Here is a 53,995-nt window from a genome sequence, read left to right as displayed (position 1 = left end):
TCTTCGCGGGCCTTCTTGTGGCGTTCTTTGGCTGCGTCGGGGTTGATCTTGATGATTTCGGCTTCGATGTAGAGCCGTAGCAGCCCGCCCCGCAGTTTCAGCACCTCGGGGAAGATCGCCTCATCCACTGCTGTGCGGTCAGCTGGGGGTAGGAGGGTGAGCCGGTCGACGATCGTCCTAACCTCGGAGAACTCAAGCTCGCCGCGTTCCAACGCGCCACGGGTGTTCGGCAAGTCAGACAGGGCGAGCGCGATCAGCATGAACTGATCACTGCGGTAGTTGGTCCACCCCAACATCGGCGCCATTAGCTCAGCCGCACGCGGCTCCGGCACAGACGACCGCTCCGCCTCACCATCCTTGAAGCAGGGCAGGCAGTGCGCCAACACAGCAGTCACAGCAAGACTCAAAGACTCGCCCCAACAGGCGATCTTCCGCGCGGCCTGAAGCAGGACCCCAAGCTCGAACCCATTACACGCCGACCGATCGACGCCCGCGAACGCCACCACCAACTCCGGCCCGGGAAGCATCTCAGCAAACCCGGGCGGGAGTGGTGAGATCCGCTCACCATCGCCGTCGCTCATACGTTCGAGTCTAATCGATCACGATCATGCTCGCAACCTGAGGAGACCGCTAAGGCCCTTATTTACAAGGAACGTTGCGATCCGAGAGTGTGGAGTACTGTGTCGCCGGCGTGACCGCGACGTTGGTGTGGGGCCTCGCCGGGGGTGAGCGAGGCCCCACGGAGGAGAGATCGACCGGGGAACGGTGCTGGGATACCGTGCGGCGCCTCTACGCCTCTACGCCTCTACGCCTTTCCGCGTACGGCGTTATGACATCCGATTGAGCCAGCCGCGCTGGCGGTCGGCGGGGTTGCGCAACGGCTCGGAGACGACCTTGCCGTTCGGGATGATGTTGGTGTCTGGATCGCAGTCGCCTGACGTGGATCCGTTGCCGGGTGTGCGGTCAGTCATCGCGTCGGAGTCCTTTCTGCTGCGTCGGGTACGCCGGTGTCGGGTACGTACGCGGCCCATGTCTGGGTCCGGGTAGCGCCGCCGCGTTCGTCCGGCGGCGGGGGCACTTTTCGTATTCCGAGTGTGGAGTCCCACGCCGTGACCGGACTAGGACCCGGCGCGGTCATCGAACGGACACCGTCCGGACTCACCACAGCCCCGAGCCACCGCCTGCTCGGGATTCAGATGTCGGTGACCGAGCAGCCCGCGGCGTCGATCGCCGTACGGACGAGGTCCTCGCTCACCGGACCGTCGGTGAGGATGCTGACCTTCCCGGTGGCGGGCTCGACCTCCACGCCGACGATGCCGGGCACCTGAATGAGTTCGGTCCTGATGGCGGTCAGGCAGTGGTCGCAGGTCGCGGGGGACAGGTCGGTGACGTGGTAGGTGACAAGGCTGTAGGCAACCGTGATCATGACGCTCCTAACTGGCTTCGTGACGGTGGGTCTGGCGTCGACTCCGCCGTCGTGGAAAGCCTGCCCCAGGCCGGAGTGGATATGGCCGTGCGCGAACCTTCCGATGCACGCAATGGCGGGAATCAGACACCCCAGGCGGCGCCTGGAGCCGGGGCGCGGATCGAGGCATGCGATCGTTGTGGGTAGCGAGGGGTAGCGAGGGGTAGCGAGGGGTAGCGAGCGGTCGTCGAGGGAGGAAGGCACGGTAGTCCGGTGATCAACCCAGCTCAGAGGGGGGACGATCAGCTGGCGCGGCGGCTCTACGCGCGGATGCACGAGCGCGGGGAGTCGCTCGACGAGGCGGCCGCCGGCCTCCAGGTGACCGCGACCGAGGCGAACGAAGCACGCGATCAACTGCTTCGGCTCGGGCTGCTGAACCCCTCGACGCAGACCACGGTCGATGCGGGAGCCGCGCTGGCGCGGAGCCTGCGCGAGACCCATCGGGTGGTTGACCACCTGGTGGAGCAGCAGGTACGAGCGGCATCCCTCGCGCGCGACTACCTGAGCATCGCCCGCCAGGGGCACAGCGACGTGCGGGTCGAGTACTTCGACCACGGTGACTCCCGCCCCATGCTCCAGCAGCGCATCGACGAACTGGCGGACCTGGCCAGGCACGAGACTCTGGCGATGCATCCGGTGGCCAATTGGACCCGAGAGTCCCTGGAAATTGGCACCGCACGAAACAAGCGGGTCATCACCAGGGGCGTGCGGGTACGCACGTTGCACGCGCAGACCATGATGTCCGACCCGTTGCTCCGGGAGTACCTCCGGGCCCGCGCGGAGGACGGCGGCGAGGTCCGGGTGGCGCCGGTCATCCCCACTCGCATGCTCGTGTACGACCGGCAGATCGCGATCGTCCAGGCCGATCCCGACGATCTACAGGCCGGTGCCGTGCTGATCCACGGCCAGAGCCTCGCCAGGTCGCTGGCGGCGATCTTCGACTACTGCTGGATGACGGCGTCGGAGCTTCGCGACGTACCCCGGTCGGCCGATGGCGCGTTACGAACCGAGCAGCAGCGGGCCGTGCTTCGTGCGTTGGCCACCGGAGCGAAGGACGACGCGATCGCCCGCAGCCTGGGTGTGTCGACGCGGACCGTGACCCGGCTGGTCGGCGAACTCACCGCGATGCTGGGGGCGGAGAGCCGCTTCCAGGCCGGCGTACGCGCGGCGAAACTCGGCTGGCTCGACTGATCCGTGGCGTACTCCCTCCCCTAGCGGCGTCCACAGGACGCTAGCGACGTACGCCCTCACCTCTGGTCGGTGAGCTGGCGGGCGTCTGCCGACAGACCTCCATCTATAACCCCCTAGGGGTATGTTATGGTCTGGACTCGCTCATACCCCTACCTGGTATTACGTGGATCAAGGGACTCCATACACGAAAGCTGCCGGACAGGCTCCACAACGCAAACGGTGGGCGTGCATTGGCCTGCACGCCCACCTGTGGGGTCGGTTCGATTTCGACATCTCACCGTTCGACATCTCACCCAACCCTCGATCGCATTCTCCACCGACGAGAGTGCGAGGAAGTAGGAGGACGGCATGAACGCCGCTGATCCACGCCGGTGGTGGGCCCTGATAGTGCTCGCCGCCGCGCAGTTCATGGTCATCATGGACACCTCCATCATTGGTGTCGCGCTGCCAGACATGCAGCGTGACCTCGGCTTTTCGCAAGGCAGCCTGCAGTGGGTGTTCAACGCGTACGTCATCGCGTTCGGCGGCCTGCTGCTGCTTGGCGGTCGCTTGTCTGACCTGCTCGGAGCACGGCGGGTCTTCACCGCCGGCTGGGTCATCCTGATCGCCGGCTCGGTGGTGGCCGCGGCGGCCGGGAACGCGTGGGTCGAGATTCTCGGCCGCGGGATCCAGGGCGTCGGCGGTGCGTTGATCGCACCCGCCTCGATGACCCTGCTCATGATGCTCTTCGGGCAGAATCCCCGTGAGCTGGGCAAGGCGATGGCGTTGTACGGTGCGGCCGCACCAGCCGGCGGGACCGCCGGTGTTTTCCTGGGCGGCGTGATCACGGAGTACCTCAGCTGGCCCTGGGTGTTCATCGTCTACATCCCGATCGGACTGGCCACGCTCGTCGCGGTGCCGCGTCTGTTGCCTGCGACCCAGGGAAGGCGGGGCTCCGTCGACATTCTGGGCGCGATCGCGGTCACCGCGGGCATCGCCCTGGCCGTCTACGCCATCGCCCGCGCACCCGAACAGGGTTGGGGTACGACGGTCTGGCAGGCGGGTCTGGCGCTGGCACTCCTGGTGGGGTTCCTGCTCATCCAGCGTGCGGTCCGTGAACCTCTGATGCCGCTCGGTATCTGGAAGACGCCGGGGCTCGCGACCGGCAACATCGCGATGGCTCTGCTGGGCGCGGCCTGGATCCCGATGTGGTACATCCTGAACCTCTACCTGCAGCAGGTGCTCGGCTACGGCGCCTTCGCCAGCGGCGCCGCCCTGGTGCCGATGACCATCGCGATCATGATCTTCATGATTGGCATCACGGCTCGACTGCTGGGCCGGTTCGGGGCAAAGCCGCTCATCGTCCTCGGACTCCTCGTGCTGGCCGCCGGTGTCCTGAGCCTGTCCCTCGTACGCGCGGACGGCTCCTTCGCCACCGACGTACTCCCGGCGTCACTGGTCGCCGCGGTTGGAATGTCACTGGCCTACATCCCGGCGATGATGTCGGCCATTGGCGGTGCGCGTCCGGAGGAGAGCGGGCTGGCGTCCGGCATCGTCAACACCACCTACCAGGTGGGTTCGGCGCTGGGACTCGCCGTCATGACGGCGATCGCAACCTCGCGGGGAGCCGCCGAACTCGGGAACATCCCGCGGCTCACCGAGGGCTTCCAGGCCGCGTTCGTCGGAGCGGGCGTGGTCGCCGCCCTCGGCGGCGTCCTCACCCTCGTCCTCATGCGCCGACCGAAGCCCGTCACTGGTGAGGGCGGCCAGCGGAAGAGGGAGTCGCTCGCGGCCTGAGCAGCGTCACGGATGTGGGGGCCGGAGCGCGCCCCCACATCCGTTTCGTACGGCGTGCTGGCTTTACCTCACAGGAATGCCGTCCGCCACTCCGGCGTACTGATCATGTCGAGCGCCCACTCGAATGCCGGCCCGCGCTGGTGCAGCCGATCCGCCTGGTCTGGTACCCCAGCATCATCGGCGAGTTGGGCGATGAAGCAGAGAGGGGTACGCGCGATGGCGTACGGAAGTGCCTGGCGTTCGGTGATTGACAACGGCACGTCCAGAGAGGCGTCGTAACCGTCGACGAGCGTGCGGAGTTGGGCGAATCGGCTCGGTGACGTGTCCTGGCGGCCGAGGCGTTCGTTGGTATAGAAGAGAGTCAACGCAAGATCGTCAATACGGGGACGCCAGCCCATGAAATCAAGGTCTGTCACCAACACAACGCGGTCGCCGGAAAACCGCACATTGTCGTCCCAGTAGTCGCCGTGGACGAGTTGACGCGGCAGAAGCTTTGCGAAGGGGCTCTCGACCTCCTCCAGGCGCCTCGCCAGCGCCTCCGCCTGAGCGGCGTACCTCGTCTCCGCACCTGCCAACGTCCGTTGCCGTACTACCGCAAGACCTGCGGCGACGGCACCAACCAGGTGCATCGCCTCGACATGGTTGGCGTGTGGCGGCGTGGCGGCGGCTGGGCTTGCCGGCGCCCTTCGTAGCTCGCTGTGGATCCGCCCGAGGAGGGCAAGTCCGATCCGGATGTGTTCCGCGGTGTCCATATAGGTGTCGGAGCCCACGAACTCCTCCGCCTCGACAAGGTGTCCAGCGGCTTCGCACCACGGACGGCCGTCGACGGTGGGGCAGGTCCGCGCGAACGGCAAGCCACGTTCATGCAGGAAACGCCGGATGTGTTGCACCGCTTCCAGCCGGGCGACCGTCATCCATTGCCGATACACCCGGACCACGAGGTCGCGCTTGCCGTTCCGTACAAGGACGTTGAGATTGAACGACTCGCCGAGTTCGCGCGGAGCGGAGTCCGGCGTCAGCCCGTAATGCGTTCTGGCGGCATCGAGGAACTCCCGCGAGATCGTCGCGCGCGGCGGGGTGGCGGTCATATCCGCAGACTATGGCGGAGCGGCTCCGACGATGGGCATGATGCAGAGGATGAAGAGAATGAGCCACGTCGACGAGCCGATCGAGGTCGTTCCCTCACAAGACGACTGGTTGTCCCACGGGCAGAGGTTGCGCGCGGAGGTCTGTGCGCTGCTGGGGCTGGCATCTGGCACTGTCGAGCACATCGGGTCGACCGCGGTGCCTGGCCTGGCGGCAAAGCCGGTCATCGACCTGATGGTTGGCTGTCCCGAGAGCGAACGCAGCGAAGTCGCGCATCGACTCAGCGAAGTCGCAGGGTACGAGTATCTTCGCGAGCACAGCCCTCCGGGACGGGAGTACCTACGGCGGCGTACGTCACCGCCTTGGTCCAACGTCCATGTCGTTGAGTTGAACGCCGTCCTCTGGCGGGACAACCTGGTGTTCCGCGATTTCCTCCGGGCGGATCCCAGTGCCGCCCTCGAATATGCGAACGCCAAGCGGTCCGCGGTCGAGCAGACGGGCTGCCTGCGCGCCTACTCCGCGGCGAAGGCGGACACGGTCCAGCGAGTGTTGGAACGCGCGAGGTCCTGGGCCGGCACTCGCCCCTGATGCGCCCGTCCCGTCGCGCTGGCAAGGGCCGGGCAAGGGTACAGCGAGATGGCGTACGATATGGCCGACTTGACTAGTCATATTGTCCTGAAGGGCCGTGTCCACGGGATCCGCTTGCGCGCTGAAGGGAACGCCGTGCCCGATCGCTCATGCATATCGACCACCGCTGATTCCGCCACCTTGGCTGGTCTGGTCGCCGATGCTTTCGACCTCGGCCGTCCGATCGGGCCGATGGTTCCCGTCCGGCACGTGAGTCAGGAGACCTGGCGACTGGACACAACCTCGGGGTCCGTACTCGTGAAGCGATTCTGGAAGGGGCCCGGCGTTCCCTGGCAGCCGGCGCTCGAGTGCGCGATGGCGCTGGAGCAACGGGCCCTTGACGCCGGCATCGATTCTCCGCGACCGGTGACACCGCGGTCCCCTCAGTTTGGAGCGGCGACACACATCGATGGCCACGGCGTCTTCCGGGCTTACCCGTACCTCGACCACCGGCCACTCGAGCCCGAGGATGACCTCAGCGAATGGCTGGGCGACACGCTCGCACGCATCCATCAACTCGAGCCGCCGCTGTCGGAGGCGCCCGAACCCCCTTGGTGGTACAACCAGTCGCCGCCCGTCTCGCTCGCGCAGTGGTCCGAGTGGCTCGACCGAGGCCGGGATGGAGGCCTGATCTGGGCACCTGCTCTCGACCGCCAGCTTGAAGTCGTCCGCTCGCTCTCCCGCCAGGTGGTCGAGGTGTTCCGGGACACCGGGCCACATGTGCGGACCCACCGCGACGTCGAGCCATGGAACGTCCTGATGACGCCGTCGGGTCGAGGGCGATGGCGTCCCGTTCTCATTGACTGGGATGTCGCCGGACCCGACAGTGCACCGCTGGAGGCGGCGCACGTGTTCGCCAGCTTCGCCATGCTGGGCCGCAAGGCGCCAGACCCTACGCTCGTACGCCGGGCCGCCGGCGCCTATGGCCAGGCTGGCGGGCACCAGGTGCGGCCCGTCGAAGGGCTACTCGCGAGGTACGCCGGTATGCGGCTGGCCAAGATCTCGCAACGCATTCGGGTTTCACTCGGAGACGCTCGCCCGGCAAGCGTCGATCCAGGCACGGCGGACGCACGCGCGATGGCTGACATCGAGGCGCTTCCGCGGCTTGTCGCAGACGTACGGGTGTGGCGACAGTACTTCCCCTGAGTGGCCGCGGCCGGGCTCATGTCGGGAGAGTGATCGGTTGGCCACGCTATGATCACGGCCGTGGTGAAGCGCCGGGTGCTCGCGATCGTTCGGCTGCTGGTCGCGCTTCTGGTGCTGGTCGCGATCGGCGTCCAGCTGGTCACCAACCTCGACAACGGTACGTTCGACCCGACGAGGTACTTCGCGTTCTTCACGATCCTCAGCAACTTGTTCGGGGCGGGGCTCCTGCTCGTCCTCGCCCTCAGCCCGCGAGCGCGAACCACCCGCTCAGCGACCCTCGACCTCCTCCGCGGCGCCGCGGTGGTCTATCTGGCGGTCACGTTCGTGGTCGTGATGGTGCTCCTGTCCAGCGCTGAGCTGCAGGTTGCCCTCCCGTGGGTCGACACGGTCGTCCACAAGATCCTGCCCGTCTACCTACTCATCGACTGGCTGGTCGACCCGCCCACCCGCCGCCTCACCTTCCGGCTGGGGCTCCGCTGGCTGATCGGCCCGCTGATCTGGGCGCTGTTCACCCTCGTCCGAGGCGAGGTCGACGGGTGGTACCCCTACCCGTTCCTCGACCCAGCCAACGGCGGCTACCCCAGCGTGGCGATCCATCTTGTCGCCATCCTGATCGGCTTCGTGGTGTTCTCCTGGGTCACGGTCGCACTCGCGAACCTCGCGCGGAGGCGGTCACACCGGCGCGGTTCGCCAGGGTGAGTGCCCCACGCCAAGAATGGTGTGAGGATGGCGGGTGTGACGGAGCTACGCACAATGCATACCGCCGACCTGGACGATGCCACCCGTAAGGCGGCTCGCGCTCTCCTCGCCGAGGTCTTCGAGGGCGACCTGACCGACGATGACTGGGATCACTCCCTCGGCGGAATCCACGCGCTGGCGTGGGAGGGCGAGGAGCTGGTCGGGCACGCGTCGGTGGTCCAGCGCCAGCTGCTGCACAACGGCCGCACGCTGCGTACCGGCTACGTCGAGGGGGTCGGCGTACGCGCTGACCAGCGCGGTCGCGGACACGGCTGGGCCATGATGGCGGAGCTGGAACGCGTGATCCGGGGCGCCTACGACCTGGGTGGGCTCGGCGCCACGGACGAGGCCGCGAGGTTGTACGCCGCTCGGGGCTGGAAGCTCTGGACAGGGCCGACGTACGCGCTGACACCGACCGGCATCACGCGCACTCAGGAGGAGGACGGGTCCATCTACGTCCTTCCCGGCTCGGTCCCGCTCGACCTCGCCGGCGACCTGACCTGCGACTGGCGCGCGGGCGACCTCTGGTAGCGCCGAGGACCGACTCCGCCCGAGGGCCGCAGAACCCCTCAACCCTGCGGGGAGGGCCCGCGGGCAGCGGCGATGACCCGGTCGAGGGTCTGCAGCGATGCCGTCAACGCCGTGATCTGCGCGACGATCCGTTCCCGTACCGGAAGCAGCCCGTCGACGAGGTACGGCGCCGGCGTGGTGAACTCGTCCGTACCACTGCCACACATGCAGGGCAGCAGGTCAGCGATGCAGCGGCTGTTGAGGCCCGAGGCGAACAGCAGCTGGATCTGGGCGACCCGCTCGACATCGCTCTCGGAGAAGCTGCGGTAGCCGTTCGGATGGCGCTCTGGCCGCAGGAGTGACTGCTCCTCGTAGTAGCGCAGCGACCGCACACTGACGCCCGTTAGCCGGGCCAGCTCGCCTATCCGCATGCGCCGAAGTGTAGGCCCGACCATCACATAGGTGTCAGGATCCAGCGTCCTTCAGCTGTCGAACCCGACCACGCTCACGCCGCTCCCCAGCGCGGTACGACGCGCCGCCAGCCCTCGCCGCACAGGCCGACGGACGCTGGTTGTGGCCCAGACTTGTGACACCCATACCGGGTCGATAATGTACCGATTGTTTGTTGTCGATCTCGTCATACTCCGATCGCAGTGGACGGAGGTCCCGCCAGGTCATCGCACGTCGAAGTCGGGGGATACGGCTTCCTGAAGCCCGGTGACATCTCAGCTTCCGTCTCGATGCGCATGTATTGGTCCTGCGCGTCATGCTCGTTCTGTCCAAAACTACGGTCGTTTGCCAGGAGACGCGGTGTTCGAAACAGAGAAGGCACCTGCTGACAACAGTCGCACGATGAGCGTCGCGCGTATCTACGACTATCTCCTTGGTGGGAGTAACCACCGCGAGATCGACCGGCAGGCAGCCGAGCAGATCAAGCTCCTGTTCCCTGAGCTGGAAGACTGGGCGTGGTGCAACCGCGGGTTTCACCAGCGTGCGGCACGGTGGCTGACCTCTGAGCTTGGCATCTCGCAGTTCCTTGACATCGGCTCGGGCCTGCCCACCCAGAACAACACCCACGAGGTGGTTCAGGCCATCAACCCAGCCGCGCGAGTGGTGTACGTCGACAACGACCCCATGGTCGCGGAGCAAGCCACGAAGCTCCTGCAGGGCGTGGACGGCACTGTCTTCATTCCCGGTGACCTTCGCGACTCCGACAGCGTTTTCAGCAACCCTGAGTTGCGCCAGCTGATCGACTTCTCCGAACCCGTGGGCCTCCTCATGACGGCCGTCGTCCATTTCGTTTCTGACAAGTCCGACCCGTGGCGACTGGTCGCCCGGTGCCTCGACAAGCTCTCGTCGGGAAGCTACCTGGTGCTGTCACAGGGTACGTACGACAAGCAGACGCCCGAGGTGGTGGACCGGGCGACAACCCTTTACCAGAACGCCAACGAGCAGCTCTACCCGCGAGGGAAAGCGGAGGTGGAGCGCTTCTTCGAGGGCCTGGAGTTGTTGCCGCCCTACGAGGGTGCGAAGCCAGGGGTCACGTTCGGCGGTCTGTGGGGTGCCGAAGACCCCGAACTCGCGGATGACGACGCGTCGCGGGCGCTCTACGCCGGGGTCGCGCGCAAGCCCTAGGTACGGGCTCTTATCTACTAGGCAAGAGCCCCTGGGAACAGGGCTCTTGCCTACCAGGCCACGGGCAGCTCAGAGACGCCGTACACCGTCGTCAGCGTGCGGAACGAGAGCTCCTCGAACGGCGCGGCGAGCCGCAAGGACGGGAAACGTCGAAGCAGGGCTGGGAACGCGGCCTGCATCTCCATGCGGGCAAGGGGCGCGCCGATGCAGTGGTGGATGCCGTGGCCGAACGCCACGTGGGACTGGGGTTTGCGGGTGACGTCGAACCGCTGTGGGTCGTCGTAGAGCTCGTCGTCGCGGTTGGCTGACTGCAGCGAGACCATGACGTAGTCGCCGGTCTGGACGGGCTGGTCGCCGATCTGCAGGTCTTCGGTGGCGGTGCGGATCACCGCGCTCTGGGCGATCGTGAGGTAGCGCAGGAGTTCTTCGATCGCCGGAGCTGTCAGGTCGGGGTTGTCACGAAGCCTGGCCGCCTGCTCGGAATGCCTCAGCAGCAGGGCGGTGCCCAGTGCGAGCATGCTGGCCGTGGTCTCGTGCCCCGCGAAGAGAAGGAGCCGGCCGATCCCCGCGATCTCGGCGTCGGAAATCTCGTCGCCGTACTCCCGGATGAGCATTCCGAGCATCCCGTCGTCGGGCTGCTGGCGTTGACGGGCGATGAGGGTGGCGAGATAGACGTGCAGCTCCTTGAACGCAAGGCGGAGCTGGTCACGGGGTTGGGTCAGGTCGAGGATGAGATTGCTGAGCCGGCGGAACTCACTTCGGTCTTCGTACGGCACGCCGAGCAACTCGCAGATCACCAGCGCGGGTATCGGAAACGCGAACGCCGACACCAGATCAACCGGCGGGCCAGTCTGCTCCATCGCGTCAAGATGCTCGGACACGATGGCTTCGACTCGGGGGCGGAGCTGGCTGATCCGCTTCACCGTGAACTCACCGGCAAGCATCCGCCGGAACTTCGTGTGTTCGGGTGGATCGAAACCAATGAAGCTTCCGGGCTCGGTCGCCGCCGCTTCGTCGCTGCCCTTGACAGTCGGCAGCCGGAGCAACCATGGCGGCGTGGCCGCATTGCTGAAACGTGTGTCGCCCAGAACCTGGCGGGCGTCGGCGTACCGAGTCACCAGCCAGACGCAAACCCCGCTTGGCAGCTCAACCCGGCTCACGGGTAGCTCGACGCGCAGCTGGTTGAGCTCCGGTGCGGGGTCGAACGGGCAAACGCGGTCTCGCCGATACGGCAGGGGTATGGCTGGTTCCTCAGTCATGCTGTGGTTCCTCAGTCATAAAGGTCCCCGGAACTCGCGGCAAAAGGAAGTTGGCGCGTGAGGGTCGAAACCAAGCTGATCGGCCCTTCCATTCCGGGCCCACTATATCCGCGAGTTGATCAACTGTCACCGCCGTGCCGGGCCGGTCCGGGACGACTGGTGGGTGTCGAGAGGGCGCTGGTCCGGCGTCGGCCGGGGCCTGGATGAGTCGCACATATGAGACCTTCCGGTGATAGGCCGCATGCGTAGCGTAAGGTTCGTCCATGATCCTGCGCTCCGCGATCCGGACAGCCGTGGTTGGCCTGCTCGCAGCCGGCTTGTCCATGCCGACACTGGCCAGCGCGGACACTGCTGACGCTGAGCGGGCGGGCGCGTCCTGCCACGCCGTCCAGCGCAAGGTCGCGATCGCCCCCGGACGATCCGCGACCGTGAAGATCTCGGGCACCCTGTGCGTGCCGACCCGGTGGTCGCCGGGTAAAAGCGCGGTTGATGTGCTGGTCCACGGCGGAAGCTACAACAGCAGCTACTGGGACTGGGCGCAGTACGCGCGCAAGTATTCCTACGTGAGGCGGGCGACGGCTGACGGGCGTGCGACCTTCGCGTTCGACCGGCCGGGCACCGGCGCGAGTGACCGTCCCCTGAGCACGGGCGTGACCGTCTCCTCCGACGCCTATGTGCTGCACCAACTCATCAGCTGGCTCAGGTCTCGTGACTATCAGACTGTCAACCTCGTCTCGCATTCCATCGGTGGTCTGGTCGCCATCGAGGAGGCGGCGAGGTACGACGACATCGACCGGCTCGTGGTCACCGGCATGTTGCACGGCACTGGCGTGGGCCTTGGTGGAGCCGGCACGTTCGTCGACTTCTATCCGGCACTCCTCGACTCGAAGTTCGCCGGCACGACGCTCGACCCCGGGTGGATGACGACCCTGCCGGGGACGCGCGCGTTCATGTTCTACTCCGCCAAGAACGCCGACCCGGCAGTGATCAGGTACGACGAAGCGCACAAGGATGTCACCACCGAACTCACGCTGCTCACCTCGGCGTTGGCGAACAAACTGCCACCTCCGCTCAACAGCACCAACCGCGTACGCGTGCCCGTGTTGGTGACGGTGGGCCAGGAAGACGCGTTGTTCTGTGGGCTGTTGTTGAACTGCGCCAGTGACCGTGCGGTCTATCGGAACGAAGCGCCCTACTACTCCAGCGCCGAGTCGCTGACGGTCAAGACGTTTCCACGTACCGGCCACAACATGATGCTGCACCCGTCCGTTGACGCGTCGTACGCACTGATCAGCGACTGGCTCGAGCGCACCAGCTAGGCACCTCGAGCCACCCTAGGAGAGTTCGCCGTTCAGCTTGGCGATCGCGTCCTCCCAGCGGTCGAGTGCGCGTTCGACGGTGCCGCGGGAGCCGGACGGAAGCCAGTGGTTCGCCCGCCTCACTCCGGCGTCCCGCATGCGTTCGAGGGCGGCCGGATCGGCTGGCGCCGAGAGCAGCTGCACTCCGACCGGGCGTTCCGCACGGGCGCGGAGTTCCCGGATTCGGTCGAAGATCGCCGGATCGCCGAGATAGTTGGGAATCCATTCGTCGCCGAAGGCGATCACCCGGTCCAGCACGGTTGGTCCGTCGCCGCCGACGAGGATGGGCGGATGGGGTTGCTGTGCCGGTTTGGGATAGGACCAGATGCGTTCGAAGGAGACGTGGGTGCCGGTATAGCTGGCCTCGACCTGGGTCCAGATCGCCTTCATGGCTTCGACGCGTTCCCGGAGCAGCGCCATCCGCGTGCGTGGATCGGTGCCGTGGTTGCGCATCTCCTCGCGGTTCCAGCCGGCACCGACGCCGAACTCCAACCGCCCGCCCGACAGATGGTCAATGCTGGCGACCTCGTGTGCGGTGATGATCGGGTCGCGCTGGATGACGAGACAGACGCCGCTGCCCACCCGCAGCTTCGACGTCGCGGCAGCGGCGGCCGTCAACGCGACGAACAGGTCGTAGCAGTGCCAGTACTTCGCCGGAAGATCGCCACCCGGATAAGGCGTTTCCCGACTTGCCGGGATGTGGGTGTGCTCGGCGAAGAGCACGGCGTTCTGCCCACGTTCCTCCAGCATCCGGGCGAGCGCACCAGGATCCATACCGTCGTGTGTAGGGAAGTAGCCCACTCCGAATTCCATCACCTCTCCATACCCACCACGTGGTGGCGAAATCCGCGACGTTCACGTCAGGGGCTAGTGGATCGGCGCCGGTGCGCTCCGGCGCCGGTCCAGCTCAGAGGAGGATGGGTGGCGCCTGCGCGCCGGCGAGTTCGGCGAACTGCGGATAGGCGGGGCGTTTGTGGGTCGAAAGGCCGCGGATCTCCGGTGACCAGGCGAGTTCGATGCCGAGCCGTTCGGTCAGCAGCCGCTGATAGGTGGTACGCCGTTCAGCGTCCGCACGCACCTCGCGTGGCCGATGCTGACCATCGAGGCAGAACGCCACGAGCGCGCCCACCGCTTCACCGATTGCCCATTCGACCGGGTGCAGGCGGTAACAGCCGTTGGTGATGTGCGTCGTTCCGATGTTCTTGTTGGCGGGCAGGAGGTTCTCGACCCGGGCCGGAATGAGCGCGCCGAGTGGGATCTGGAACGGATAGGAGTCGATGTCGACGTAGGTCCGGCCGGCCGTGCTCGGGTGAAGGTCGATGCGGTAGTTGCCGAGCCCGACGGAATCGTCGAACTGCACGGGACCGTTGTCGCCCGCGGCTTCCACGCCGACGTGGAGTTCGGTCACGGTGAACTCCGCCTTGATCCGGCGGGCTTCGCGAATGTAGGGGCGCATCGCGAGACCGTCGGGAGTTCCGGTGATGTCAGGTCGCAGCCGTAGGCCGGGATATCCGGCGCCGCCGTCGGGCCGTGGCGCCTCGGTCTGCATCCAGTGCAGGAGTGAGAGCGCGAGTTCCCGGCTCTGCCGGAGGGCGTGGTCGCGTATGGTCTCGTCGACGCCGAGGAGAGGGGCTTCCCAGTAGTCGTTCTGGGGCCAGTTCACCAGCGTCACGTCGTGTTCCACGGTGCCGGGACGGTAGTGAGCCTTGGCGACGATCCGCCGGTAACGCCAGAAGTCCTGGGTGTTCTCCTCATCCGGCTCGCCGAGGAAGATCGGCCGGTGCCGGGTCGCGAGCGTCACCGGGTCGACATCGGTCCAGGCAAGCTGAGGGCCGGGCCAGAACGGCGCGACGTGGTGCCGCCAGTGGTCGTAGCTTGGCGGGCGTTCGACCGTGTGGTCCTCGCCGGGCCGGTGCTCGATCGCGAAGCACCACGTGATCGCCTGCTGGTCAAGGGGATTCGCGACCTCCGGGGCATGCGGCTCGCCCGTATCGTCCTGGCCTTCCGCGCCGATCACGTGCTCGACGCCACCGAGTTCGAGGAGGTCGCCGAGTTCAGTCGCGTCGACGACGTACGACGCGGTGATGGTGATGTCGTCGCCGCCACGACGCCGGACCGTGGCACCCTCGAGGTGGTCACCCGTGCGGTGGACGGCCACCGGCTCGTGCTGAAGTAGCAGGGTGAGTTGGCCCGCGGCGAGATACGGCGCGAGGAGTTCGTGAATGGCGGCGACGGCGACGGCCGGCTCGTGGCAGAGCGGGCTGACGAAGCCACGACCAGGGTTCAGCAATGGAGCCGCGGCCGCGTCCGCTGTCAACGGAAGGTTGCGGCGGTAGAAGTCCCGGATCCGTTGGCGTAATGCGCGATAGCTTGGTGAGGCGTAGCGACTCTCGACCCACGGGTGCTCATCCGGTGGCACCGCCTGGCTGGTCAGCTGTCCGCCCAGCCATTCGCTTTCTTCGGTGAGTACGACTCGCCGGCCCAGCCGCAGCGCGGTGAGTGCCGCGGCGACACCGCCCAGGCCGCCGCCGACCACGAGTAGATCCGCCTGGAGTTCGCGCATGGTCACCTTCTGATCCTTCCCAGTTGGTCGTCGCTGTGGGATGTCAGGCTCTTACGTCCTTGCGGGTGTGGCGATGGTGTGCGGTGCTGGTGCGCTGCTCGGCAGCACCAGCTGAACAGGCGCCTTGGTTGGTTGGTCCAGGCGGGAGAGCAGCAGGCGTACGGCCGCTCTGCCCATCTCGGTGCGGGGAATACGTAACGTGCTCCAAGCCGCGAACTCGTTAGTACCTGAAGGTGGTGAGTCGAGGACGACAACAGACAGGTCGTCTGGAATCGCCACGCCGGCCGCGGCCGTGAGGGCCTGCCGGGCGTGTGGAAGCCCTTCGAGAAGGACGGCGGTGTAGCCGTCGTTGATCAGTCGCTTGAGCCAGTCGGCCGTCACGGCATCCGGCGGTAGCTGGACGAGGCGGCCGGTCCGGACCTTGTGCGCGGCCAGGGCGGCCCGAAATCCCTTCCTACGATCGTGCTGCGGCTCGATGGGAACCTCCGACCCGGCGTAGAGAATCCGGCGATGGCCGAGCCGGAGGAGGTTGTCGACCACCTGCTCGACCGCCCGCGCATAGTCAGTGGTGACGAACGGAATGGTCGCACCCGGAATATCCCGCCGGCCAATATGGACGAAGGGATAGCCGTCCTTGACCAGACGGAGGAGTTCGTCCCGATCGGAGTGAACGCCCAGCAGGATGCTGCCGTCGGCAATAGTGAGTCGCTTGACACCGTCGCGGTAGATCCGGCGGCGGCGATCCGGCTCACCGCCAGCGGAGGTGAAAAGCACCAGATCGTAGCCAGCGCTCTCGGCTTCCTCCTCGATTCCCAGGAGAAACTCGTAGTAGTAGTCCCGGCGGTCGAGCGGAAACACCGCCTCGAAGCTGTGAACGCCGAGCAGGTTGGTGCGTTTGCCGCGTAGGTTGCGGGCGACGGGATTGGGGACGTAACCGAGACTCCGGCTCGCCTCGAGGACGCGGCGCTGCGTCTCCGCTGGGATGCCGGCCGCGTCACCGCGGCCATTGATCACCATCGAGACCGTGGCCTGAGACACGCCGGCACGACGCGCGATGTCAGCTTGACGTACCCGCACAGCAGTCCGGCTCCTTGACTGAATCCTCTTTACTAATACGGATCAGTGCTGCTTGCAGCCAGACATTACAAGGAAGCGTCCGGTTGTCAAGAGGCTGACCTCGGGGCGACGCCTACCGCTACACGGCAGGACGGTGGGAGTATCTATGGGCCAAGGTGCTGGCCGGGCTCATGCCGACTAGGAGATAGCTTGCGAGATTCCGGGGTGCTGTGACCCCCGGATTCTTCACGGTTTTGGCGAGGTACGGCGGATGGGGGACCAGTTCGGGTCTTCGTGCGCTGACTCGTCGACAGGCAAGGCGAATTGAGCGTGCTTCGTCGGGAGATACGGCGAGGCTTATTCAAACCCCTTTACGCCGACAGGTCGCGGCATCGTGAAAGCAGCGGGAGGCGACTTGGTGGAGGCGCGACCAAGATCGTTTCGGGGAAGTGGCCCACGCTCCGCGCGGAGCGTGGGCCACTTCCCCGAAACGATCTTGATCTGCTGCGGGTCGTCTCGCAGGCCGGACCGCTGGCGGCCTAGTTGATCATGGTTCGGTTCCGGCTCAATCAGATCCAGCAACTTCTCCGGCGCCAGAGGTTTTGAATAAGCCTCCGTGAGGCCGCGGCTGTCTCGAATGGCGTACACCTGAACGTCTCGTCTATTGAGAAACCGGGCTCCTGTCTCACATTGTGTACACCCTTTGGCGGACCTCACGCGGCAATTCCCCGCCTCACTAGGCGAATTTGCCTTGCCTGGTGGGGATATGCCCTGCCTCGCACCCGAGAAGGTGTACACAATGTGAGACGGCGCCCGCCTAGTCTCACATCGCGGGCAGATCTGACGAGGTCGGGCGTCGAACCTTGAGTAGATGCCCACTTCCCGCGCGAAAGTGGGCATCTACTCAAGGTTCGGCGTGCACTGGTTGCCAGGGCCGCCACATCGTCGCCGGGTTAGGTCCGGGTTGTCAGAGGTTTCTCGGTCTCTTAGCCGAGAAACCTCTGACAGCTCGGCAAGTTCGGCAGGCTCGGCGAGCACAGGTACTTCAGCCGGCATGCCAAAGTGGACCCATGACGACGCTCGCCCAGCTTCGCAAGACCGCGCTTTCCCTCCCCGAGACCGCCGAGCAGGACACCGGCTTCGGCACCGCCGCATTCACTGTGGGCGACAAGCGATTCGCCTCGAAGGACAAGGAAGACTATGTGCAGCTTCATCTCCCCGCGGCGGAGGCGGACGAGGTCCTGGCAAGGCACAAAACCGCTGAGCGGCTGACCCGTGGCGCGACGCCAATCGGCGTACGTATCCCGCTCGGGGACATCAACGGTCAGGAGCTCAACCACTGGGTACGCCGCGCCTGGCTTTCGCGCGCACCGAAGCGGCTCGCAACGCAGGCAGCAGCCGCGGAGTCCGCGGCCGCTGGCGAGGTCGGTGACCTGCCCAAGGCCATCGGCAGACCCGCCACGCAGGCGCTTGCAAGTGCCGGCATCACCACTCTCGCCCAGGTCGCCGAACTGACCGAAGCTGACCTGCTGGCGATGCACGGAGTCGGCCCGAAGGCTGTACGTATTATCGGCGAGACCCTTGGCGCAACTGGACGTCCGCTCAAGGGCTGACTCAAGGATTCCGGCGGTTTGCCAAGGTGACAGGAGGGTTTCTGTGAAGGACGGCTCCAGCGGTCGACGTCGACACCCTGAGCTACTGCGGATTCTCGGTCAGCATCGGCCGGCCGCGGTCCACCGCGAGGCATGGGGGCCGGGTGGGAGCATCCCGTTGGAGTTCTCGTCGTACCTCACAACCGTGCGGGTGCCCGACGAACTCGTCAGCTCCGTGCGCTGCATCGTCGCGACCCCAGGTGGCGTCGTGGTCTGCGAGAACCGCCACGAGCGGCATGTCTGGCCTGGCGGCCGTCCGGAGCCGGGCGAAACGATGACCGAGGCCGTCGTACGCGAGGTGGCCGAGGAGACGGGGTGGCAGGTCGATCGCGCGACCCTGACCTACCTCGGCTTCGTTCATCTGGCTCATCTGGGGCCACGGCCCGACGGCTATGCGTACCCCTACCCCGACAGTGTGCAGCTGGTGTTCGGCGGCACCGCGACGGGCCGCCTCGTCGACGCCAACGCGAACTGGACCGACACGGACGGGTGGGAGCTCGCCAGCCGGGTCGCTCCGCCGGCGGAGCTGGGGATGGTTCCGCTCTCGCCCCTGCAGGGGCCGTTTCTACAGGCGTACCTCGGCGCGGCGCCGGCGGTAGTACGCGACCGTGACGGCGGCGAGCATGGGTCCCCAGGCCAGTAGGGGTACGTAGCACGCGATCAGCAGCCCCTGCTGGATCGGTGTGCCGAGGGGTTCCCGGATGGTGAGGTTGTACGTCGCGAAGATGCTCAGCGCGACCAGCGCCACCGAGCCCAGGCTGGCCGGAATGACGGCGGCCAGCGGCGGGATCCGCCGCCCACCCAGCAGCGGAACCCAACGTGGCATGACCTCACCCCACGGCTGGACCAGGCCGAGCGTCAGAACGGCGAGGATCTCCGCGACCAAGGAGAGCGACACGATGTAAAGCCGTTCCCGGACCGGGACCAGGCTCGTGTCGTACTTCGTGAGCGGGAGGCCGACGACTAGCGCGATCCGCCACAGTCCCGAAGGAATGGTGAGGCAGGCGGTGATGTGGGCCGCGACGGTGGCCCACCGAGGGACGGTCAGGGGACGTGCGAGGGCGCTCGCGCGAGGGGCGTACGTCGTCATGGCATCCACCCTGCGGGTACCCCGGCCGGACCACCATCCGGCGAACGGGGTATACCCGGTATGCCCCGGGAGCGGCGCTGCACCAGCGCCAACGCGGCTCACGCCTGGTTCACGCCTGGTTCACGCCCGGTAAGGTCACCTGGTGGTTGAGCGATCTGAATTCAAAACCGAACGGTTGATCCTCCGTCGTTGGCGCGACAGCGACCTGGAGCCGTTCGCCGCCCTGAACTCCGATCCCGACGTGATGGAGCATTTCCCCGCTCTCATGACCCGCGAAGAGAGCGACGACCTGGTGGCCCGGATCGAGTCGGCGTTCCCCGAGCGCGGATTCGGCCTCTGGGCGCTCGAGGTCCAAGGCGCCGGAGAGTTCATCGGGTTCACCGGCCTTTCGGTGCCGTCCTTCGATGCACACTTCACCCCAGCGGTCGAGGTGGGTTGGCGCCTGGCCCGATCAGCCTGGGGCAGGGGGTACGCATCCGAAGCGGCCCGGGCGGCGCTCGCGTTCGGCTTCGACCCGGCGGGTCTCACCGAGATCGTGTCGTTCACGGCCACCACCAACCTGCGCTCACAGGCGGTCATGCGTCGCATCGGCATGACCCATGACGCGGCCGACGACTTCGATCATCCGCGGCTCCCGGCGGGCCATCGCCTCTCCCGACACGTGCTCTGGCGGATCACCGCCGATCAGTGGCGGGCGTCGCGCTGCTGAGTTCGTGAAGACCGGCGATGAGCATGTCCATCAGGTGCTCGAAGGTGGTGTCCAGGTCCTCCGGCAGCCCGAATCCGCCGGCCGCCTCCAAGGATGCGAAACCGTGCCCCGCTGACCGCAAACACCGGGTGGCATGGATGGCCGCCGCGCCCTCGAGCCCGTACCCCCGCAGGACAGCGAGGATGATCTCGAGCTGTCGCCCGCTGGGCTCCGCGAGGGCCGGGTCAGACAGCGGGTTTGACGGGATGGCGGCGTACCTCCCGGGGTACTCCTTCACGTACTCCCGCCAAGCCCGCATGAGCGCGGCCACCGCGTCGTCGCCGCTGCGGCCCATCACCGCGACGCCGAGGCGGTGGCTGAACTCATCCATCACGCGGGTGGCGACGAGCCGGCGGAGTTCGGCGAGATTGCGTACGTGTTTGTAGAGCGAGGGTGCGGCGACGCCGGTCCGGCCCGCCACGGCGGCCAGAGTCAGGCCGTCCGCGCCGTGCTCGTCGACGTGGAGCAGCGCGGCCTCCACCACGGCCGCGGTCGAAAGTCCCGCCCTAGGCACGCGTCGCCTCATCCACCTTGGTGCCCGCCTTCCTGCCGTTCACGTTCGTGCTGCCGGCGGTTTGCTGCCGGCGTTCAATCGGTCGCCACCCGTTCGCGGCGGAGGAAGTCCCGGATCGCGTCGCGCGGGCCGTCGGTGATCTGCGGGCCGTGGGTGAACGCCGCCACCTCGTAGTCGAGTTCGGCCAACCGGGTCGCGGTCTTCTTGGTGAGCTGGAAGTTCGTGCAGAAGAACGCCGGTGACCAGCGCAGCCCGCGGACGTTGAAGATCGAGTCGCCGGTGATCAGGATGCCGCTCCTGTGGTGGAGGAGGGCCACGTGCCCGGGGCTGTGGCCCGGCGTGTGGACCACCTCCAGGCCACCACCGACGTCGAGCACCTGACCGTCGACGAACTCCTCGGCCACCTCGGTCGGGGTGAAGCCGCCGCCGGGCAGGCGTTCGAGCAACCGACCGCCGAAGGACGACAGGTCGCGGGCCGGCGTACGTCCACTGCGCAGGCTCGGCGCGTCGGCCTCGTGGGCCACGACGTCCGCGCCGGTCTCGTTGGCGAGGGTGTTGAGCCCACCGGCGTGGTCGGGGTGCGCGTGAGTCAGGACGATCCGGGTGACCTGGGAGGGCGCGCTCCCGATCCAGGAGAGGGCCGCACTGATCTTCTTCGGTGCCGCCTTGGTGCCGGTGTCGACGAGCGTGACTTGGCCGTCGTCATCGACGAACGCGTAGGAGTTGACCAGGTCCCACGGCGCGGTGGGGATGCGGTAGACGCCGGGACGGATTTCTGTTGCTGGAGCCTTCGCCATGAATAACCCCTTTGCCTCGACCCTGGCTATTGGCATTAGCCAGAAAGCTAGACGACAAAGCAGCGGTCGTCAAGGCTTTCCGGTGGAGGCCAGCCCTCTAGTGCCCGGCCACGCGGTGCGCCAGCTGCAGCGCGAGCCGGGTGTCGGGGTCGTCGAGACGTACGCCGAGCAGTTGCTCGATCCGGCGGATTCGCTGCATCACCGTGTTGCGGTGAACACCGAGCGCCCGGGCGGTGTCGGCCACCACGCACGCATGGTCGAGGTAGCTCACCAGCGTGGCGAGCAGCAGGGGTTCGCTGTGCAGCGGAGCCAGCAGCGTGGCGGCCTCCCCGAACCCCAGCCCCGCGGCGTACTTGCTCAGCAGCACCTGCGCCGGTCCGAGGTCGCCGCTGGACAGGACGGTGCCCGGCCGACCGCTCGACCGGGCGAGCAGGGCGGCGGTGAGGGTGGCGACGAGACCGGAGAAACCCGCGGACACCGAGCCGATCCCCGCCACTAGGCCGCGCGCTCCGGCCCGGTCGTGGACCAGGCGCAAGGCCCGCTCGATCCGGTCGGTGAGTTCGTCGCGGGGCGGTAGCGCCCGGCTCCCACGCCGACAGCCACGTCCACGCGCCACCCGCGTGGTGGGCGAACGCCGGGACAGGCAGGCCTGCCGTACCCAGCACCTCGGTGAGGGTCGACATGATCAACGGATGCAGGCTCTCAACCTCGTGGGCGAGGATGTGGAGGCCGACATGCCAGCGCCAACCTGCCCGGGTCGCGCGGGCGACGAGCGTCTCCGGCAACGGCTCCCGCGCCTCCAACAACTCCGCGAGCAGGGCCGTGCGGGCGCGGGTCCCACCTCGGGGGACTTCCTCGCCACCGAACTCTTCCTGGCCGGGCTCGGCGCCTGCATGCTGGCAACGCTCGTCGACTATGGACAACCCAGGGACTGAACGTCGACGGCGCGACAGTCGACGTCTCCGCGACCTCGGCCAGCCGGCCGCTGCGGATGTCGGAGATCGAGGTCGTCTACCACCTGCCGAAAGGCCTGACACAGCAGCAGATCGGCGCGCTGGTTCGTGCCGGCGACCGGTGCAAGGTGCACCACACGATCGAGAAGGTGCCAACGATCAGCGTCAGCGTTCAGGAGCTGTAACGGCCCTGACGCCGGAGCCGCGTTCGCGTGTGCGCGGCGTAGGTGCTCGGCTGGAACCCCCGCGGCGGCGGGTTGTCTCACGGGCTGGACGGCTTGGGGGCCGGTTCATGATCAACTTGCAGAAATCGCCCACCGCGGGCGCGAAGCGTGGGCCCTTTTCGCAAGTTGATCATGGTTGGCCGCGAAAGCCTTCTCTGACGTGGTGGGCGATCTCGGGTCATTCCCCAGGCCGCCCGGCCCGTGAGACAACTGGTCCGCCGGCCGCGTGTTCGGATACTGAGAAGGCAGGGGACCGCAACTACTGCTTGACGGCGCCGGCGAGGCCGTTGACGAAGAACCGCTGCAGGAGAAGGAAGAGCGCGATGATCGGCGCCAGGGTGATCACCGATCCCGCACACAGCAGCGTCCACTGCGTGGAGTTCTCGCCGATGAAGGAGTACATCCCGACCGCGAGCGTGCGGAGTTCGGGCCTGGCCAGCGTGAAGACCAGCGGGATGAAGAAGCTGTTCCACGCACTGATCGCGGTGAAGAGCCCGACGGTGGCGATCATCGGCCCGGAGAGCGGCAGCATGATCTGCCAGAACGTCTGGTGAAAACTCGCACCGTCCATGCGGGCGGCGTCTTCGAGTTCCCGGTCGATGGACATGAAGTAGCCCATGAAGAGGAACGTGCCGAAAACAACGCCGCCCGCCGCCTGAACGAGAATGACCGACCACAGGCTGTTGAGGAGTCCGATCCGGTCCACGAGGTCGAAGATCGGGATGATCGTGTACCCATGCGGCAGGAACAACGTCGCCGAGATCAACACCAGGCAGAGCTTCTTGCCCGGAAACCTGGTCCGCCCCAACACGTAGCCAGCCATCGACGTGATGAGGAGCGTGCCGACCGTGGTGCCTACCGTGATGAGGAGGGTGTTGACGAAATACCGCCCGAACGACGCCTGCTGCCACGCCTCCAGGTAGTTGGACCAGAGGAAGCGTTCGGGCATCGGATTGAGTCCGCGGTTGAAGAATTCGTCGGTGTCCTTGAACGAACTCCCGAGCGTCCAGATGAACGGATACATCCAGGCGAGGCCACCAATGAGGAGTGCGGCGTGGGTCAGCGCGCGCACGCCGCGTGGAGGTCGCGACCGGCGGGCGGCCGGCCCGCGAGTCCGACCCGCGGGCACGGTGATCGATGCCATCGTTGCGACCTCCTACTGTCCGGCCCGGCGGCGCGCGAGCGAACGGATGACGACCACCTGAACCGCGGAGAATCCAATGAGCAGAAGCCCGTAGAAGAAGGACGCCGCGGAGGCGAGTCCGACGTTCGGCTGGACGGCGCTCGCGCCGAAGCCGCCGAACGCGAGGTGGTAGATGTACGTGTTCACCACCTCGGTGGCGAAGTATGGTCCGCCGTTGGTGAGTACCTGCACCAGATCAAAGACCTGGAACCCCCCGATGAGGGCGAGCAGCACGATCACGACGCCGACGGAGCGTAGCATCGGGACGGTGATGTAGCAGAACTGCGCGATCCGGCCGGCGCCGTCGATTCTCGCCGCCTCGTACAACTCCTCAGGAATGGTCTGCAGGCCGGCGAGGAAATAGACGAGGTTGTACCCGAGCGTGTGCCAGATCCCAACTACGATGATGATGCCCATCGCGACGTTCGGGTCGCCAAGCCAGTCGATGTTCTCGTTGGTGATCCGGAATCCTGTCAAGATATCGTTGACGGATTGGCCGAAGTTGGAGAACATCAGCTGGAACACCACGCCGATGACCGCGGCCGAGGTGACCACCGGCAGGAAGAACAACGTGCGATAGAACGTCGCGAAGCGCAGCCGCCGGTTGTTGAGCACCAGTGCGAGGGCGAGCGCCAGCACCAGCTGGACCGGCGTGACGATCGCGACGTAGGTAAAGGTGTGGCGGACCGCTCCCCAGAAGATCGAATCGTTGACCACCTGGGCGAAATTGGCGAACCCCACGAAGTCCGTCGGATCACCGATGCCATTCCACTGGTAGAACGTGTAGCCGAGCGACGCGCCAATGGGATAGATCACGAACCCCACCAGCAACACCATCATCGGCGCGACGTAGAGATACGACCAGCGTGCCGACCAGATGGCGCTCCACCGACCTCGCCGTCGGCGCCGCGGCGTACCACCCGGCGTCCCGCCCGCCGGTGGGTTGGCCGCGGTCACGCCGTCCGCGAAAGTTCCGGAGACGGCCATCGTCACCTCCTGAAGGGGGTCCCGCCGAGGTCGGACGGGTTTGACGACCTCGGCGGGTAGGTGGGCGTTCAGGCGGGCTTGTGGACGTAGGGCTTCGCGGGATCCCAGTCCTTGAAGACGTAATCGTCCGCGCTCACCTTCGCGCCCTTGGCCTGGGCCGCCTTGACCGCGTCGTCCTGCGCGGTGTTGAGGCGGTCCTGGAGTTCGGACAGCGCCTTGGCGACGTCCTTGAGCTGGCCGGTGTAGAGACCCGCGCCAACATCGTTGATGTCGGGCTTGACGGCGTTGACGGTGACCTTGGCGACCTCCGGATTCCGGACGGTCGGGGTGGGTCCGATGAACGCGGTATTGGCCATCGCGACGTACTCCGCGAACGGCTCGAACTTCACCAGCGATGGATCGTTGTTGTCCGGATACACCGAAAGCCCAAGCCCCTGCTCGACCCAGCGTTTCCCGGCTTCCTTGCTGTACAACCAGTCCAGCCAGGCCCAGGCCCGCTCCGGATCGCTGGCCTTGGCGGAGATGGCGACGAAGGATCCGCCCGGCGGGCCGTAGAAGAACGCTTTGGGCGTCCCGTCGGGTGCGGGCAACGTAACCAGGCTGTATTCCGTGAACTTGTTCTCGGTCCAGGTGGGTTGGTTCCAGACTCCGCCGACTGTCATGCCGAACTTGCCCTGGGAAAAGAACGCCCTGGCCTGCTCGTCGGAAATGCTCATCGAGCTCGGATAGATGAACCCCCGCTTCTTCCAGTCGAGCAGCAGGGTGAGGAAGTCGGCATAGTTACGGTCGCTGGCGAAGGTCCAACGTCCCACCCGGTAGTCCATGGTGGCGGTGCCACCGGGCGAGCCGGCCCCGCGGGTGAAGAGATCGATCCACCACGCGAGCGCGAAGTTCTGGGCATTGCCGAAGCCGAGCCCGTAGGCCTTGCCCCCGCTCTTGCTGGTGATCGCCTCCGCGGCCCGGGTGACGTCGTCCCAGGTCTTGGGCAGTTTGATGGTGCCGTCCGCGTTGGTCAGGCCGGCGTCCTTGAACGCACCGTGGTGGCAGTAGAGCTGCAGCGAGGGCGCGGGAGCCGCGAACGGCGCCGTGTAGACCTTGCCACCAAAGACGTTCACGCCCTCGACGAACTGGTTCGCGGGGAACCTCGACTGCCACTGCGAGGTGGCCCACTTGTCGAGTGGGAGCAGCCAGCCTTTGTCAACCTGTTCCTGCAGGGCCGGCAGCTTCGGGATCATGAAGACGTCGGGCGTGTTCTTGCTGCGGACCGAGAGGGCCAGCAGGTCGGCGTACCTGTCGGTGACCTGCGTGGTCCTCTTGATCGAGGGGCCTGGATGTGCCTTGTCGAACAGCTTGAGCTCGTTGTCGACCCACCCGGCCTGGCTCACATACCAGTCCCAGTACGTCAACGAGGTCGACGGTGTGGTGCGGTTGCCTTCCTCGGAGGAGCAGGCGGCCAGGCCGCCACTGAGGACGCTCGCGCCGGCCGCCGCGACCGCGGCCCGCAGCAAGTCACGTCGTTTCATGGTCAGTTCTCCTTGGTGATGCTCTTATCAGGGGGTGCAGCGTGGGGAGCTTGCGGTAGCGGTCTGCGAGGTGCCGTTCACCTGCCAGGTCACGTTGCTGCTGGAGCTGACGGGTACGCCCGCCCGCTTGGGGCGCTGGAACGGCAGGAAACTGACGGGCTGGCCGCGATCTCCCGGCGAAGGGGTCATGAGATTGCCGGTGCCGACCGGGATCGGAACGCCGAAGGCGTTCGGGTTGTCGTAGCCGAAGTAGGCGGTATAGGTGCCGTTGTAGTTGCTGACCACGCAGGGCGCGGTCGGCACCACCGCGCCGAGGGCCGTTTGATCTTCACCTGCCGGTTGGAGCGCCGCGTCGTCGACGTAGAAGTCGTCCGCGCCGCTGGTCGTACTCACCCACCATTCGGCCTTGGCGAGCGTCCCGGTCCACGACACGGTGACGTTGTTAGCGTGCACCTGCGTCCAGCCGGCGGCGTTCACCGGCGCCGAGGCGAGCGGGACGGTCTCGGAGGTACCATCCGTCTTTGTCAACTTGATCTTGACGAGGGCGGTGGTGTCGGCTGCGCCGCTCGCCAGGCGTACCCACGCCGACGTCTTGTACTTCGCGCCGTTGGTGACCTCGACGCCCTCGGCAGGTCCGGCCCACTCATACGTTCGCCCGGTGGCCTTGAGGGCACCCGCACCACTGTGGACCGGTGAGCTGACGGCGCTCGCGACGCACGGAGAGAAGCAGTACCAGTTGTTCTTGCCGTTCTCCACGTCACCGTTGAGGAGGAAGTCCATTCCGGCAGGTGGTGCGGAGCGGACTGAGAAGCTCGCGTCGTCGATGAGCAGATCCGGCGCGGTCGTGCTACCTCTCGTACTGATCCACCACTCGGCCTGCTGGAACGAGCCGGAGAAGGAGATCGGCACGTTGTTCGCCGCGATCTGGGTCCACCCGGTGTCGGTGACCGTCGCCGAGCCGAGCGGGATCGTGGTGGTTCCGGTCGAACTCACGACCTTGAGTGCGACCTGCGCCGTGTCGGTGCCGGGGTTCTTCAGGCGTACCCAGGCGGAGGAGTTGTAGACGCCCCCGTTGCCGACTGACACACCCTGGGCGGCGCCGGCCCAGGTCTCACCGCGCGCCGTGGCCGCGAGCGCGCCGGACCCGCCGTGGGTCGGGCTGCCGGTCAACGAGAGCGTGCAGGGGCCGAGGCAGTACCACCCGGTCGTGCTGCCCCGCTCGACGTCGCCGTTGAGCAGCATGCTCGCGTTGCCCGGCAGCTTGGGGGTGATGAACGGCGGTGCTGGCGAAGGCGGCGCGGTCCCGACCGTCTCGGTGAGTGTCACGTCGTCGACGGTGCAGACCGGGTTACCGGGTACGCCGCCGTTGTGCCAGACGAACGCCTGCGTCCACGTGGTGTCGGCGGGCAGGCTGAACGCCGCGAGCTTCTGGGTGTACTTCGTTTCGTCGCTGAAGTTGAGGGTGTGCTGAAAGCTCGCCTGCCCGGGTGCGGGTCCACCCCGGACACCGATGTAGCACTGGTTGCCGGTGCCGCTCGACTTCGCCCAACCGCTGAGCGTGTAGCTGGTGCCTGGCTTTATGTCAAGGACAGGTTGCGCCACACCGCTGGCGCCGCCGCTGGTCCGAAGGGAACGCTTGCCGGAGTAGGGATCGGTGACGGACGCCGAGCCGGCGGCGAGAGTTGTCCACCCGGCCGTGCCGTCCTCGAAGCCCGGGTTGCGGATCAGGCTCTTGATCGGGTCGCGGTCGAGCGTCTGGATGCCGTCCGCGATAACGGTGACCGCCTTGCCAGTGTTGGTGGGCATCGAGACCCGCTGCTGTTTGGAGACTCCGTTGACTGTCACGGTCACGAGGTAGTCGCCGAGGAAGCCACGGGTGGTGTACTTCCCGTCCGCGCCCGTCTGGCCCTGTGCGTTGGTCCACCACTGGCGGTAGATGAGGTCCTTCCACACCAGGGCGTTGGGCTTCGCCGACCAGTCGGCGCGAAAGAACGCCGCGAGGGGATTCCAGATGTTCGACTCCCAGAAGCCGAACGTGCTGAGCGCCTCGATCTTGGGATAGCTGAACATCATGGTGAGGAAGTCGCGGGTGTAGTCGGCCTGGAGTTGCTCGTCATCAGTCGCGATGTCGAACTCCGTGATCTCCAGCGGCAGGCCGAGGTCCGCGTACCGGTCGAGGATCGGTAATAGGTCCTCCGGCGGCGTGGGCTGCAGCCCGGTGAAGTGTCCCTGGATCCCCAGCGCGTCGATGGGTGCGCCGCTGGACTTGAGTGACGCGAGCAGGTTGTAGATGTAGTCCTGCTTGCGTTTGGTCCAGCCGTTCTTCTCCAGCAGGTCGTACTCGTTGAGGAGTAGGCGGGCGTCAGGATCGCCTTGCCTGGCGAGGGTGAACCATCGGGCGATCTCGTCCTGGCCGAGGATGTCGGTCAGGTTGTGCTCGGAGTACGGCTCGTTGACGACATCCCAGGCCGGCACGATGCCCTTGAGGGTGGAGGTTTCGTCGGTGATGTGGCCGTCCACCCGGGCGCGCAGCGCGGCCGGGTCGTTGGCAAGGGGGCTCACGTCCGGAGGCATGTATCCCCAGGACCCCCACACCAGAGTGTGCCCGTGGACGAAGATGTCCTTGGACCGCAGCCATTCCAGGGCCGGCAGGGTGTACTGCTCGCGGTGTGCTTCGTTCTCCCAGTACGTCCACTTGAGATCGTTGCCCAACGCGGTCTGGTTGAAGTTCTCCGCCACCGTGCTGCGGTATTTCCGCCCGTCGGTGGTGTCGTTGTTGAGCCAGCGGGCGTCCGCGGCGGTCCCGAAGTTGAAGGCGTGCTGGAGCATGCTCACCTTCACAGCGGCGTCCGGCACGGGGTTGCCCGCGGGGTCCACCACGGTCACCCGCAGGTCACCCTTGCGGTATTGACTGATGCGGTCGTTGGCGGCCGTCCGCCAGGCGGCGTTCGCCTCGCGACCCTTGTAGGTCACGGAGGGAAAGCCGGCCGGGTCGCCCTGGCCGTAGTCGCGGACGGACACGCCGGCGATCTGGAAGACCTGGGGGCCGTAGCCCAACCAGAGCGAGATGTGGGCGCCGCCCGCGGCGTAGCTCTCCACCATCCGGAACGGAAACTCGAACTTCTGCCATTCCGAGGTGAACCTCAGTGCGGCATTGGCGGACTTCTTGTAGTTGCCGCCATCGCGTTCGAAGGTGAAAGTCGCGTAGCCGGCGTCGCCGGTGGGCTCGATCGACCGCGCCCAGAAGCTCGCCACCATCGCGTCCCCCTCGGTGACAGCGGCGGCGGTGCCCGCACCCAGGGCGATTTCGTACTCGCCGTCGAGACCGGCACTCGCCGGCGAACCCGTCACGCTGACTTGAAGTGCCCGGTCGAAGTTCGGGTTTCCGGTGACCTGGACTATCTCCGTCTGCGGTGCCGGACTGCCTTTCAGCTGGTCGAACGCCGCGAGCGAGTCGGCCGGCATCACTTCGAAGGGCTCCGCCGCACTGGCTGCCGACGGAAATACCTGTACCGCGGCTGCGACTGCGAGAGTGAAAGCAACTACCAGGCCAGATGTTCGTGTCAAGGCGGAGGGTCGCCTCATTGCCCCACTCCTCTCAGGTTCGGGGTGACACACGTGGTGGGGGTGGGCCCGGACGGGCGAAGCCCGAGCGGGGCCGGTACAACACTGAATGAGGGACGCAGGTGTTCGAGCGGAAAAGGGCAGGCTCGACTACCGCGTCGTATCTGGCGCTGCGAGTTTCGGTGATCCAGGAGGATGCTGCTTTTACCGGTGCTTTTATCGCGGTCGGGCGAAACGCAAGCCCGCGGGCGAATTTCAGGCGCTCGTCGTGCAGCTGTCTCGGATGATCAGGCTCGTGGAAAGGCTGATGCGTGCTGGCTCGTCGGCTGTGTTCGCCCCGGGTTTGTCGCCTGGAGCCGGATCGATGGTGCTGAGCAGAAGCCGGGCCGCCTGCTGACCCATTTCCTCGAATGGCTGGCGAATCGTGGTGAGGGCTGGGCGGACATGCTCGGAAGAAACCAGGTCGTCGAACCCGACGATGGAGATGTCATCGGGCACCTTGAGTCCGGCGTCCTCGACTGCCTCCATGACGGCGTAGGCAGTGATGTCGCTGTGGGCGAAGATCGCTGTCGGCCGCCGGCGTTTGGGGAGGTCGAGAAGTGCGCGGGTGCTCGCGGCTACGGTGTCGGCCGCGAACTCGCCCTTTGTCACCAGCTCGGGGCGCACCGCGATGCCCGCCTCCCGCAGCGCGTCGGTGTAGCCGCGCGTGCGGTCCAGGCAGCATTGGTATTCCATCGGGCCTTCGATGCAAGCGATTCGCCGGTGGCCGAGTTCGACGAGGTGGCGTACCGCGGCATGTGCGCCGCCATAGTTGTCGGCGACGACGGAGGGCAGGGAACTCTGTGCGCCCAGGGTGTCGACGAGGACGACCGGCAGCCCGCCGCGCTGGAGTTCCTCCAGGGGTTCGAGTGGTTGGTTGTGGGTGACAACGAGCAGACCGGTCGAGAGCTTGGAAGCGAGGATCCGCTCGATGACCCGGCCGTAGTCGCGGTCGTTGGTGCTCGTGTAGAGGATGATCTCGTAGTCGCTGTCCTCGACAACAGAGGCCACGCCGTAATTGATCGCGGCCACGAGTCGCCAGGTCAGGCCGGGCACGATCATGCCGATCAGGCGGGTGTTTCCACGGGCGAGTGCGGTCGCGGCGAAGTTGGGGACGTAGTTGTGGCTACGCATGACTTCCAGGACGCGCTCGCGGGTTGCCGGATCGACCCGCGGACTGTTGTTGAGCACCAGGGACACAGTGGATTTGGACAGCCCTGACAGCCTGGCGATATCGCGGATTGTCAATTTCGTCATGGCCGCGACACCTCAAAGCCTCGAAGGATGAAATCGGGGGCTGAATGCGCCCTCACCGGAGCGGGAGCGGCACTCGTGGTGGATTTCGCCGGTCGCGTTGGACCAGTCCAACGTCTGAGCGGGACCGTAGCACTGGACCGGTCCAACGACAATACCCCGCCGCAAACTTCGAGTAACTTGGCCGCAATCATTGCGGGCACGATCCCCGTGGTGGCAGCATCCCCGGCACGAGCAGCGGTCGCGGGCCCGCCGGTCCCCGCTGATCCCACCTCGCCTTTTCCCACAGGGGCCGGCCGCGGTGACAGAGCAAGCGTGGACAGAGGGAGCACGGATGGCTTCGCGCTACACGTTGGACGATTTCGCCTTCGACCTCCGGCAGGGCGTGGTGCAGCAGGCCTGGGTTACCAGTGGCTGGTCGACGGTCGCCCTCGCGCCTGGCACCGTCTGCGGGGTCGCCGGTTGTTTCGCCCCGCCGTACGCCGCACCAGACTCCTCGCTCCGGATCGAACTCGAGGTGGCCGGCCACCGGATCCCCGACGGCGCCCGGCCCGGTGTCAACGGCCGCGGCCTCCTCTACGCCGGCGGCACCTGGCGTCCCCACCAGGTCGTACGGCGCGGGACCTACCACCAGTTCCACGACGGTGCCCTCCGGTCACTCGACGTACGAAGCACCCTCACGCCGCTCTACGGGCGTGCTGGCTACGCCGTCCAGGTCGCCATCCGCAACCGCGCGGCCGAGGCGGTCACGATCACCCTCCACCCCGAGCTCCACCCCGGCGGGCCGCGCCGGATCCCTTTGGGGGAATGGGGTTGGGTCCCGCCGGAGCCCGGGCCGGCGCCGACCCAGCTGGGACACGGACGTTGGCAGGCTGGCGAGGTGACGATTGACCTGCTCCACGAGGAGGTGGGGGTGGGCCCGGACGGGCGAAGCCCGACCGGGGCCGATTCCACACTGCTCACCCAGGTGGTGCCAGCGGGCGCCGAGGTGACGTTCACCCTCGCGGTCCAGATCGGCGCCGCGCACACCACAGCACCCCGCCCGTTGAGCACCTGGGTGGACGAGGCCGTAGACCGCTGCGAACGCCGGGCCGCCGCGGTGCTGGCGCGGGTCCCGTGGCTGGGGACCGACGTACCCGGGCTCGACGCGTACTGGCGCCGGAGTCTGGCCAGCGGCCTGGTCTGCCTGTGGGACAACCCGAGCTTCGTCACGAATCCGTTCGTGGCGACCTCCGGCATTGATGGCGGGGCCCTGTGCGCCTATGCGTGGGACACCGGGGGATACGCGCCGCACCTGCTCACCCTCATGCTGGGTGATACGGCGGTCGACGTACTCAACGCTTTGATGGCGGCCGATCTCGGCAACAACTACGCGATCGCTCCAGACGGCACGGGCCTTGGTGTCGCGTACGCCTACAGCGGTTGGTCATTGGTGACGTTCGCCGCAGCGGTCGCGGCGCAAGGTGGCATTGACGCCGGGCAGGTCGAACGGTTGTACGCCACGATGGCGGCGATCGACGCGCACTTCACGCCCGCTGGTGAGTTGTACGACTACGGCACTCAGCACAACCTGCTGGAGATGCGGACCGCCGGCTGGGAACACGTGGTCGCGAGCCCGAATACCGAGCGAGCGTGGTCCCTCGACACGCTTGCCAGCTTGGCTGAGGTGTCCGGTGCGGACCTTCCGACAGCCGCCATGCGGCAACGCGCCGAGCGGATCCGGAAGGCTGTGGCCGATGACCTTTGGGACCCCGACAAGCGATGGTTTCGCTGCCGGTATCCCGACGGCCACACCGAGATCGTCCATTCGGTCCAGGCGTTCGACGCGCTCCGCAACGGCGCCTGCTCGCCGAGCATGGCGGCCGATCTCCTCAGCCACCTTCGCCCGGGCGCGTTCCTCGGCAGTTACGGCGTCAGCAGCGTGTCGGCCGAGGACGAACGTCATTACGAACTCGGCGACGTCGACTGGTCGGGCGGCGGCGCCTACACCGGCGAGGCGCCCCAGCTTGCCCTCACGCTCTGGGAGCGCGGTGAGTCCGAACGTGCCTGGCAGGTGCTGAGCCGGCTGTTCTGGATGGGGGAGCATCTTCCGTATTTCCCGCAGGAGCATTATTCCGACCGGCCGGGCACGCCTCCGGTTGGCCGGCGGGCGAACATCATCGCCGGTCTCACCGGAGCCGAGGCGATCCTCACCGGGCTGGCCGGCGTACGCCCCCAGCCGGATGGCCGGCTCCTGATCGACCCGAGTCCCTTCGCGGCGGGGAATGTAACCCTGCGGGGCTTGGAGTTTCGGGGGCACACCGTCGACATTTCAGTCTCGCCGTCCGGTCATGCGATCACCGTGGACGGCCGCCCGATCACCGGTGAATCAGGTGACTCGGGCGAGCGGGGTGGTCCGGTGGTCGCCGTGCCGACCCACCCCTCCGCCTGATCCCGACTTCATGATCGTGATCATGAAGCCGGAGAGGGCTATGCGTACGGAAACCCTTCATGATCACGATCCTGATCACCGGAGCATGGGCGTGTGGTCCTCCGCGAAGATGGTGCGGCATTCGGCACAGCAGAAGGCGTAGGTCGTTCCCGCGTACTCCAGCGTGATGGCCTTCTCGGTCAACGGCACGGTCATCCCGCACGTCGGGTCGATCGCCGTGCCGGGCTCGGGCTCGACCACGGGAATGCTGCCTTCAGGAGCCTCGCGGTACGGCTTGGTGATGAGGCGGGTGATGTCGTTGGTGCCCATCACTTGGCCAAAGATGCCGAGGCCTCCTTCGGGGATGCCGATGACCTGGACCCAGGCGATCGGTTCGTCGTACACCCGGCGCGGGTCCTGGTCGAGGCCCGCGAGCACCTTGGTGATCCGGGAGATGGCGTACGGCCCCATGCCCTTGCGCCAGGTCTGGGGGACACTCACGCGGACGAGGTAGCGCGGCGGGTCTGACGGCTCGACCGTCTGGCTACCTACGGTCCAGGTATCGGGTTCGTGGACGATGACCTGGGTGAGGTTGCGGCCGGACTCGATCACGACCTCGGGGGCGCCCTGATCGGACATCAGCTCGGCGACGATGCGCGGGCCGATCGCGCGCCGCTGCTCGGGGGCCAGTGTGCCTTTGGGGACGAACAGCTCGACGAAGATCACGGTTGCCGCTCCTTTGGGTGTACGCAATGGCCCTTCGGGCGCTCGGGTTCGCACTGGCCTCTCGATGGTGTCCGCGAGGGCGGCGTACGGGCATCGTGCGGGAGAGGGCTGTTTCGGCTACATCGTGGGATGCAGGTGCGTGCCCGCGTACCCCTGCGGAAGTAGTGGGTGGTTTCGCCGATCGGCGGACGCGCTCGGCGTCGAGACCGGTCTACGCTGCCGGCATGACCATCGACAGTCGGCGAGCCTACGCGCAGGACGGGCTTATCGCGGTTGGCGTGGCCGGGCTGCTCCTGCTTGATGCGCTGCTCGCCGGCAGTGTCAGCGGGTTCGGCGTGGCGTCGCTGCTGTTCCTGCTGGTCGCGTCCCTCGCGCTGGTCGTACGCCGGCGTAGCCCTCGGCTGTTGCTCGTCTTCACCACCCTGTGCGTTCTTGGTTCCAGCGTGCAGACCCCACCCGACGCGATCGCGGTCCTTCCGGTGCTGGTTGCCCTCTACACTGCCGTCCGGGCGGGCCATCGGGTGTTCGCGATCGCTGTGGTCGCACCCTTAATCGTTCGAGTGCTCGTCGGCAACGCGTTCGGCGAGAGCTCGCAGTCGCCCGCGGAAGCACTCCAGGCCGGGTTCCTGCCTGTGGGGTGGTTCGTCGCCGCGGCAGTGACCGCCGAGGTCTCCCGGCAGCGCGCCGCCTACCTCGAGCAGGTGGAGCAGCGCGCCGTCGACGCCGAACGCACCCGCGAGGAGGTGGCCCGCCGCCGCGCCGGGGAAGAGCGGCTGCGGATCGCGCGGGAGTTGCACGACTCGCTCACCCACTCCATCTCGGTGATCAAGGTCCAGGCCGGGGTGGCGATCCACCTGACCCGCAAGCGCGGTGAGGAGGTGCCGTCGGCGCTGCTCGCCATCCAGGAGGCGGGTGGTGACGCGATCCGGGAGCTGCGGGCCACCCTCGAGGTGCTGCGTGATCCGGGCGATGCCGAGGAGTCGGCGGGTAGTGGACTTGCTCGGCTCTCCCAGCTGCTGGAGCGGGCGCGTTCGACCGGCCTGCCGATCACGTTGACGGTCACTGGGCGCGAGCGCGCCCTCCCCGGCAACGTCGACCGGACCGCCTACCGCGTCATCCAGGAGGCGCTCACCAATGTCAGCCGGCACGCCGGTCGGGCGAGTGCGTCGGTCCGGTTGGAGTACGCCGCGAACGAGCTGGTCGTGCAGGTCGACGATGACGGGCAAGCCCAGGTTGACACGGCAGAGGTGCCCGGCGTCGGCCTGATCGGTATGCGGGAACGCGTCACCGCCGTGGGCGGGCGGTTGTGGGCTGGGCCGCGTGCCGACGGCGGATTCAGAGTGCGGGCCGAGCTCCCGCTCGAAGGCGCCGCGGCGGAAGGCACTGAGCTGGCGAGCGTGGAGGCGGCGGGCCAAGGGGCAGCGGGCGCAGAGGTGGACGCTCCCGTGCCTGAGGGTGTGAACGCCGTCGCCGCTGCCGGGGGCGTCCCCGACGCCTCGGGCACTGCCGCGGGCAGCCGTGAGGCGGGCCCGTGATCCGCGTCCTCCTTGCCGACGACCAGGCGCTCATCCGGGCCGGGTTCCGCGCGCTGCTGGACGCCGAGGACGGCATCGAGGTGGTGGCCGAGGCCGCGGACGGGCGGCAGACGATCGACCTCGCTGTCCAACACCGGCCCGACGTCGCGCTCGTCGACGTCCAGATGCCGGTGCTGGACGGCATCGAGGCGACCCGGCAGATCAGCGCCGACCCACGGCTCGCCGGCGTTCACATCCTGATCCTCACCAACTACGGGCTGGACGAGTACGTCTTCAACGCCCTGCGCGCCGGCGCGAGCGGCTTCCTCGTCAAGGACACCGAACCCGCCGAACTCCTGCAGGGAATCCAGGTGGTCGCGCGCGGCGACGCCCTCCTCTCGCCGTCGATCACCCGCAAGCTGATCAGCGAGTTCGTCGCCCGCGCGCCCGAGGGGGCCGAGCGGTTGGACGACGACCTGGCCGCTCTCACCAACCGCGAGCGCGAGGTCGTGGCGCTCGTCGCGCGTGGCCTCACGAACGACGAGATCGCCGCCCGGATGGTGATCAGCCCGGCCACCGCCAAGACCCACGTCAGCCGGGCCATGACAAAGCTCGGTGCCCGCGACCGTGCCCAGCTCGTGGTCTTCGCCTACGAGTCCGGCCTCGTCTCTGCGCGTACCGGCCCATAGGAGCCTGTTCCTGAACGACCTTTTAGCCGTCTCCGCAGACGAAGTCGTCCCGGGCCCCAATCGGGGGACCCGGGACGACCACGACCATGACTCGGGCCGCAGGCCCTCGTCGTCTCAGCTCGTGCGGCTGGATGTCACTCGCCGCAGGTGTAGCCGAGCTCTTCCTTCTGGGTGGGGGTGAGGGCGTTCCACTCCTCGATGGTCATCCCCGCAGGCAGGGCGACCTCGGCGCCGGTGGCGTCCTTGGCGAAGTCGAGGATGCTGTACGGAACGCCGATCCACGCGCCGCTCACCATCTGGCCAGCACCCTGGCCGAGCTTGCCGGCACCCTCGTCCCAGTTCTTCCAGGCGTCCTGGGTGGGCTCGGACAGACGCTCGCCACCCTTGAGCAGGTCCAGCGCGCTGTACGGAGCGCCGATCCACGCGCCGCTCACCATCTGGCCAGCACCCTCGCCGACCAGGCAGGCGCCCTCGTCCCAGTTGTTCCAGGCGTCCTGGGTCGTCTCGGACAGGCCGTCGGAGTCGGCGGAAGCCGGCCCCATGCTCATGGCGAGAGCCGCGCCGGTCGTGGCGAGCACGAGCATCAGCCTGCGAGCGCTCTTCTGCATGCTTGGCACACTTGTCCCTTCGTTGGTTGGGCCCCGACGCGGAAAGCGTGGGTCCTTCTGCGGTTCAGGAGGCCGGGCGGCCGGAGGTCCCCGCCCGACCCGTCGTCAGCGACAGCGCCGACCGCCGAGTAGCAGACCGTAGTAGTGGAACTACAACCTGTCAAAACCTTTTGTACCACATGTCCGAATAACGGCCCGCGCCCTGGTTCCACCCCACTTGCCCGACCGGCAGCGGTCTCGCTCGCCCGACCCGCGGCAACCCAGGTGTCCGGTGAGTTGCCGCACGGCGGGTGGGTGGAACGGCCCCCGTTCACCGAGGCCTCCGTGTGCCGTCGCCGATGAGGGCTGGCACCTCAGAGTGCCTTATGCGAACATGTGTTCGTGCGGACTGAGGCGACGATCCTCCACGCCGATCTCGACGCCTTCTACGCGTCGGTCGAGCAGCGCGACGATCCACGCCTGCGCGGGCGCCCGGTGATCGTGGGGGCCGGGGTGGTGCTCGCGGCAAGCTACGAGGCCAAGGCATTCGGCGTGCGCACCGCGATGGGTGGAGCGCAGGCACGCTGGTTGTGTCCGCAGGCAATCGTGGTGGGCCCCCGGATGAAGGCGTACTCCGAGGCGAGCAAGGCGGTGTTCGAGGTGTTCCGGCGAACGACGCCGCTGGTCGAGGGCCTCTCGATCGACGAGGCTTTCCTCGACGTCGCGGGGCTGTGGCGGATCGCCGGATCGCCCGTCGACATCGCGAAGCAGCTACGGCGCGACGTCCTCGAGCAGGTTGGCCTCCCCATCACCGTCGGGGTGGCCAGGACGAAGTTCCTCGCCAAGGTCGCGAGTGGGGTGGGCAAGCCGGACGGACTCCTGGTGGTCCCTCCAGACGGCGAACTCGACTTCCTCCACCCGCTGCCGGTCGAACGCCTCTGGGGTGTCGGGCGGGTCACGTCCGGCAAGCTCCGCGACCGGGGGATCACCACCGTTGGCGACGTCGCCAAACTGGCCGAGCCCACGCTGATCTCCTGGCTTGGTCGGGCCGCCGGCCGCCACCTCCACGCCCTCGCCCACAACCAGGACCCCCGGCCGGTGCGGGTCGGTCAGCGCCGGCGGTCGATCGGGGCGCAGCGGGCGCTCGGCCGGTCCCGCCGTACGCCTGAGGAACTCGACGCCATCGTCATCGCACTGGTCGACCGGGTGACGCGCCGGATGCGGGCGGCCGGCCGGGCTGGGCGCACCGTCGTACTCCGCCTGCGCTTCGATGATTTTTCGCGGGCTACCCGGTCTCATACGTTGACCCGGGCGACCGGGCAGACCGAGGAGATCCTGGCCGCGGTGCGCGCGTTGCTGGCGACGGCGGCGCCGCTGATCGAGCGCCAGGGTCTCACCCTGATCGGGGTGGCGGTCGGCAACTTCGACGACGGAGGTGCGGTCCAGCTGGAGCTGCCGTTCGATCGGCGGAGCGGTGGTGCGCTCGACTCCGTGCTCGACGACGTGCGGGAGCGGTTCGGGTCAGGAGCGGTGACCCGGGCGGTGCTCCTCGGTCGCGATCCGGGGTTGTCGGTGCCACTGCTGCCCGACTGACGCGGTGGTACGCCAGCCGCCCACTCATCGGCGTGGTCAGCCGCGGAACCCTCGGCAGGCGTGCCGAAGCTAGGCGTGAGGGAGTTACGTGCGTGATGAACGAGAAGATGGTGCGGGCCAATGGTGTCGACCTGTGTGTCGAGACCTTCGGTGATCCCAGCGACCCCGGGATCCTCCTCATCGGCGGGGCGGCCAGCTCGATGGACTGGTGGGAGGAGGAGTTCTGCGAGCGGCTCGCGGCCGGGCCACGGTTCGTCATCCGGTACGACCTTCGCGACACAGGCCGCTCGGTCAGCTATCCGCCAGGCGCGCCTGGATACACCCAACCCGACCTGGTGGCCGATGCGCTCGGTCTCCTCGACGTTCTCGGCCTGGCCCGCGCCCACCTGGTCGGCATCTCGATGGGCGGCGGGATGGCGCAGCGCATCGGGGTCGAGCATCCCGAGAGAGCCGCCTCACTGACACTGATCTCGACCAGCCCCGGCGGCCCGGGCGGGCCGAGCAACCCCGATCTGCCGCCCATATCGGAGAAGCTCCTGGCGGTGTTCTCCGAACCCTCGCCGGACCCCGACTGGTCAGATCGGGAGCAGGTGATCGAGTACGTCGTGGACGGGCAGCGTCCCTTCGCGGCGACCTCGGCGGCGTTTGACGAGGAGCGGATGCGCAGGATCGCCACCCAGGTTGTCGACCGGAGCAGCAACATCGAGTCCAGCATGAAGAACCACTGGATCCTCAAGGGCGGTGAGCCGGTCAGGTCGCGGCTGGGTTCGGTCACCGCGCCGACGCTGGTGCTGCACGGCACCGAGGACCCGCTCTTTCCCTACGGCCACGCCGTCGCGCTCGCCAACGAGATCCCTGGTGCTCGGCTGATCCCGCTGGAGCAGACGGGTCACGAGATGCCGCCACCCGCGGTCTGGGATGTCGTCGTACCCGCGATCCTTGCGCACACGGAAGCCCGTTGATGAAGACGTACAGACGTACGTGATCACGCCTTCATGGCCTCCGTCGGCGTGCGGGCTGTCGTATCGTCGCCGGCGAAGGCCGCCCACAGGCGGGCGTAGGGGCCCTCTGATCTGAGGAGCGAATCGTGGGTGCCGGTCTCGACGATGCGGCCGGCGTCGACGACCACGATCCGGTCCGCCCGCGCGGCGGTGGTGAGCCGGTGGGCGATGACGAGGGTGGTACGCCGGGCCGCCAGTCGTTCGGTGGCCTGGATGACGGCGGCCTCGGTCGCGAGGTCGAGGGCCGCGGTGGCCTCGTCGAGCAGGAGGATGTCGGGATCGACGAGTTCGGCCCGGGCGAGGGCCAGCAGCTGGCGTTGCCCGGCGGAGAGCCCGTGCCCGCGCTCACCGACCGGATGGAGATAGCCGTACCTCAACGTCGCGATCATCTCGTGCGCGCCGACTGCCCGGGCGGCGCGTTCGACCTCGGAGTCGGTGGCGTCGGGACGGCCGTAGGCGATCGCGTCGCGAACGCTGCCCGAGAAGAGGTAGGCCTCCTGGGGCACCACGCCGAGCCGCTGGCGGTAGCCCGCCAGGTCGAGGGTGCGCAGGTCTGCTCCGTCAGCGCGGACCGCTCCGGCGGTGGGATCATAGAACCTCGCCACCAGTTTCATCATGGTCGACTTGCCGGCACCAGTTTCGCCGACCACGGCGACAGTCTCACCGGGCTGGATCCGCAGGTCGACCCCGCGAAGCGCCTCCTCCTCCCCGGCCGCATAGCTGAACCGCACCTCCTCGAACGCGACCTCGCCGGAAAGCGTCCGGACTGCCGCCGGTGAGTTGGCCGCCGGTGTCGAGGTCGGTGTCTGGAGGAGTTCGGTGATCCGGCGCAGGCCGACCTTGGCCCGCTGGTAGCCGTCGAACACCTGTGACATCTGCTGGAGCGGCCCGAACAGCATGGTCACATACAGCGTGAACGCGACGATCCCACCGGCGGTGAGGCTGCCGCCGGCGACCAGTCCGGCTCCCACGCCGAGGACGATGGCAACGGCAAGCTCGTTCGCGAGCTCAACGACGGAAAGGAAAACCGCCAGGAGCACCTGCGCCCGCATCCGCGCCGAGCGGTAGTCGGCGCTGAGGGTGCTGAACACCTGAAGGTTGTGGGCTTCCCGGCCGTACGCCTGGGCGACGCGGATACCGGCGACGTTCTCCTGGAAGTTCGCGTTCACCTCGCTGAGGCGTTCCCGGGCCGCGTCGTACGCCCTCGTGGAGTACCTGCGGTAGAGGAGGGCGGCCACGAGGAAGGGCGGGACCATCGGGAGCACTGCGGCTGTGAGCCCCACGTCGAGCGCGGCCATCACACCAAGGACACCGAAGAAGGAGATGCCCGCGACTACCGCCTGCCCAAGACCCGACTGGACGAACGACGTCAACGCGTCGATGTCGCTCGTCATCCGCGTCATCACATGCCCGCCGCGCTCGCGCTCGTAATAGTCGAGCCCGAGCCGATGCAGCTGGGCGTACATCTTCGTCCGCAGCCAGAACACCATGCTCTCGCCGGCCCGGCCGACCGCGAGTTGTTGGACGCCGCGCACGAGCCAGGCCAGCAGGACAATGCAGAGGGCTACCGCGGAGAACGTGAACAGCGCCCGCGCGTCGTCCTGGTTGACCCCGTGGTCGATACCGGCCCGGGTGAGCCATGGAATGGCCAGCTGGGCCGCCGCGTCGAGGATCAGCAAGGCGAGCACGAGGGAGAGAGCGGAGCGGAATGGCTTGAACAACTGCCCGAGGGTGAAGGCTGGCGCGGGTGCACGGGCAGCCGTGATCTCGATCGAGGGTACGTCGTCAGCAGGTGGCAGTGCGGCGACCTTCGCGGCCTGGTCCGCTGGTAGGCCGGAGCCTCCACCGAAGATCCCCATGCCCTCTTCGGGAGGTGGGGTGTTCCACAGCTTCGGGGACACCCCGGCGTCGGACGGCCGCGGGTCGGTGGTCGCGGCCAGGTCGTCAGGCTCTTCTACTCCGTCGATCTCGCTGTCATGGCCCGACAGCAGAAGCTGGTAGCGCGGGCACCGGGCGAGGAGTTCGTCGTGCGTACCCACATCGACGACCTGCCCTCTGTGCAGGACGGCGATCCGATCGGCGAGCCTCAGTGTGCTTCGTCGATGCGCGATCAGAAGCGTGGTGCGTCCCCGCATCACCCGGCGCAGCGTGGCATGGATCTCGGCCTCCACGCCGGCGTCGACGGCGGAGGTGGCGTCGTCGAGGACGAGCACCTTCGGATCCGCGAGGATGGCCCGGGCGAGCGCGACCCGTTGGCGCTGGCCTCCCGACAGGGTGAGGCCGCGTTCGCCGACGACCGTGTCGTAGCCCTCGGGCAGGGCACGGATGAAGGTGTCGGCCTCGGCTGCCTGGGCCGCCGCCACCACGTCGTCGTCGGTGGCGTCCGGCCGGCCGAAGGCGATGTTGGAGCGAACGGTGTCGGAGAAGAGGAAGCTCTCCTCGAACACCATTCCCAACCGCGAACGCAACGAGGACGTCCGGAACTCCCGGAGGTCTCGCCCACCCAACCGGACCGTGCCGCTCAGCGGGTCGTAGAAACGGGCCAGCAACAGCGCGACGGTGGACTTGCCTGAACCCGCGCCGCCTACCAGGGCAAGGGTTTCGCCCGGCTCGATCCGTAGCGAGACGTCGCGGAGCACCGGATGGTCGGGGTCGTAGCCGAACGTCACGTTGTCCAGATCGATCCGCGTCGCGTCCACGGGAACGTCAGTCGCGTCGGGGCGGTCGGTGATGGACGATTGGGCGTCGATGATGTCGTACAGCCGGATCAGTCCGGCCTTCGCCGTCTGCCACCAGGCGAAGTTGCCGACGAACATCATGACCGGGCCGATCATCGAAGCCAGGTAGGTGGCGAACGCGAGGAACGTCCCGAGCGTGATGTCGGCGCGCAGGGCCAGCCAGCCACCAAGGGCAAGGACGCCGACCTGACCGAGAGCCGGGATCGCGTTGAAAGTCGGAAAGAACCTGCTCGCCAGGCGGGTACGCCGCAGGCCGGCGGCGTACAGCTGTCCCAGCGAGGACTCGAGCTTCTCCTGCTCCCGTTGCTCCTGCCCGAAACCCTTCACCACGCGGACGCCGGTGACCGCGGCCTCGACCACGCCGGCCACGTCCCCGGAACGCTGGGAGTAGTCCCAGAACGCCGGGAAGAGGACCCGCGCGCCCCGCCGTGCCACCAACGCGAGTGCCGGAACCATCACCAGCGCGACGATTGTGAGAAGGGGCGAGAGAACGAGCATGATGCCGAGTGACATCAGGAACAGCACGAGGTTGGACGCGAGGAGCGGGGCATTCTCCAGCAGGCGTTCGACCATCGCGACGTCGGAGATCGCCCGGCTGACCACCTGGCCGGTCCGCAGTCGGTCCTGCTGGCGTCCATCCAGGCGCTGAAGGGACGCGAAGAGATCCCTGCGTAACTCGTATTCGACGCCGTACGCCAGTTTGTTCGCCTGGATCCGACGCAGGATGCTGAGCAGCAGGCGGAGCATGCCGGCGGCGACAAGGAGAGCCAGCCACGGCGTGAGGGGTGCGCGGTGGGCGACGATGACGTTGTCGACGACCTCGCGAACGATCAACGGGGTGATCGCCGCCAGCGCGCTCGCGCCCAAGGAACCAACGAATCCGAGCACGATCGCGCGGCGATAACGTCCGCAGTAACCCATGAGTCGACGTAGCCAGAGCCGTTCGAAGTTCGCCACTGGACCGACCTCCCCGTCGCCGGGGGCACAGCCTAGGTCCTACGGGGTGTCGTGACGACCACCTTTCGCTTAATGCGGAAAGCCCTTGCCGGATACGAGGCGGCGTGGGTAACGTTGACGCTGAACCCCATAACTTCCCGCCGCGGATCGCGCCGTGCGCGCTCGAATGGCCACCTGGATTTCTCAAGCTCTGAGGAAGTGGCCGATCCTGTCGACGATCGCGGGATGGTCCTCACTGAACCAGATGAGATGGCTGTCCGCCTGGCTCACCACGAGTTCGGCCCGGTCGATGCCGGCGACCAGGGCTTCGGCGTGAGCGAAGTCCACCGCCCCGTCGTTCCGACTCGCGATGACAAGGGTGGGTTGACAGACGTCCGAGGTCAGGTCGGGCGCTGCGTGGAGGTCGTTCAGGAAGCCTTGTCCTGAACGCATCTGGGAGAACAATCCGACGAGTGCGGCGCGCTGGTCCGGGCTCAGAGCGGCGACCACGCGGTCCGCCGGTTTTGTGGAGAGGTCGCCCAGGAGCAGGTGAAGTCCACGCGTCGGGTTGGCCCGCAGGAGTGCGCGCACCATGGCCCAGGTCGCCCGCTCGGTCACGCCGTTGAACGCCACCCGCGCCGCTATGCGGGTCCGCCGGTCGGGCCAGGGGTGAAAGCTGAGGGCGCTCTCCAGGATGAGGCGTTCCACGAACGCCGGGTGTCGAGCCGCCAGCGTGACCGCGGTACGGCCACCGGCGGAGACACCCATCACCGCGGTTACCCGGTCGATGTCGAGCCGCCCGCACAACTCGCGAACGGCGTCGGCGAAGCCGGCTGGTGTCCGGCCGGTGCGCAGTGGGGTGCGGCCGTAGCCGGGGCGGGACGGCGCGAGGACCGTGTAGCCGTGCTCGGCGAAGACCTCCTCGCCGAGCGCGAGGCCGGCACGATTGTGCCCACCGTGCAGGACCACGACGGAAGCCTCGCCGCGGGGTTCGAGACGGTACTCGACCGGACCGGCGTCGAGGTGAGCGATGGACGTCGGCCGCTCGCTACCGTTCATCGCCATCGTGTTCTCCCAGCGTTCTCGCGGCCCGGGTAGCGGCGGCCTCTATTGGCCGATCCACCGGATGCAACCGATCATGCCCGTCGGCGCTCATCAAGGCGAGCGTCAGGCCCTGGACCTGAGGCCGTGAGGTGGGGCTGGAACCACCTAGTTGGGTGGGCCCAGACGGGCGAAGCCCGGGTGGGGCCGGAACCACATATCTGTAGTGGGAGGGAATCGCTGTGCTGCTGAGGAGAGTCGCGGCGGTGCTGGCCGCCTGCGCGTTGGGGTTCGCCGGCTTGGCCGGAAGCGCCGTCGCCTCGGAGGAAGAGGAATGGCCGATCGAGGGTGTCTGCGAGGGGGAGCAGCCCGTCATCGACGTTCTGTACGACGGGCCGTGGCAGATCGTCACCATTCCGGGGGGCGAGACGGTCGAGTCGGGGACCGGACCGGAGCTTGGTATCGAGGTCAGCCGTGGGCAGGCCTACGAGTTCGTGACGGAGCCGCAGGGCGAGTACGAGCGGTGGCCGTTCGAGGTGCCCGAGGATGCCTGCGAGGAGGGTGAGCCTCCGACAGCCCCGCCGGCCGGTGGTGGCGAGCAGCCGCCGACGCGGACCACGCCGGATGTGAAGCTGCCCACCCGCATCGACACCGGTGGTGGCGGCACCGCTGCCTGATGTGCCCGTCGGGCGAGGCGGGTGGTCGACGCCTCGCCCGGATCTTCGATGCTGGAAAGGCCTTCTCGAACATGACCCGCCGGTTCCGCTGGCTCATCGTCGTACTTTCCGCCGTTCTCGTGGCCGGCTGTGGTGGCTCCACGGCAACGACGACCAAAACGCCAGCGCCACGGCAGGAGGCGACCAGCTCACCATCAGCGTCGCCCTCCGCGACCAAGGTCGCGCGCCCCACGCCGAACGCCGCCAAGGTCGCCGATCCAGCCAAGCTCTCGATCCCCGCGATCGGTGTGAAGGCCGATCTCATCGAGCTTGGTCTGAAGCCTGACGGAGCGATGGAGGTGCCGGAGTACGACCGCAACCTGGCGGGCTGGTACACCGAAGGCCCTCGACCGGGTGAGCCCGGCCCGGCGGTCGTCGCCGCGCATGTCGACTCCAAGCATGGGCCCGATGTGTTCTGGCGACTGAAGGAGCTGTCCGCCGGCGACAAGGTCACGATCATCGACCGGGCTGGAGCCGAGCACACGTTCGTGGTCGAACGACTCGCACAGCACGACAAGGATTCCTTGCCCTATAAGGAGATCTGGGGACGTACGCGTGGCCCGGCGCTCCGGTTGATCACCTGCAGCGGTCCGTACGTCCGTTCCAACGGCGGCTACCAGCAGAACCTCATCGTGTACGCGCACGCTGCCTAGACCGAGAGCGCGTCTGCCGGGCAAAGCCGGGTGGGCATCGGACCCCGACAGTTCCAGAGGCAACCTCGTCCAATCCCTTGTGCGTATGTAGTACAGGACTCGGACGGAGAAGACCCATGCCTCGACGCCCTGGCCGCTTGCGGCGCTCGGTTTCAGTTGTCCTTATGACGGCGGTGTTCGTTGTGCTCGGCGCCTGCGGAGGTGCCGGGCCGGGATCGGACAGCACCCGGGGAGGCACCACCTCGGCGACTCCTGCGGGGACGCCCACCACGCCCGCCACGCCCGCGTCCAGGACTCCGGCGGCCGCCGATCCGGCCAACCTCGACTGCCGGCCCCGCAGCACCCCCGAAAGCCCGCCGCCTCGCCAAGGCTCACCGAAGATCGTCAGCGCGAACGCCGTCGACTGCGAGATCACCCCGGGCGGAGGAGCCGCGAGGTTCCAGTTGGTGGTCGCGAACCCTTCCGGGCGAAGCTTCCGTGATGGGCGGCTCGCCTTTTCCTACGCCTGGGGAGGTAAGCCCGAGGACCTGAGGCTCGAATACCTCGATGGTTCGACCTGGAAGCGGCTCGCGATGAGCTGGAACGACCCGGAAGAACCCGAGTTGCTCGAGAGCGCAGCTATTCCGGTCGCCTTCGCGCCCCGGCAGACCAGGACGTTCGACCTGCGGGTCAGCCTGCCGGCGGACTTCGCAACCAGCGCGGGCGAGGTGAGCTTCGGAGGCGGGGCCAGCCTGCGGGTGCCGGGCGGGAAGGGGCGGGAGTTCCTCAGCGTCGCGCGCGGACTCGAGTTCGCACTCAACCCGTCCAAGGGAACGCCTGTCAACCTCCGGTTGCCTCACCGGGTGACACCTGGCCAGGCGCCGGTGGAGTTCCCGGCGTACGTCGACAACACCACCGGTCGGGCGTACATCCACAACCGGCTCGACCTCACGATCGACGGCGTGTACGCCAAGGAAACAAGGCTTGAGGTCTTCCGCGATGGCGCGTGGCATCCGGTGACGCTGGTGGAAACCGGCACCGACGGCGAGGTCGCGGGGTCGATCACGAGTGGCTTCAATATGCCGTACAATTTCTCACGCGAATATCGGCTGCGGATCCGGCTGGGCTTTGGCGCCACGCGCTGGGGAGCCAATCCCCTTATGTCCCTGGCTCTTGTGAATCTCGACGCTCGCGGCCGGGACGCCAACCTCGGGCAGGTGCGCCGACTGCTCCACGTCAATCTCCCGGCGATCCAGCTGCGGGTGCCGGACGGGATGAGAGCGCCGGGTTCGGTGGAGATCCCGGTGAGTTTCGAGAACTCCACCAGCGCTGACTATCCGCCGTTGCACGTGGAGCTCACCATTACGAACCCGCCGCGTGCGGACTGGCTCCGGGTGCGGTACCGCGAGGTTGGTACGCGGACGTGGAACGCCCTGACTCCGCGTCGGGTTGAAGATCAGTTCAACGCCTGGGCGGTGGACCTGCCGCCGCCGCGCGCGGCCGGCACGCCCAGCGGGTTCCACGTCGCGTACGACGTTCAGGTGGGCCTCACGCGATGGGATCCCGAAGTGGGCAATCTGATCCATGTCGCGGCGGTTCTCAAGCTGGCCGATGGTTCGGTCGCATCACCTTCTACTCTTGGGGCCACCAACGGCTACATCGGCGTCGAGGCTGGCAGGGAGGCAGGCCCGCGCCGCTAGGAGGAGGAGCCGATGCCGTCATCCGTACGTACGTTGGTGATCCTGCTGTCGGGTCCGTCATCCTCGGGCAAGACAACGCTGGCCCGGGCGCTGCTGGACAGGTGTGCGGTCCCAGTGATGCATGTTGAGGCGGACCGCGCGTTTCCGGCGATGCCCGCACAGACAGGCAGTTGGGATCGCCTTGGCCTGACGCGGGCGGACGCGGTGCTGGCGTTCCATCGGTCGATCGCGGTGTGGGCGCAGGCGGGCTTTCCGCTGATCGTGGACGGGTCGCTGCCGTACGAAGATCGCGAGCTGCGGGACGCCTGCCTGCAGGTGTTCGGTCCGTTCGACCTACGTCTGGTCGGGGTCCGTGCGTCCCTCGCAGCCCTGAACCACCGGGAGGTTGCCCGTCCTGAGGTCCGTCCGGCGGGTTGGGCGGCCCGGCAGGCGCAGGACATCCACGACGGAATGGAGTACGCCGCGACCGTCGACACCTCGAACGCGACGCCGGACGAATGCGCCGACCGCGTTCTCGCGCTGCTCGGTCTCGCTGGCCGACCAGCATGAACCACATCTCGCACCGCGCTGTCGGTGCGCGGGAGTAGCCTCGCCGGCCATGACGATTCGGTACGAGCAGGTCCTCGGCAGCCTTCGTACGGCCTACGACGGCGGCGCCGCGGCGCGGGACCAGTGGGAAAAGTCGCCGTGGAAGGTCAGGGAGCGCGCGACCTTTCTCGACCGACTTCGAGCAGAGAAATGCGGTCGGCTGCTGGAGGTCGGCGCTGGCACTGGCCAGGACAGCCTCTTCTTTCAGGAGAACGGGCTCGAGGTGGTCGCGACTGACCTCTCGCCGTCGATGGTCGAGCGCTGCCGGGAGAAGGGCCTCGACGCCAGGGTGGTCGACTTCTTGAGCCTGGACTTTCCTCCGGGTTCCTTCGACGCTGCGTATGCGCTGAACTGCCTGCTCCACGTACCGAACGCCGATCTCCCAGCGGTCCTGCGGGCGATCCGGGAAGTGCTGCGGCCGGGCGGATTGTTCTTCCTTGGTGTCTACGGCGGACAGGAAGGGGAGGGGCGGGTCGAGGTCGATCAGCACAATCCGCCGCGGTTCTTCTCCTGGCGCACCGACGAGCAGATTCAGCAGTACGCCCGCCAGGCTTTCGAGATCGTGGACTTCCAGGTCGTGGAGGAGGACGGGATTCGCTTCCAGTCGCTGACACTTCGTCGCCCGGCAGCGGGAGATACGGACTGACACTCGTTCCAGCCCTCGCTGGCCAGAAGATTGTGGAGATTCCGGGGTGCTCTGGGCCCCCGCAGTTTTCACAATCTCGGGCCGGCGTACGCCCGGGACTGCAGCTGATACATCCGGGCGTAGCGGCCGTCGAGCGCCATGAGCTCCTCGTGACTACCGTGCTCCACCAGCCGGCCTTCGTGGAGAACGAGGATCCGGTCGGCTGAGCGTACGGTCGAGAAGCGGTGGGAGATGAGGACGACGGTGCGGCCGGTACGCAGACCCTGGATCGTGTCGAACAACGCGGCTTCGGCCTCGGCGTCCAGAGCGGCTGTGGGTTCGTCCAGCACGATGAACGACGCAGCACGGAACAACACGCGTGCGATCGCCACCCGCTGCCACTGGCCGCCGGACAGATCGGTGCCGCCCTCGACCTCGACGCCAAGCGGGGTGTCGAACCCATCCGGCAGCCGCCGCAGAAAGTCCGCCGCACCCGCCCGGTGCGCCGCGTCCTCGATCGCCTTCCGGTCGGCGATCCGGTCCACGTCGCCGACGCCGATGTTGTCGGCCGCGGAGAACCAATAGCGTCCGAAGTCCTGGAACACCGGCCCGACCTGCGAGAGGCCACCGTCGCTGGTCAGATCGGAGACCGGCTCGCCGTCCCAGCGCACGCTGCCATCGGTGGGTTCGTACAACCCACACAGCAGTTTGGCGAGGGTGGTCTTGCCGGAACCGTTGTGGCCGACGATCGCGATCACCTCGCCGGCACGGATCTTGAAGCTGATCTGGTCAAGAGCCTTGGTCGGCTGGGAGGCGTACGTAAAGGAGACGTTGACAACCGACAACGTGCTGAACGGTTTCACCTCGACCGTGCGGTGGGGCCGTGCCTGCTCGGCCGCGGCGCGGAGTCCAACGAACTCCTCCAGGTAGAGCCCATGCTCCATGGTCTGCGCGAGGCTCGTGGCGGCCTGCTGAGAGCGGTTGGCGAGGAGGAGGACAGCGACACAGCCGGTGGCCGCGGATCCGAGCGTGAGGTCGCCACGGCGTACGAAGAAATACACCAGGAACAGCACCACGCCAAGGACAAGCGCTCCGACCAGACTGCCTATGAGAGAACGGCGAACGAACCTCCGGATCAGTGCGCGGATACCGTCGATCCGCTCGTCGTACAGCGTCGACCAGCGGTTGAGGAGGTACGACGCGAGCCGGAACGCGCGGACCTCGGGCGCGGACTGGCGGCCATGCACGATCCGCTCCAGGTGCGCGCGGGCGCGATCGCCCGGTGTGTTGCCGAAGCTGAAGGAGTACATCTCCTCGCTGTTGGCCCGTCCGATCAGCCACAGGGGAATGCTGGCCACCAGGGTGATCGGCACCAGCCACGGGCTCACCACCGCAAGACCCATGGCGATGCCCGCGCCGCCGACGATCGCGCCGAGGAGTTGCGGTACGGCCATGGCCACCATCAACGGACTGTGGGTGCCGTTGCGCGTAGCGCGCTCGAGGCGGTCATGGAAGTCGGGGGAGTCGAACTCCCGTAGCGGCACGTGCGCCGCGAGCCGTAGGACGATCTCGCTGCAGTGGCGTACGGTCCGCTCGGCGAGCAGTCGGTGCATGCCCGCACCCGCCGCGCTGGCGAACGACACGATGCCGGCAATGCCGATCGCCGCCGCGACCAGCCAGCCGAGCCGAGGTGTCAATGCCGCCTTGTCGCCTTGGGCGATGAGTTCCTGCAGGAGTGCGTTGCCGATCACCAGCAACCCGGCAGTGCCCACCCCGGTGATCGCGAACAGGCCAATCACTCCAAGGAACGCTCCACGGCCGGCTTCGGCGACCAGCGGAATGGCGCGCAGGAACGCGAGGCTGTGCGCCGACCGGCGAATCTTCGCGGGGTCCTTCTGTGGGCTGATCATCGTGGACGCCGGGGAGCGCGCGTCCGATCGGCGTCGCGACCGCGATCGCGAGCACCACCGCTACCGTGAGGGGCGCCACGACCTCGGTCGGCGCTCTGATCGCGACGGTCGGGCGGGTCGCTCGGGAATCCCCACGTGGCGATCGTGACCCGCTTCGCACCTTTGGGGGCTTCGCCCGCCGGCCGGCGGTACGGCGCGAGGACGGCCATGATCTGCTCACTCACCTCGGCGAGTTCGTCAGCGGTCATCCGAGTCTGGAACTCCATTTCGAAGCCGGCGCTCCGCCACTTCTTCGTGTAACTGGCGGATTCGGCCACCCAGCGTTCGATCCGGCGGAACACCAGGTTCCTCAGGCCGGCGCTCACCACCTGCGCCGCGCGACGCGCCTCGCCGTCCAGATCCTCCTCGTGGATCGCGAGTCCGCCGGAGATGCTGCGCCAGGGTCTGGACCGTCCCTTGCCGCCTTCGGCTTCCTCGATGAAGCCGTACTTCGCCAACGTACGCAGGTGGAACGACGTGTTCGCCGGGCTCTCACCGATCCGCTCGCCGAGCTCGGTCGCGGTCAGACTCCCTTCCTGGCGCAGGATCTCCAGCAGCTGGAGGCGTACTGGATGGGCCATCGCTCGCATCGCTCTCGGGTCGCGGAGTATCCGGTCTCCTGACTGGGCATCGTCGAAAGGCATGTTTCGAAAGTAGTGTTGCGACGGTCTGATCGTCAAGGGCCCTCTGATTGGCCATCCGGATCGGGCCGGGCTCAGCGCGGTGCGGGGAGCTGGAGGAGCCGGGCGGCCCAGGCCAGCGCGGCGGCGCCCCGGCGCCTGCGTTGGGTGAACAACTCGGGCTTGGAATCGCGAGCTGGTGCGAGCAGCGCCTGCTGACCAGCGAGCAGTGCGGCGTGACTCGCGGCGTCGGGGCCCTGCAGGCCTTCGGGTGTGGGGCCGCCTTCGGCGTGCAGCGCGACCAGCCACGCGTGATGGTCGAACCACGGATTGCCGGCCGAGGCCGCGGCCCAGTCAGCGATGACCGTGCGGCCGCCGTGGTGCCAGATATTGCCGGCATGCACATCGAGATGAACCAGACGATCACCCTCGAGGGGTGCGGTGGCCGCCGCCGAACGAAGAACCGCAAGGTGGTCCTGGAGCCAGTCGTCCTGGCAGAGCTGGAGTCGCAGGAGTCGGGTGGGGTCGGAAGCGAGGACGTCCCAGGGGTTCAGATCTGCTGGGGGATCCTGCAAGCGGGGAAGGCGCGCGGGCGCTTGCCGGTCATGGATCTCGTTCAGGAGGTCTCGGACGATGGCGATGAGGTCGCGAGTCCAGGTTCGGATCCAGCCTTGCTCGGTTAGGTGCTCCAAGACCAGCAGGGGCATCGGCTCACGACAGCTCCCGACAACCCTTGGAAGGAACGGCGTTCCATCCAGGGCGTCGTACGCGTCAAGCTCGGCTTGCAGCTGGCGATGGCCACCGGGACCGGCTGTTTTGACGAAGACAGGAGCCGCATCGTCCAGATAAGCGAGGCGTCGAATTGCATTGGTGTGGCCGCCGGAATCCCGGGGGAGTTCGACCAGGCGGGCCACGGGCCGCTCGAGGACGCTGGAGACGTGCTCGGCGAGATCGTCGTCGTTCAGGTACGCGGTGGGGAGGGGACTACCGGACAGACGGGAGAGCAGTAGTTCTACGACGGGTTCGTTGGCGGTGCGTACGGCGCGCAGGGACGCCGGATCGGAGCGCCGCAGAGATTCGGTGACGAGCCGATAGATCAGCGCGCGGATGAGCAGTTGGTCCAGGTGTTGGTCATCCGTGAGCTGATCGAGAATGGTCGGCGCGGCGCCAGACCACACCAGGAGGTCTACTGCCGCGATCGCGAGTGCATAGCCGGCCGGACGCCAGTACGGCGAGAAATCGATCAGCGCGGGTGGCTGGCGATCGGCGAACAGCACATTGCCAGCGAGATCGCCGTGTATCAGTTGGCTGGGAAGATCGATCGGCTGCAGGGCTGCGGTGAGTGAGTCGAAGAGCCGCTGGAGTTCGGGCGCGATCTCCACGCTCGCCTCTCCCCAGGCGACGCGGTCAGCGATGGTCCACGCGTTCGGATCGCTGATCGTATCCAACCACTCAGGGCGAGGGACCGAAGTGAGCTGAGCGTGAAAGGCGCGGCTGGCAGCGACGAGGGCTGGCCATTGGCGTACTGGATCGGCTTCGCCTTCGACGAAGGCCCATGCTTCCCAGCCCTCCACGATCCATGAACCGTCTGTGGCTGCTTGTGGTCGAGGCACGCGGAACGCGGGATTGCTCAGTGCTGAGAGCTGGGTGAAGAGCTGGGCAATCCAGGGACCTGAACGGGAGTCGGCACCCGGTTTCAGGATCAGATCTCCGACCTGCCAGGTCTGACCGCTGCCGCCGGGCAGAAGGCGCGCAGGTCCGGATGCGCCGAACGCCGCGCACACAACTGGTGGGGGTCCGAGGTGGCGGCGGTCCATGCGGCGAGCCTAACGAGGAATGGGCGCGGCAGGACAGCGGATATCCGCGGAGCACTCGCTGGTCAAGTCCCGTGGGTGGGGTATTGGTCCTGCGCGCGTTGGCAGGGCCGGTACTGGTCTTCGCGGTACACCACTCTGTTCGACCAGTTCGGCGCTCGCTTCCAGCCCAGCCCGAGTTTTGACCCGTTCCATACCCTCAGGGTTCACAGGCGGCGGATCGCCGATCGGATCGTGTTCGACAAGCTGCTGATGGTGCTGCGGCTGGGCTGCTCTTATGAGGCGGTCGCGGACACCACCTGCTCGGCTTCAACGATCCGCAACCGCCGCGATGAGTGGATCAAGCTCGGCGTCTTCGGAAAGCTCAAACAACTGGCCTTGGCTGCCTACGACCGCGTGGTCGGGCTGAGGCTGAGCGATCTGGCCGTCGACGGATGCACCACCAAGAAACCTGGAGGCGGACAATGCTCAGACCGCTCAGCGGTCGACCGAGGCAAGCAAGGCATGAAACGCTCAAGCAAGGCATGAAACGCTCAAGCCTGGTTGATGGTTACGGCATGCCCCTCGGCCGCGTGCTCGCCGCGGCGAACCGTCGCGACTCCCCGCTGATGGCCGACGCCCTCGACAACCCGCCCGCAAGGTGGTTAGCCGAACGCGGGATGACCGGCCACCAAAACGCCGATGGCCCCAGCACTATTTGCGGACCTCTTAATCGGTCGGGCAGGCGTGCCACCTGCTCCAGATCTGGTCGGAACGCGCATGCCGGCAGGCTCGATCCCCTTCTCTGTAGGGGTTCTCGAGCCTGTCGACGTGTTTGTTTGTCCCGCGTCTTCCCGCGCTGGTTAGAACGGTGGGGGATCTGGATCGTTGTCGACGATCACGTAATTCCCCAGGTGTGAGGGTGTGACGATCACGTAATTCCCCACCGCGATCACGTATTTCCCCATGGGGACGGGGTGCGTGTCGTGAGGGATCTGGCCATCACGAACAGGAACTGTCTCCCCTTGACTGCATGCGGCAGAGACGGGGAGCCGATGGCAAGGAGAAGTTTCGACGTGGTTGACATCACTGAGATCCTCGTGCACTGGCACGCGGGTCGGTCGCAGAACGAGATCGCGGCCAGCCTGGGCGTGGATCGTAAGACGATCCGCAAGTACGTGGCCCCGGCGCAGGCCGCG

Annotated in this window: 47 protein-coding genes and 2 pseudogenes; 24 read left to right on the top strand and 25 right to left on the bottom strand. The window is 67.2% G+C overall.

Annotation, left to right across the window (positions count from 1 at the left end; translation table 11 throughout):
* From B141_RS0126115 to B141_RS0126105, 3 genes and pseudogenes are all read right to left on the bottom strand, one after another.
* Window positions 1-581 (bottom strand): annotated as a pseudogene (locus B141_RS0126115) (DUF222 domain-containing protein); the annotation flags it as partial.
* Window positions 582-827: 246 nt separating this feature from the next.
* Window positions 828-971, bottom strand: coding sequence for a hypothetical protein (locus B141_RS49660; RefSeq protein ID WP_020578141.1), 144 nt, complete (start codon window positions 969-971; stop codon window positions 828-830).
* 221 nt (window positions 972-1,192) lie between these two features.
* Window positions 1,193-1,426, bottom strand: coding sequence for a heavy-metal-associated domain-containing protein (locus B141_RS0126105; protein ID WP_020578140.1), 234 nt, complete (start codon window positions 1,424-1,426; stop codon window positions 1,193-1,195).
* 252 nt (window positions 1,427-1,678) lie between these two features.
* Between B141_RS0126105 and B141_RS46115 the strand changes: the two genes are divergently transcribed.
* Both B141_RS46115 and B141_RS0126095 read left to right on the top strand, forming a co-directional pair.
* Window positions 1,679-2,656 (top strand): helix-turn-helix domain-containing protein, encoded by a 978-nt coding sequence (locus tag B141_RS46115; protein ID WP_020578139.1) that lies wholly within the window; start codon window positions 1,679-1,681, stop codon window positions 2,654-2,656.
* 348 nt (window positions 2,657-3,004) lie between these two features.
* Window positions 3,005-4,432 carry an MFS transporter gene (locus B141_RS0126095; RefSeq protein ID WP_020578138.1) on the top strand — a complete coding sequence of 476 codons (1,428 nt, stop codon included), beginning with the start codon at window positions 3,005-3,007 and terminating at the stop codon, window positions 4,430-4,432.
* 68 nt (window positions 4,433-4,500) lie between these two features.
* On the opposite strand, the gene B141_RS0126090 is transcribed toward B141_RS0126095, so the two are convergent.
* Window positions 4,501-5,520, bottom strand: coding sequence for a phosphotransferase enzyme family protein (locus B141_RS0126090; protein WP_020578137.1), 1,020 nt, complete (start codon window positions 5,518-5,520; stop codon window positions 4,501-4,503).
* A gap of 58 nt (window positions 5,521-5,578) precedes the next feature.
* Here B141_RS0126090 and B141_RS46110 point away from each other — a divergent pair, with 58 nt between their 5' ends.
* From B141_RS46110 to B141_RS0126070, 4 genes are all read left to right on the top strand, one after another.
* A complete protein-coding gene (locus B141_RS46110; protein ID WP_020578136.1) occupies window positions 5,579-6,106 on the top strand; it encodes a GrpB family protein in 528 nt (175 codons plus the stop codon).
* Between the two features lie 249 nt (window positions 6,107-6,355).
* On the top strand, window positions 6,356-7,291 hold the full coding sequence (locus B141_RS0126080; RefSeq protein WP_157181284.1) for a phosphotransferase: 936 nt from the start codon (window positions 6,356-6,358) through the stop codon (window positions 7,289-7,291).
* A 60-nt stretch (window positions 7,292-7,351) separates the two neighbouring features.
* Entirely contained in the window at window positions 7,352-7,990 is a 639-nt protein-coding gene (locus B141_RS42800; protein WP_157181283.1) for a Pr6Pr family membrane protein, read from the top strand.
* Between the two features lie 54 nt (window positions 7,991-8,044).
* The gene (locus tag B141_RS0126070) at window positions 8,045-8,560 is read left to right on the top strand and encodes a GNAT family N-acetyltransferase (RefSeq protein WP_020578133.1); all 516 of its coding nucleotides are present in this window, start codon (window positions 8,045-8,047) and stop codon (window positions 8,558-8,560) included.
* A gap of 38 nt (window positions 8,561-8,598) precedes the next feature.
* Here B141_RS0126070 and B141_RS0126065 read toward each other — a convergent pair whose 3' ends face one another.
* Window positions 8,599-8,970, bottom strand: a complete 372-nt coding sequence (locus B141_RS0126065) for a MerR family transcriptional regulator (protein ID WP_026257590.1) — start codon at window positions 8,968-8,970, stop codon at window positions 8,599-8,601.
* Between the two features lie 379 nt (window positions 8,971-9,349).
* Here B141_RS0126065 and B141_RS0126060 point away from each other — a divergent pair, with 379 nt between their 5' ends.
* Complete coding sequence (locus B141_RS0126060) at window positions 9,350-10,174, top strand: SAM-dependent methyltransferase (RefSeq protein WP_020578131.1); 825 nt, start codon at window positions 9,350-9,352, stop codon at window positions 10,172-10,174.
* Between the two features lie 50 nt (window positions 10,175-10,224).
* On the opposite strand, the gene B141_RS0126055 is transcribed toward B141_RS0126060, so the two are convergent.
* Window positions 10,225-11,433 (bottom strand): cytochrome P450, encoded by a 1,209-nt coding sequence (locus B141_RS0126055; RefSeq protein WP_020578130.1) that lies wholly within the window; start codon window positions 11,431-11,433, stop codon window positions 10,225-10,227.
* 263 nt (window positions 11,434-11,696) lie between these two features.
* On the opposite strand from B141_RS0126055, the gene B141_RS0126050 reads away from it, so the two are divergent.
* Entirely contained in the window at window positions 11,697-12,752 is a 1,056-nt protein-coding gene (locus tag B141_RS0126050) for an alpha/beta hydrolase (RefSeq protein ID WP_020578129.1), read from the top strand.
* A 15-nt stretch (window positions 12,753-12,767) separates the two neighbouring features.
* Here the strand turns inward: B141_RS0126050 and B141_RS0126045 are convergent, their stop codons facing one another.
* From B141_RS0126045 to B141_RS0126035, 3 genes are all read right to left on the bottom strand, one after another.
* Window positions 12,768-13,604: an LLM class F420-dependent oxidoreductase gene (locus B141_RS0126045; RefSeq protein WP_020578128.1), complete on the bottom strand. Its 837-nt coding sequence runs from the start codon at window positions 13,602-13,604 to the stop codon at window positions 12,768-12,770.
* Window positions 13,605-13,698: 94 nt separating this feature from the next.
* Window positions 13,699-15,354 carry an FAD-dependent oxidoreductase gene (locus B141_RS0126040; RefSeq protein ID WP_040422354.1) on the bottom strand — a complete coding sequence of 552 codons (1,656 nt, stop codon included), beginning with the start codon at window positions 15,352-15,354 and terminating at the stop codon, window positions 13,699-13,701.
* Between the two features lie 51 nt (window positions 15,355-15,405).
* On the bottom strand, window positions 15,406-16,431 hold the full coding sequence (locus B141_RS0126035) for a LacI family DNA-binding transcriptional regulator (protein ID WP_020578126.1): 1,026 nt from the start codon (window positions 16,429-16,431) through the stop codon (window positions 15,406-15,408).
* A gap of 1,049 nt (window positions 16,432-17,480) precedes the next feature.
* Between B141_RS0126035 and B141_RS51695 the strand changes: the two genes are divergently transcribed.
* Together B141_RS51695 and B141_RS46105 are read left to right on the top strand one after the other, a co-directional pair.
* The gene (locus B141_RS51695) at window positions 17,481-18,023 is read left to right on the top strand and encodes a hypothetical protein (protein WP_020578125.1); all 543 of its coding nucleotides are present in this window, start codon (window positions 17,481-17,483) and stop codon (window positions 18,021-18,023) included.
* Window positions 18,024-18,066: 43 nt separating this feature from the next.
* Window positions 18,067-18,705, top strand: coding sequence for an NUDIX domain-containing protein (locus B141_RS46105; protein ID WP_020578124.1), 639 nt, complete (start codon window positions 18,067-18,069; stop codon window positions 18,703-18,705).
* Here the strand turns inward: B141_RS46105 and B141_RS0126020 are convergent.
* Window positions 18,628-19,152 carry a hypothetical protein gene (locus tag B141_RS0126020; RefSeq protein WP_020578123.1) on the bottom strand — a complete coding sequence of 175 codons (525 nt, stop codon included), beginning with the start codon at window positions 19,150-19,152 and terminating at the stop codon, window positions 18,628-18,630. The genes B141_RS46105 and B141_RS0126020 overlap by 78 nt on opposite strands.
* Window positions 19,153-19,294: 142 nt before the next feature.
* On the opposite strand from B141_RS0126020, the gene B141_RS0126015 reads away from it, so the two are divergent.
* Window positions 19,295-19,861 (top strand): GNAT family N-acetyltransferase, encoded by a 567-nt coding sequence (locus B141_RS0126015; protein ID WP_020578122.1) that lies wholly within the window; start codon window positions 19,295-19,297, stop codon window positions 19,859-19,861.
* On the opposite strand, the gene B141_RS42790 is transcribed toward B141_RS0126015, so the two are convergent.
* The 3 genes from B141_RS42790 to B141_RS0126000 all read right to left on the bottom strand — a co-directional run bounded on the left by B141_RS42790 (window position 19,827) and on the right by B141_RS0126000 (window position 21,827).
* Window positions 19,827-20,414, bottom strand: a complete 588-nt coding sequence (locus B141_RS42790; RefSeq protein ID WP_157181282.1) for a TetR/AcrR family transcriptional regulator — start codon at window positions 20,412-20,414, stop codon at window positions 19,827-19,829. The two genes, B141_RS0126015 and B141_RS42790, sit on opposite strands and share 35 nt — an antisense overlap.
* Before the next feature lie 74 nt (window positions 20,415-20,488).
* Window positions 20,489-21,211, bottom strand: coding sequence for an MBL fold metallo-hydrolase (locus tag B141_RS0126005; RefSeq protein ID WP_020578120.1), 723 nt, complete (start codon window positions 21,209-21,211; stop codon window positions 20,489-20,491).
* 97 nt (window positions 21,212-21,308) lie between these two features.
* A complete protein-coding gene (locus tag B141_RS0126000) occupies window positions 21,309-21,827 on the bottom strand; it encodes a PucR family transcriptional regulator (RefSeq protein ID WP_202805918.1) in 519 nt (172 codons plus the stop codon).
* A 76-nt stretch (window positions 21,828-21,903) separates the two neighbouring features.
* Here B141_RS0126000 and B141_RS0125995 point away from each other — a divergent pair, with 76 nt between their 5' ends.
* Complete coding sequence (locus B141_RS0125995; RefSeq protein ID WP_020578118.1) at window positions 21,904-22,146, top strand: hypothetical protein; 243 nt, start codon at window positions 21,904-21,906, stop codon at window positions 22,144-22,146.
* A 56-nt stretch (window positions 22,147-22,202) separates the two neighbouring features.
* Complete coding sequence (locus tag B141_RS49655) at window positions 22,203-22,349, top strand: hypothetical protein (protein WP_020578117.1); 147 nt, start codon at window positions 22,203-22,205, stop codon at window positions 22,347-22,349.
* A gap of 298 nt (window positions 22,350-22,647) precedes the next feature.
* Here the strand turns inward: B141_RS49655 and B141_RS0125985 are convergent, their stop codons facing one another.
* From B141_RS0125985 to B141_RS0125965, 5 genes are all read right to left on the bottom strand, one after another.
* Window positions 22,648-23,532: a carbohydrate ABC transporter permease gene (locus tag B141_RS0125985; protein ID WP_020578116.1), complete on the bottom strand. Its 885-nt coding sequence runs from the start codon at window positions 23,530-23,532 to the stop codon at window positions 22,648-22,650.
* Window positions 23,533-23,544: 12 nt separating this feature from the next.
* Entirely contained in the window at window positions 23,545-24,558 is a 1,014-nt protein-coding gene (locus B141_RS0125980) for a carbohydrate ABC transporter permease (RefSeq protein ID WP_020578115.1), read from the bottom strand.
* A 68-nt stretch (window positions 24,559-24,626) separates the two neighbouring features.
* The gene (locus tag B141_RS0125975) at window positions 24,627-26,081 is read right to left on the bottom strand and encodes an ABC transporter substrate-binding protein (protein WP_020578114.1); all 1,455 of its coding nucleotides are present in this window, start codon (window positions 26,079-26,081) and stop codon (window positions 24,627-24,629) included.
* Window positions 26,082-26,108: 27 nt separating this feature from the next.
* Entirely contained in the window at window positions 26,109-29,546 is a 3,438-nt protein-coding gene (locus B141_RS46100) for an endo-1,4-beta-xylanase (protein ID WP_020578113.1), read from the bottom strand.
* Window positions 29,547-29,900: 354 nt separating this feature from the next.
* Window positions 29,901-30,941 carry a LacI family DNA-binding transcriptional regulator gene (locus B141_RS0125965; RefSeq protein ID WP_020578112.1) on the bottom strand — a complete coding sequence of 347 codons (1,041 nt, stop codon included), beginning with the start codon at window positions 30,939-30,941 and terminating at the stop codon, window positions 29,901-29,903.
* 331 nt (window positions 30,942-31,272) lie between these two features.
* Between B141_RS0125965 and B141_RS0125960 the strand changes: the two genes are divergently transcribed.
* Window positions 31,273-33,369: an MGH1-like glycoside hydrolase domain-containing protein gene (locus tag B141_RS0125960; protein ID WP_020578111.1), complete on the top strand. Its 2,097-nt coding sequence runs from the start codon at window positions 31,273-31,275 to the stop codon at window positions 33,367-33,369.
* 75 nt (window positions 33,370-33,444) lie between these two features.
* Here the strand turns inward: B141_RS0125960 and B141_RS42780 are convergent, their stop codons facing one another.
* Window positions 33,445-34,074, bottom strand: coding sequence for a YHS domain-containing protein (locus B141_RS42780; protein ID WP_020578110.1), 630 nt, complete (start codon window positions 34,072-34,074; stop codon window positions 33,445-33,447).
* Between the two features lie 224 nt (window positions 34,075-34,298).
* Between B141_RS42780 and B141_RS0125950 the strand changes: the two genes are divergently transcribed.
* A complete protein-coding gene (locus tag B141_RS0125950) occupies window positions 34,299-35,609 on the top strand; it encodes a sensor histidine kinase (protein WP_040422339.1) in 1,311 nt (436 codons plus the stop codon).
* Window positions 35,606-36,277, top strand: coding sequence for a response regulator (locus B141_RS0125945; RefSeq protein ID WP_020578108.1), 672 nt, complete (start codon window positions 35,606-35,608; stop codon window positions 36,275-36,277). Before B141_RS0125950 ends, B141_RS0125945 begins: the two co-directional genes overlap by 4 nt.
* Window positions 36,278-36,411: 134 nt before the next feature.
* On the opposite strand, the gene B141_RS0125940 is transcribed toward B141_RS0125945, so the two are convergent.
* A complete protein-coding gene (locus B141_RS0125940; RefSeq protein WP_020578107.1) occupies window positions 36,412-36,885 on the bottom strand; it encodes a hypothetical protein in 474 nt (157 codons plus the stop codon).
* Window positions 36,886-37,266: 381 nt separating this feature from the next.
* On the opposite strand from B141_RS0125940, the gene dinB reads away from it, so the two are divergent.
* Both dinB and B141_RS0125930 read left to right on the top strand, forming a co-directional pair.
* Entirely contained in the window at window positions 37,267-38,457 is a 1,191-nt protein-coding gene (dinB, locus tag B141_RS0125935; protein WP_237742807.1) for a DNA polymerase IV, read from the top strand.
* Window positions 38,458-38,552: 95 nt separating this feature from the next.
* Window positions 38,553-39,419, top strand: coding sequence for an alpha/beta fold hydrolase (locus B141_RS0125930; RefSeq protein ID WP_020578105.1), 867 nt, complete (start codon window positions 38,553-38,555; stop codon window positions 39,417-39,419).
* A gap of 23 nt (window positions 39,420-39,442) precedes the next feature.
* Here the strand turns inward: B141_RS0125930 and B141_RS0125925 are convergent, their stop codons facing one another.
* Together B141_RS0125925 and B141_RS0125920 are read right to left on the bottom strand one after the other, a co-directional pair.
* A complete protein-coding gene (locus B141_RS0125925; protein ID WP_020578104.1) occupies window positions 39,443-43,153 on the bottom strand; it encodes an ABC transporter ATP-binding protein in 3,711 nt (1,236 codons plus the stop codon).
* Between the two features lie 183 nt (window positions 43,154-43,336).
* Window positions 43,337-44,197 (bottom strand): alpha/beta fold hydrolase, encoded by an 861-nt coding sequence (locus B141_RS0125920; RefSeq protein WP_157181281.1) that lies wholly within the window; start codon window positions 44,195-44,197, stop codon window positions 43,337-43,339.
* Between the two features lie 218 nt (window positions 44,198-44,415).
* On the opposite strand from B141_RS0125920, the gene B141_RS0125915 reads away from it, so the two are divergent.
* The 5 genes from B141_RS0125915 to B141_RS0125895 all read left to right on the top strand — a co-directional run bounded on the left by B141_RS0125915 (window position 44,416) and on the right by B141_RS0125895 (window position 48,455).
* Window positions 44,416-44,850, top strand: a complete 435-nt coding sequence (locus tag B141_RS0125915; RefSeq protein WP_157181280.1) for a hypothetical protein — start codon at window positions 44,416-44,418, stop codon at window positions 44,848-44,850.
* Between the two features lie 71 nt (window positions 44,851-44,921).
* Window positions 44,922-45,542 carry a class F sortase gene (locus B141_RS0125910; RefSeq protein ID WP_026257588.1) on the top strand — a complete coding sequence of 207 codons (621 nt, stop codon included), beginning with the start codon at window positions 44,922-44,924 and terminating at the stop codon, window positions 45,540-45,542.
* Window positions 45,543-45,706: 164 nt separating this feature from the next.
* Window positions 45,707-47,221, top strand: coding sequence for a hypothetical protein (locus B141_RS0125905; RefSeq protein WP_020578100.1), 1,515 nt, complete (start codon window positions 45,707-45,709; stop codon window positions 47,219-47,221).
* Between the two features lie 12 nt (window positions 47,222-47,233).
* Window positions 47,234-47,770, top strand: coding sequence for a phosphotransferase-like protein (locus tag B141_RS42775; protein WP_020578099.1), 537 nt, complete (start codon window positions 47,234-47,236; stop codon window positions 47,768-47,770).
* A gap of 49 nt (window positions 47,771-47,819) precedes the next feature.
* On the top strand, window positions 47,820-48,455 hold the full coding sequence (locus tag B141_RS0125895; protein ID WP_020578098.1) for a class I SAM-dependent methyltransferase: 636 nt from the start codon (window positions 47,820-47,822) through the stop codon (window positions 48,453-48,455).
* Between the two features lie 68 nt (window positions 48,456-48,523).
* Here B141_RS0125895 and B141_RS0125890 read toward each other — a convergent pair whose 3' ends face one another.
* From B141_RS0125890 to B141_RS46095, 3 genes are all read right to left on the bottom strand, one after another.
* Window positions 48,524-50,344 (bottom strand): ABC transporter ATP-binding protein, encoded by a 1,821-nt coding sequence (locus B141_RS0125890; RefSeq protein ID WP_020578097.1) that lies wholly within the window; start codon window positions 50,342-50,344, stop codon window positions 48,524-48,526.
* Window positions 50,341-51,027 (bottom strand): helix-turn-helix domain-containing protein, encoded by a 687-nt coding sequence (locus B141_RS42770; protein ID WP_084678519.1) that lies wholly within the window; start codon window positions 51,025-51,027, stop codon window positions 50,341-50,343. Before B141_RS42770 ends, B141_RS0125890 begins: the two co-directional genes overlap by 4 nt.
* A gap of 71 nt (window positions 51,028-51,098) precedes the next feature.
* Window positions 51,099-52,820 carry a hypothetical protein gene (locus B141_RS46095; RefSeq protein ID WP_157181279.1) on the bottom strand — a complete coding sequence of 574 codons (1,722 nt, stop codon included), beginning with the start codon at window positions 52,818-52,820 and terminating at the stop codon, window positions 51,099-51,101.
* A 135-nt stretch (window positions 52,821-52,955) separates the two neighbouring features.
* Between B141_RS46095 and B141_RS0125875 the strand changes: the two are divergent.
* A pseudogene (locus B141_RS0125875) lies at window positions 52,956-53,443 on the top strand (transposase family protein); the annotation flags it as partial.
* Between the last annotated feature and the right edge of the window lie 552 nt (window positions 53,444-53,995).

It is taken from the genome of Actinopolymorpha alba DSM 45243 (assembly GCF_000373925.1).
GTDB classification, from domain to species: domain Bacteria; phylum Actinomycetota; class Actinomycetes; order Propionibacteriales; family Actinopolymorphaceae; genus Actinopolymorpha; species Actinopolymorpha alba.
Note: the sequence above shows the minus strand (reverse complement) of the source record. Positions and strands in the feature narration are given on the sequence as shown.

Excerpts from the sequence above, each read along its gene's own strand:
- B141_RS49660 (WP_020578141.1), bottom strand. The coding sequence starts at position 971 with ATGACTGACCGCACACCCGGCAACGGATCCACGTCAGGCGACTGCGAT.
- B141_RS0126105 (WP_020578140.1), bottom strand. The coding sequence starts at position 1,426 with ATGATCACGGTTGCCTACAGCCTTGTCACCTACCACGTCACCGACCTG.
- B141_RS0126095 (WP_020578138.1), top strand. The coding sequence starts at position 3,005 with ATGAACGCCGCTGATCCACGCCGGTGGTGGGCCCTGATAGTGCTCGCC.
- B141_RS0126090 (WP_020578137.1), bottom strand. The coding sequence starts at position 5,520 with ATGACCGCCACCCCGCCGCGCGCGACGATCTCGCGGGAGTTCCTCGAT.
- B141_RS46110 (WP_020578136.1), top strand. The coding sequence starts at position 5,579 with ATGAGCCACGTCGACGAGCCGATCGAGGTCGTTCCCTCACAAGACGAC.
- B141_RS0126070 (WP_020578133.1), top strand. The coding sequence starts at position 8,045 with ATGCATACCGCCGACCTGGACGATGCCACCCGTAAGGCGGCTCGCGCT.
- B141_RS0126065 (WP_026257590.1), bottom strand. The coding sequence starts at position 8,970 with ATGCGGATAGGCGAGCTGGCCCGGCTAACGGGCGTCAGTGTGCGGTCG.
- B141_RS0126055 (WP_020578130.1), bottom strand. The coding sequence starts at position 11,433 with ATGACTGAGGAACCAGCCATACCCCTGCCGTATCGGCGAGACCGCGTT.
- B141_RS0126050 (WP_020578129.1), top strand. The coding sequence starts at position 11,697 with ATGATCCTGCGCTCCGCGATCCGGACAGCCGTGGTTGGCCTGCTCGCA.
- B141_RS0126045 (WP_020578128.1), bottom strand. The coding sequence starts at position 13,604 with ATGGAATTCGGAGTGGGCTACTTCCCTACACACGACGGTATGGATCCT.
- B141_RS0126040 (WP_040422354.1), bottom strand. The coding sequence starts at position 15,354 with ATGCGCGAACTCCAGGCGGATCTACTCGTGGTCGGCGGCGGCCTGGGC.
- B141_RS51695 (WP_020578125.1), top strand. The coding sequence starts at position 17,481 with ATGACGACGCTCGCCCAGCTTCGCAAGACCGCGCTTTCCCTCCCCGAG.
- B141_RS0126020 (WP_020578123.1), bottom strand. The coding sequence starts at position 19,152 with ATGACGACGTACGCCCCTCGCGCGAGCGCCCTCGCACGTCCCCTGACC.
- B141_RS0126005 (WP_020578120.1), bottom strand. The coding sequence starts at position 21,211 with ATGGCGAAGGCTCCAGCAACAGAAATCCGTCCCGGCGTCTACCGCATC.
- B141_RS0125995 (WP_020578118.1), top strand. The coding sequence starts at position 21,904 with ATGCAGGCTCTCAACCTCGTGGGCGAGGATGTGGAGGCCGACATGCCA.
- B141_RS49655 (WP_020578117.1), top strand. The coding sequence starts at position 22,203 with ATGTCGGAGATCGAGGTCGTCTACCACCTGCCGAAAGGCCTGACACAG.
- B141_RS0125985 (WP_020578116.1), bottom strand. The coding sequence starts at position 23,532 with ATGGCATCGATCACCGTGCCCGCGGGTCGGACTCGCGGGCCGGCCGCC.
- B141_RS0125980 (WP_020578115.1), bottom strand. The coding sequence starts at position 24,558 with ATGGCCGTCTCCGGAACTTTCGCGGACGGCGTGACCGCGGCCAACCCA.
- B141_RS0125975 (WP_020578114.1), bottom strand. The coding sequence starts at position 26,081 with ATGAAACGACGTGACTTGCTGCGGGCCGCGGTCGCGGCGGCCGGCGCG.
- B141_RS46100 (WP_020578113.1), bottom strand. The coding sequence starts at position 29,546 with ATGCCGGCCGACTCGCTCGCGGCGTTCGACCAGCTGAAAGGCAGTCCG.
- B141_RS0125965 (WP_020578112.1), bottom strand. The coding sequence starts at position 30,941 with ATGACGAAATTGACAATCCGCGATATCGCCAGGCTGTCAGGGCTGTCC.
- B141_RS0125960 (WP_020578111.1), top strand. The coding sequence starts at position 31,273 with ATGGCTTCGCGCTACACGTTGGACGATTTCGCCTTCGACCTCCGGCAG.
- B141_RS0125950 (WP_040422339.1), top strand. The coding sequence starts at position 34,299 with ATGACCATCGACAGTCGGCGAGCCTACGCGCAGGACGGGCTTATCGCG.
- B141_RS0125940 (WP_020578107.1), bottom strand. The coding sequence starts at position 36,885 with ATGCAGAAGAGCGCTCGCAGGCTGATGCTCGTGCTCGCCACGACCGGC.
- B141_RS0125930 (WP_020578105.1), top strand. The coding sequence starts at position 38,553 with ATGAACGAGAAGATGGTGCGGGCCAATGGTGTCGACCTGTGTGTCGAG.
- B141_RS0125920 (WP_157181281.1), bottom strand. The coding sequence starts at position 44,197 with ATGGCGATGAACGGTAGCGAGCGGCCGACGTCCATCGCTCACCTCGAC.
- B141_RS0125910 (WP_026257588.1), top strand. The coding sequence starts at position 44,922 with ATGACCCGCCGGTTCCGCTGGCTCATCGTCGTACTTTCCGCCGTTCTC.
- B141_RS0125905 (WP_020578100.1), top strand. The coding sequence starts at position 45,707 with ATGACGGCGGTGTTCGTTGTGCTCGGCGCCTGCGGAGGTGCCGGGCCG.
- B141_RS42775 (WP_020578099.1), top strand. The coding sequence starts at position 47,234 with ATGCCGTCATCCGTACGTACGTTGGTGATCCTGCTGTCGGGTCCGTCA.
- B141_RS0125895 (WP_020578098.1), top strand. The coding sequence starts at position 47,820 with ATGACGATTCGGTACGAGCAGGTCCTCGGCAGCCTTCGTACGGCCTAC.
- B141_RS0125890 (WP_020578097.1), bottom strand. The coding sequence starts at position 50,344 with ATGATCAGCCCACAGAAGGACCCCGCGAAGATTCGCCGGTCGGCGCAC.
- B141_RS42770 (WP_084678519.1), bottom strand. The coding sequence starts at position 51,027 with ATGCCTTTCGACGATGCCCAGTCAGGAGACCGGATACTCCGCGACCCG.
- B141_RS46095 (WP_157181279.1), bottom strand. The coding sequence starts at position 52,820 with ATGGACCGCCGCCACCTCGGACCCCCACCAGTTGTGTGCGCGGCGTTC.